This window comes from Microbacterium sp. NPDC056736, from assembly GCF_042790415.1.
GTDB lineage: Bacteria > Actinomycetota > Actinomycetes > Actinomycetales > Microbacteriaceae > Microbacterium.
In genome coordinates this window covers 29,241-85,809 of the sequence record NZ_JBHTZE010000001.1, presented here as the reverse complement: position 1 = coordinate 85,809, position 56,569 = coordinate 29,241, and the positions used below count along the sequence as shown (strand labels likewise).

52 protein-coding genes and 1 riboswitch (1 of these 53 running past the window's edge) are annotated in these 56,569 nt (G+C 72.2%); of the genes, 32 read left to right on the top strand and 20 right to left on the bottom strand.

What is annotated here, in order from left to right:
* Window positions 1-496, top strand: the 3' portion of a protein-coding gene (locus ACFRAL_RS00405; RefSeq protein WP_378878630.1) for a DUF222 domain-containing protein. 950 nt of this gene lie to the left of the window's left edge; only the last 496 of its 1,446 coding nucleotides appear in the window; its start codon lies off the left edge, out of view; the stop codon is at window positions 494-496.
* Window positions 497-642: 146 nt separating this feature from the next.
* Complete coding sequence (locus ACFRAL_RS00400) at window positions 643-1,104, top strand: GNAT family N-acetyltransferase (protein WP_378878628.1); 462 nt, start codon at window positions 643-645, stop codon at window positions 1,102-1,104.
* An 18-nt stretch (window positions 1,105-1,122) separates the two neighbouring features.
* Here ACFRAL_RS00400 and cofC read toward each other — a convergent pair whose 3' ends face one another.
* From cofC to cofG, 4 genes are all read right to left on the bottom strand, one after another.
* On the bottom strand, window positions 1,123-1,725 hold the full coding sequence (gene cofC / locus ACFRAL_RS00395; protein ID WP_378880186.1) for a 2-phospho-L-lactate guanylyltransferase: 603 nt from the start codon (window positions 1,723-1,725) through the stop codon (window positions 1,123-1,125).
* Window positions 1,726-1,805: 80 nt separating this feature from the next.
* The gene (fgd, locus tag ACFRAL_RS00390; protein ID WP_378878626.1) at window positions 1,806-2,819 is read right to left on the bottom strand and encodes a glucose-6-phosphate dehydrogenase (coenzyme-F420); all 1,014 of its coding nucleotides are present in this window, start codon (window positions 2,817-2,819) and stop codon (window positions 1,806-1,808) included.
* A gap of 10 nt (window positions 2,820-2,829) precedes the next feature.
* The gene (locus ACFRAL_RS00385) at window positions 2,830-4,353 is read right to left on the bottom strand and encodes a flavin-containing monooxygenase (protein ID WP_378878624.1); all 1,524 of its coding nucleotides are present in this window, start codon (window positions 4,351-4,353) and stop codon (window positions 2,830-2,832) included.
* Window positions 4,350-6,743 carry a 7,8-didemethyl-8-hydroxy-5-deazariboflavin synthase CofG gene (gene cofG, locus ACFRAL_RS00380; RefSeq protein ID WP_378878623.1) on the bottom strand — a complete coding sequence of 798 codons (2,394 nt, stop codon included), beginning with the start codon at window positions 6,741-6,743 and terminating at the stop codon, window positions 4,350-4,352. Before cofG ends, ACFRAL_RS00385 begins: the two co-directional genes overlap by 4 nt.
* A gap of 104 nt (window positions 6,744-6,847) precedes the next feature.
* Here cofG and ACFRAL_RS00375 point away from each other — a divergent pair, with 104 nt between their 5' ends.
* Complete coding sequence (locus ACFRAL_RS00375; protein ID WP_336394375.1) at window positions 6,848-7,312, top strand: hypothetical protein; 465 nt, start codon at window positions 6,848-6,850, stop codon at window positions 7,310-7,312.
* 36 nt (window positions 7,313-7,348) lie between these two features.
* Here the strand turns inward: ACFRAL_RS00375 and ACFRAL_RS00370 are convergent, their stop codons facing one another.
* Window positions 7,349-8,170, bottom strand: coding sequence for an ABC transporter permease (locus ACFRAL_RS00370; protein WP_378878621.1), 822 nt, complete (start codon window positions 8,168-8,170; stop codon window positions 7,349-7,351).
* Window positions 8,167-9,810 carry an ATP-binding cassette domain-containing protein gene (locus tag ACFRAL_RS00365; protein ID WP_378878619.1) on the bottom strand — a complete coding sequence of 548 codons (1,644 nt, stop codon included), beginning with the start codon at window positions 9,808-9,810 and terminating at the stop codon, window positions 8,167-8,169. Before ACFRAL_RS00365 ends, ACFRAL_RS00370 begins: the two co-directional genes overlap by 4 nt.
* A gap of 148 nt (window positions 9,811-9,958) precedes the next feature.
* Between ACFRAL_RS00365 and ACFRAL_RS00360 the strand changes: the two genes are divergently transcribed.
* Genes ACFRAL_RS00360 through ACFRAL_RS00345 form a run of 4 tightly spaced genes read left to right on the top strand, consistent with a single transcriptional unit; the run spans window position 9,959 to window position 13,410 of the window.
* Window positions 9,959-11,032 (top strand): enoyl-CoA hydratase/isomerase family protein, encoded by a 1,074-nt coding sequence (locus ACFRAL_RS00360; RefSeq protein WP_378878617.1) that lies wholly within the window; start codon window positions 9,959-9,961, stop codon window positions 11,030-11,032.
* Window positions 11,033-11,050: 18 nt separating this feature from the next.
* Window positions 11,051-11,872, top strand: coding sequence for an LssY C-terminal domain-containing protein (locus ACFRAL_RS00355; RefSeq protein ID WP_378878615.1), 822 nt, complete (start codon window positions 11,051-11,053; stop codon window positions 11,870-11,872).
* Complete coding sequence (locus tag ACFRAL_RS00350; protein WP_378878613.1) at window positions 11,869-12,438, top strand: hypothetical protein; 570 nt, start codon at window positions 11,869-11,871, stop codon at window positions 12,436-12,438. The genes ACFRAL_RS00355 and ACFRAL_RS00350 overlap by 4 nt, the downstream gene beginning before the upstream one ends.
* 45 nt (window positions 12,439-12,483) lie before the next feature.
* Entirely contained in the window at window positions 12,484-13,410 is a 927-nt protein-coding gene (locus ACFRAL_RS00345; RefSeq protein ID WP_336394381.1) for a DnaJ domain-containing protein, read from the top strand.
* A 9-nt stretch (window positions 13,411-13,419) separates the two neighbouring features.
* Here the strand turns inward: ACFRAL_RS00345 and ACFRAL_RS00340 are convergent, their stop codons facing one another.
* Window positions 13,420-14,097 (bottom strand): FCD domain-containing protein, encoded by a 678-nt coding sequence (locus ACFRAL_RS00340; protein WP_336394382.1) that lies wholly within the window; start codon window positions 14,095-14,097, stop codon window positions 13,420-13,422.
* A gap of 75 nt (window positions 14,098-14,172) precedes the next feature.
* Between ACFRAL_RS00340 and ACFRAL_RS00335 the strand changes: the two genes are divergently transcribed.
* Window positions 14,173-15,021 carry an amidohydrolase family protein gene (locus tag ACFRAL_RS00335; protein WP_378878610.1) on the top strand — a complete coding sequence of 283 codons (849 nt, stop codon included), beginning with the start codon at window positions 14,173-14,175 and terminating at the stop codon, window positions 15,019-15,021.
* A 135-nt stretch (window positions 15,022-15,156) separates the two neighbouring features.
* On the opposite strand, the gene ACFRAL_RS00330 is transcribed toward ACFRAL_RS00335, so the two are convergent.
* Complete coding sequence (locus ACFRAL_RS00330; protein ID WP_336394384.1) at window positions 15,157-15,918, bottom strand: SDR family oxidoreductase; 762 nt, start codon at window positions 15,916-15,918, stop codon at window positions 15,157-15,159.
* A complete protein-coding gene (locus ACFRAL_RS00325; protein WP_378878607.1) occupies window positions 15,915-16,775 on the bottom strand; it encodes a fumarylacetoacetate hydrolase family protein in 861 nt (286 codons plus the stop codon). The genes ACFRAL_RS00330 and ACFRAL_RS00325 overlap by 4 nt, the downstream gene beginning before the upstream one ends.
* Window positions 16,776-16,909: 134 nt before the next feature.
* Here ACFRAL_RS00325 and ACFRAL_RS00320 point away from each other — a divergent pair, with 134 nt between their 5' ends.
* From ACFRAL_RS00320 to ACFRAL_RS00310, 3 genes are read left to right on the top strand one after another with little or no spacing between them, the layout of a single operon-like run.
* The gene (locus ACFRAL_RS00320) at window positions 16,910-18,205 is read left to right on the top strand and encodes an enolase C-terminal domain-like protein (protein ID WP_336394386.1); all 1,296 of its coding nucleotides are present in this window, start codon (window positions 16,910-16,912) and stop codon (window positions 18,203-18,205) included.
* Window positions 18,206-18,212: 7 nt separating this feature from the next.
* Window positions 18,213-19,160, top strand: a complete 948-nt coding sequence (locus ACFRAL_RS00315; protein ID WP_378878605.1) for an aldo/keto reductase — start codon at window positions 18,213-18,215, stop codon at window positions 19,158-19,160.
* 14 nt (window positions 19,161-19,174) lie between these two features.
* Complete coding sequence (locus ACFRAL_RS00310) at window positions 19,175-19,588, top strand: RbsD/FucU family protein (protein ID WP_378878603.1); 414 nt, start codon at window positions 19,175-19,177, stop codon at window positions 19,586-19,588.
* Between the two features lie 54 nt (window positions 19,589-19,642).
* Here the strand turns inward: ACFRAL_RS00310 and ACFRAL_RS00305 are convergent, their stop codons facing one another.
* The gene (locus tag ACFRAL_RS00305; protein WP_378878601.1) at window positions 19,643-21,427 is read right to left on the bottom strand and encodes a D-alanyl-D-alanine carboxypeptidase; all 1,785 of its coding nucleotides are present in this window, start codon (window positions 21,425-21,427) and stop codon (window positions 19,643-19,645) included.
* A gap of 37 nt (window positions 21,428-21,464) precedes the next feature.
* Window positions 21,465-21,574: riboswitch (TPP riboswitch) on the top strand.
* Here ACFRAL_RS00305 and ACFRAL_RS00300 point away from each other — a divergent pair.
* From ACFRAL_RS00300 to ACFRAL_RS00290, 3 genes are all read left to right on the top strand, one after another.
* A complete protein-coding gene (locus ACFRAL_RS00300; RefSeq protein WP_378878599.1) occupies window positions 21,567-22,211 on the top strand; it encodes an ECF transporter S component in 645 nt (214 codons plus the stop codon). (Overlaps the previous riboswitch by 8 nt.)
* A 2-nt stretch (window positions 22,212-22,213) precedes the next feature.
* Complete coding sequence (locus ACFRAL_RS00295; RefSeq protein ID WP_378878597.1) at window positions 22,214-23,689, top strand: ABC transporter ATP-binding protein; 1,476 nt, start codon at window positions 22,214-22,216, stop codon at window positions 23,687-23,689.
* Window positions 23,686-24,492 carry an energy-coupling factor transporter transmembrane component T gene (locus ACFRAL_RS00290; protein ID WP_336394392.1) on the top strand — a complete coding sequence of 269 codons (807 nt, stop codon included), beginning with the start codon at window positions 23,686-23,688 and terminating at the stop codon, window positions 24,490-24,492. Before ACFRAL_RS00295 ends, ACFRAL_RS00290 begins: the two co-directional genes overlap by 4 nt.
* A 67-nt stretch (window positions 24,493-24,559) precedes the next feature.
* On the opposite strand, the gene ACFRAL_RS00285 is transcribed toward ACFRAL_RS00290, so the two are convergent.
* The 3 genes from ACFRAL_RS00285 to ACFRAL_RS00275 are packed head-to-tail and all read right to left on the bottom strand — an operon-like array spanning window position 24,560 to window position 26,179.
* Window positions 24,560-25,066 carry an SRPBCC family protein gene (locus ACFRAL_RS00285; protein ID WP_378878595.1) on the bottom strand — a complete coding sequence of 169 codons (507 nt, stop codon included), beginning with the start codon at window positions 25,064-25,066 and terminating at the stop codon, window positions 24,560-24,562.
* Complete coding sequence (locus ACFRAL_RS00280) at window positions 25,063-25,788, bottom strand: phosphotransferase (RefSeq protein WP_378878593.1); 726 nt, start codon at window positions 25,786-25,788, stop codon at window positions 25,063-25,065. The genes ACFRAL_RS00285 and ACFRAL_RS00280 overlap by 4 nt, the downstream gene beginning before the upstream one ends.
* Window positions 25,789-25,828: 40 nt before the next feature.
* On the bottom strand, window positions 25,829-26,179 hold the full coding sequence (locus ACFRAL_RS00275) for a DUF488 domain-containing protein (protein WP_378878591.1): 351 nt from the start codon (window positions 26,177-26,179) through the stop codon (window positions 25,829-25,831).
* Window positions 26,180-26,346: 167 nt separating this feature from the next.
* Here ACFRAL_RS00275 and ACFRAL_RS00270 point away from each other — a divergent pair, with 167 nt between their 5' ends.
* The 4 genes from ACFRAL_RS00270 to ACFRAL_RS00255 all read left to right on the top strand — a co-directional run bounded on the left by ACFRAL_RS00270 (window position 26,347) and on the right by ACFRAL_RS00255 (window position 29,351).
* Complete coding sequence (locus ACFRAL_RS00270) at window positions 26,347-27,108, top strand: SDR family NAD(P)-dependent oxidoreductase (RefSeq protein ID WP_336394396.1); 762 nt, start codon at window positions 26,347-26,349, stop codon at window positions 27,106-27,108.
* A gap of 9 nt (window positions 27,109-27,117) precedes the next feature.
* Complete coding sequence (locus ACFRAL_RS00265) at window positions 27,118-27,894, top strand: enoyl-CoA hydratase/isomerase family protein (RefSeq protein WP_378878589.1); 777 nt, start codon at window positions 27,118-27,120, stop codon at window positions 27,892-27,894.
* 152 nt (window positions 27,895-28,046) lie between these two features.
* The gene (locus ACFRAL_RS00260) at window positions 28,047-28,886 is read left to right on the top strand and encodes an SDR family oxidoreductase (RefSeq protein ID WP_378878587.1); all 840 of its coding nucleotides are present in this window, start codon (window positions 28,047-28,049) and stop codon (window positions 28,884-28,886) included.
* 57 nt (window positions 28,887-28,943) lie between these two features.
* Window positions 28,944-29,351, top strand: coding sequence for a VOC family protein (locus tag ACFRAL_RS00255; protein ID WP_378878585.1), 408 nt, complete (start codon window positions 28,944-28,946; stop codon window positions 29,349-29,351).
* Between the two features lie 9 nt (window positions 29,352-29,360).
* Here the strand turns inward: ACFRAL_RS00255 and ACFRAL_RS00250 are convergent, their stop codons facing one another.
* From ACFRAL_RS00250 to ACFRAL_RS00240, 3 genes are read right to left on the bottom strand one after another with little or no spacing between them, the layout of a single operon-like run.
* A complete protein-coding gene (locus ACFRAL_RS00250; protein ID WP_378878583.1) occupies window positions 29,361-30,254 on the bottom strand; it encodes a Cof-type HAD-IIB family hydrolase in 894 nt (297 codons plus the stop codon).
* A complete protein-coding gene (locus ACFRAL_RS00245) occupies window positions 30,254-30,892 on the bottom strand; it encodes a LysE family translocator (protein ID WP_378880183.1) in 639 nt (212 codons plus the stop codon). Before ACFRAL_RS00245 ends, ACFRAL_RS00250 begins: the two co-directional genes overlap by 1 nt.
* Before the next feature lie 32 nt (window positions 30,893-30,924).
* On the bottom strand, window positions 30,925-31,392 hold the full coding sequence (locus ACFRAL_RS00240; RefSeq protein ID WP_336394402.1) for a GNAT family N-acetyltransferase: 468 nt from the start codon (window positions 31,390-31,392) through the stop codon (window positions 30,925-30,927).
* Between the two features lie 119 nt (window positions 31,393-31,511).
* Between ACFRAL_RS00240 and rlmN the strand changes: the two genes are divergently transcribed.
* The 7 genes from rlmN (at window position 31,512) to ACFRAL_RS00205 (ending at window position 40,492) form a co-directional block, all read left to right on the top strand.
* The gene (rlmN, locus tag ACFRAL_RS00235; RefSeq protein ID WP_378878580.1) at window positions 31,512-32,756 is read left to right on the top strand and encodes a 23S rRNA (adenine(2503)-C(2))-methyltransferase RlmN; all 1,245 of its coding nucleotides are present in this window, start codon (window positions 31,512-31,514) and stop codon (window positions 32,754-32,756) included.
* Between the two features lie 88 nt (window positions 32,757-32,844).
* Window positions 32,845-34,467: a DUF4407 domain-containing protein gene (locus ACFRAL_RS00230; protein WP_378878578.1), complete on the top strand. Its 1,623-nt coding sequence runs from the start codon at window positions 32,845-32,847 to the stop codon at window positions 34,465-34,467.
* A gap of 154 nt (window positions 34,468-34,621) precedes the next feature.
* Window positions 34,622-36,355: an ABC transporter ATP-binding protein gene (locus ACFRAL_RS00225; protein ID WP_378878576.1), complete on the top strand. Its 1,734-nt coding sequence runs from the start codon at window positions 34,622-34,624 to the stop codon at window positions 36,353-36,355.
* Window positions 36,352-38,466, top strand: coding sequence for an ABC transporter ATP-binding protein (locus ACFRAL_RS00220; RefSeq protein WP_336394406.1), 2,115 nt, complete (start codon window positions 36,352-36,354; stop codon window positions 38,464-38,466). Before ACFRAL_RS00225 ends, ACFRAL_RS00220 begins: the two co-directional genes overlap by 4 nt.
* 94 nt (window positions 38,467-38,560) lie before the next feature.
* Window positions 38,561-39,574 carry an aldo/keto reductase family protein gene (locus ACFRAL_RS00215; protein WP_378878574.1) on the top strand — a complete coding sequence of 338 codons (1,014 nt, stop codon included), beginning with the start codon at window positions 38,561-38,563 and terminating at the stop codon, window positions 39,572-39,574.
* Between the two features lies 1 nt (window position 39,575).
* Entirely contained in the window at window positions 39,576-40,055 is a 480-nt protein-coding gene (locus tag ACFRAL_RS00210) for an NUDIX domain-containing protein (protein ID WP_378878572.1), read from the top strand.
* A gap of 74 nt (window positions 40,056-40,129) precedes the next feature.
* A complete protein-coding gene (locus ACFRAL_RS00205; protein ID WP_378878570.1) occupies window positions 40,130-40,492 on the top strand; it encodes a VOC family protein in 363 nt (120 codons plus the stop codon).
* 24 nt (window positions 40,493-40,516) lie between these two features.
* Here the strand turns inward: ACFRAL_RS00205 and ACFRAL_RS00200 are convergent, their stop codons facing one another.
* The 4 genes from ACFRAL_RS00200 to ACFRAL_RS00185 are packed head-to-tail and all read right to left on the bottom strand — an operon-like array spanning window position 40,517 to window position 44,139.
* A complete protein-coding gene (locus ACFRAL_RS00200) occupies window positions 40,517-41,047 on the bottom strand; it encodes a ribonuclease H (protein WP_336394410.1) in 531 nt (176 codons plus the stop codon).
* 10 nt (window positions 41,048-41,057) lie between these two features.
* Window positions 41,058-41,576 (bottom strand): GbsR/MarR family transcriptional regulator, encoded by a 519-nt coding sequence (locus ACFRAL_RS00195; protein WP_378878567.1) that lies wholly within the window; start codon window positions 41,574-41,576, stop codon window positions 41,058-41,060.
* Window positions 41,577-41,581: 5 nt separating this feature from the next.
* Window positions 41,582-43,201, bottom strand: coding sequence for an ABC transporter permease (locus ACFRAL_RS00190; RefSeq protein WP_378878565.1), 1,620 nt, complete (start codon window positions 43,199-43,201; stop codon window positions 41,582-41,584).
* On the bottom strand, window positions 43,198-44,139 hold the full coding sequence (locus ACFRAL_RS00185) for an ABC transporter ATP-binding protein (protein ID WP_336394413.1): 942 nt from the start codon (window positions 44,137-44,139) through the stop codon (window positions 43,198-43,200). Before ACFRAL_RS00185 ends, ACFRAL_RS00190 begins: the two co-directional genes overlap by 4 nt.
* 210 nt (window positions 44,140-44,349) lie before the next feature.
* Between ACFRAL_RS00185 and ACFRAL_RS00180 the strand changes: the two genes are divergently transcribed.
* From ACFRAL_RS00180 to pulA, 7 genes are all read left to right on the top strand, one after another.
* On the top strand, window positions 44,350-45,066 hold the full coding sequence (locus ACFRAL_RS00180) for a GntR family transcriptional regulator (RefSeq protein ID WP_336395042.1): 717 nt from the start codon (window positions 44,350-44,352) through the stop codon (window positions 45,064-45,066).
* A gap of 16 nt (window positions 45,067-45,082) precedes the next feature.
* Window positions 45,083-46,609 carry an MmgE/PrpD family protein gene (locus tag ACFRAL_RS00175; RefSeq protein WP_336394414.1) on the top strand — a complete coding sequence of 509 codons (1,527 nt, stop codon included), beginning with the start codon at window positions 45,083-45,085 and terminating at the stop codon, window positions 46,607-46,609.
* On the top strand, window positions 46,609-47,508 hold the full coding sequence (gene prpB / locus ACFRAL_RS00170; RefSeq protein ID WP_378878562.1) for a methylisocitrate lyase: 900 nt from the start codon (window positions 46,609-46,611) through the stop codon (window positions 47,506-47,508). The genes ACFRAL_RS00175 and prpB overlap by 1 nt, the downstream gene beginning before the upstream one ends.
* Before the next feature lie 14 nt (window positions 47,509-47,522).
* Entirely contained in the window at window positions 47,523-48,713 is a 1,191-nt protein-coding gene (locus ACFRAL_RS00165) for a bifunctional 2-methylcitrate synthase/citrate synthase (protein ID WP_378878560.1), read from the top strand.
* Window positions 48,714-48,717: 4 nt separating this feature from the next.
* On the top strand, window positions 48,718-49,170 hold the full coding sequence (locus tag ACFRAL_RS00160) for a hotdog fold thioesterase (RefSeq protein ID WP_378878558.1): 453 nt from the start codon (window positions 48,718-48,720) through the stop codon (window positions 49,168-49,170).
* Between the two features lie 78 nt (window positions 49,171-49,248).
* On the top strand, window positions 49,249-50,427 hold the full coding sequence (locus tag ACFRAL_RS00155; protein ID WP_378878556.1) for a thiolase family protein: 1,179 nt from the start codon (window positions 49,249-49,251) through the stop codon (window positions 50,425-50,427).
* A 322-nt stretch (window positions 50,428-50,749) separates the two neighbouring features.
* A complete protein-coding gene (pulA, locus tag ACFRAL_RS00150; RefSeq protein ID WP_378878554.1) occupies window positions 50,750-56,467 on the top strand; it encodes a pullulanase-type alpha-1,6-glucosidase in 5,718 nt (1,905 codons plus the stop codon).
* The last annotated feature ends 102 nt before the right edge of the window (window positions 56,468-56,569 follow it).

The window sequence follows — 56,569 nt, the reverse complement described above, 5'->3', positions numbered from 1 at the left end:
CATCGATGCACTGCAGGCGATCGTGCAGCTCACGGTGCCCTTCCAGACGCTCGTCGGCGATGACGGCCCCGCGCCCGTGCTCACCGGGCGCGCGCCGATCGACCCCGAGTCCGCGCGGCGGCTGCTGGGTGCGGCGACCCTCTGGGATCGCGTGCTCACCGATCCGGTCTCGGGCGACGTCCTTGCGGTCGATCGCAGGTTCCCGACCGAGGCCCAGCGGCGTCACCTCCGGGCACGCGACGAGCACTGTCGGTTCCCCGGCTGCCGCATGCCCGTGTGGCGCTCCGACATCGACCACACCATCGATCACCAGCACGGCGGTCCGACCGAACACACGAATCTCGCCCACCTGTGCCGCCGACATCACACGCTGAAGCATCACACTCCGTGGCAGGTCGAGCAGCACTCCGGCGGCGTGCTCGCGTGGACGAGTCCACTGGGCCGACGCTACATCGATCGCCCGCCGCCGGGTCTGCGGTTCGTCGCCCGGGAGTGAGTGCTGCCCCGCGAAACCCGCGCCCTCCTGAGAGTGGGCCACCCCCCCGGTGCGGGAGGAGTCGTGGGAGAACGCACTCGTCGTCACTTGCGGCACTCGAGCGATGGCGTCAGGCTCACGGAATGGCGGACGTTCGTGTTCGGCCGATGACAGAGGCCGACGTCCTGGCGGTGGCGGAGCTCAAGGAGCAGTGGGCGGCGCCGGCAGACGCCGCTGCGCCGGATCAGCGACGACGGTTCGCCGAGACGCTCGCGAAATGGATCGAGCGGGAGGGAGCCTCGCTCATCGCGCGCGTCGCAGACCATCAGGGTGAGCTCGTCGGCATGGCGTGGCTCGTGGCGTTCGCGCGAGTTCCGAACATCGATCAGCCCGTGCGCCTGACGGGAGACATCCAGAGTGTCTACGTCGCGCCGGCCTTCCGAGGAGCGGGAGTCGGGCGCGCACTCGTCGCCTCGCTGCTCGACGCGGCCGATACCCGAGGGATCGATCGGGTCACGGTGAGTGCCAATAGGGCGGCCGCATCGCTGTATGCGCAGCTCGGGTTCCGTTCCGACGAATTCCTCCTCGAACGGCGACGCCCCGCGTCGACGGATGTCAGTTCGCCCTAGCCGCGAGTCCACCCTTGCTCAACGCGCAGGGGAGGCTCCGAGCACCGCAGCCGTCCTCCAGCCCACCACCAGCCGCACCGCAGCCTCGAGCTGATCTGCGGTGTCGACGTCACGACGGAGGGTCGAGGCATCCGGAATCTCCAACGGCGTGCACCCCGCGCCCGTGTGCCGCGCGAAGGAGCCGTCGCCGAAGGACGACGACCAGGGCACCCCGGGCCGGGCCGTCACCAAGGTCGAGCCGGTTCCCTCGGCATCGGCGACGACAGCACGGTCGACGGATGCCGCAGCCCGCAGCGCCTCGTGGAGGTCGGCGGGGCGGAGCGAGGGGAGGTCGCCGAGGAGCGCCGCGCGCGGCATCCGTCCACTCGGGTCGATCGCCTCGATACCGGTCGCGACCGCGGCGTCGAGTCCGCGCGGATCACCCTCGGAGACGGTCCGCAGCGCGGGGATCGTCGCCGACTCGCGTGCGAGCACCGGGTCGTCCGAGACGACGACGACCTGCAGCACGCTCTCGCAGCGCGCTGCGGCCTCGATCGTGTCGAGGGCGATCGCCCGCGCGAGCTCCGCGCGGTCCACGCCCGCAACCTCGAGTCGCGACTTGCCCTGCGCCGACCTCTTCACCGGGACGACGACGACCCAGCGCAGCGCAGGGCCCGGCGCCCCAACGGGCTCAGCCCGCGACCGGCGCGTGAACCAGGGCGTCACGCGCCGAACTTGGCCCGGAGGCGCGGCAGGATCTCCTCGCCGTACATCCGCAGGAACGAGCCCTGGTCGTGCCCCGGGTCGTGGAACACCAGGTGGCGGAAGCCGAGCTCGACGTACCACGAGATGCGTTCGACGTGCTCGTCGGGGTCGTCCGACACGATGAACCGTGATGCGGCGCGCTCGATCGGCAGGGCCTCGCCGAGCCGCTGCATCTCGATGGGGTCGTCCACGCCCATCTTCTCCTCGGGGGTCAGCGCGAGCGGCGCCCAGAACCGCGTCTTCTCCTGCGCGGCCTCGAGGCTCTCGTCGAGCGAGACCTTCACCTCGATGAGCGTGTCGATGGCGTCGGGTGCGCGGCCGGCCTTCTCGAGCCCCTCGTGGAGCGCCGGCAGCAGCGTGTCGGTGTACAGCTCCCGCTTCTTGCCGCTCGTCGTGATGAACCCGTCGGCGATCCGGCCGGCGAGGCGGGTGGCGGCCGGGCCTGCGGCCCCGATGTAGATCGGCACCGGCTCGGGGAGCTTGTCGTAGATGGTGATGTTCCGGGCGTGGTAGTAGGTGCCGTCGAAGGTGACGCGGTCCTCCGACCACAGCCGGCGGATGAGGCCGATCGCCTCCTTGAGCCGCTGGAAGCGCTCCGGCGGCTCGGGCCAGGTGATGCCGAGGTTCGCCTCGTTGAGCGCCTCGCCGGTGCCGACCCCGAGGATCACGCGTCCCGGGTACATGACGCCGAGCGTTGCGAAGTCCTGGGCGACGACCGTCGGGTTGTAGCGGAACGTCGGCGTGAGCACCGACGTGCCGATCAGCACGCGCGACGTCTTCGCGCCGAGCGCCCCGAGCCAGGGGACGGATGCCGGAGCGTGGCCGCCCTGGTGCAGCCACGGCTGCAGGTGGTCCGAGATGAAGACCGAGTCGAACCCGGCCTCCTCCGCCTGAATGGCGTAGTCCAGCAGCTCGGCCGGGCCGAACTGCTCGGCGGAGGCCTTGTAGCCGAAGCGCAGGGGAACGGGCATGGGTGTCCTCTCAGCGGGGAACGGGGGCGGGTTCGGGCAGGAACTCCGAGCCGTCGGCTCGGGCGATGCGCGCGCGGAAGGCGTCGACGGTGCCCGGCCACAGCAGCGTGAGCCGCCCCGAGCGCTCGTCGACGTACCAGTTGCGGCATCCGCCGGTCATCCAGCGAGTGGATGCCGCGGCCCGCGCGATCTCGGCGGTGTACGCGCGCTCGGCCTCGGGGTCGACGCGCAGCACGCGTCCGCCGCGGTCGTCCAGCACGCGCGCGACGTACGCCGCCTGCTCCTCGATCATGAGCACGGAGGAGGAGTGGCCGAGCGACGCGTTCGGGCCGTTGAGCACGAAGAGATTCGGGAACCCCGCGACGACGGTCGAGGCGAACGCCGTCATGCCGCCCGACCAGTGCGCGGCGAGCGTCGTGCCGTCCTCGCCGGCGACGAGCTCGGCGTAGGGCTGGCGGGTCGAGGCGAAACCCGTCGCGAGGACGAGGGCGTCGGCCTCGTGCCGCGAGCCGTCGGAGCCGACGAGCGTCGAGCCCTCGACGGACGAAAGCGCGCCGCGGACGAGCGAGACCGCCCCGGAGGCGACGGCGGGGTAGAAGTCGTCCGACAGCAGCACGCGCTTGCAGCCGAACGCGTAGTCCGGCGTGAGCGCGGCGCGCAGCGCCGCGTCGGGGACCTGTCGCTCGAGGTGCGCGCGCGCGACGGCCTCGGCCTCGGCCGCGGCGTCGGAGTCGCCCGATCGCGAGGCGAAGCGCGCCTCGCCCTCGGCGTACAGGTCGGCACGCAGCGCCTCGAGCGCCTGCGGAGTCGCGGCGAACCGGGCGCGGTCGGCGTCGGAGTACGAATCGCCGCCGCGCGGCACGATCCAGGCGGGTGTGCGCTGGAAGAGGGTGACGTGCGCCGCTGTGCGGGCGAGTTCGGGAACGATCTGGATCGCGCTCGCCCCGGTGCCGGCGATCGCCACGCGGGCGCCGGCCAGCTCGGCGGAATGGTCCCACCGGGCCGAGTGGAACAGCGGGCCCGGGAAGGTCTCGAGTCCGGCGATCCGGGGGATCGAGGGCTCGGTGAGCCGCCCGCACGCGAGCACGAGCACGTCGGCGACGATGACCTCGTCCCCGCGGTCCTCGTCGGGCGCGTCGCCGTGATCTGGCGTGCCGGGCCACGTCCCGGACGAGCCGGTGCTGATCCGCCAGAGGCCGAGCGCGGCATCCCACTGCGCCCCCCGCATCGCGGTGCGGAGCCGCAGGCGGTCGCGCAGCCCTTCCGCGTCGACGACATGCTCGAGATACGCCCGGATCTCGTCGCCCTTCGCGTAGGTGCCCGACCAGGAGGGGTTGGGGTGCGCCGCGAAGCCGTAGAGGTGCGAGGGCACGTCGCACGCGATGCCGGGGTACGTGTTGTCGCGCCACGTGCCGCCGACGGATGCCGCGCGCTCGAGCACCACGACGTCCTCGCGGCCCGCGCGACGCAGCGCCGACGCCACGCCGATGCCCGCGAACCCGGCGCCGACGATCGCGACCTCGACGCGGGTCATCGGGCGACCTGACCGTAGGTGGTCGTGCGCAGGCGGAACGGCCGGAACAGTCGCGCGACCAGGGCGGCGGCATCCGTCACCGGCAGCTCGAGACCGTGCTCGATCCCCGCCTCGGGCTTGACGCGCCCGTCGAGCAGGGCGCCGCCGAGGTCGTCGCCGCCGGACTGCAGGAGGACGGCGGATGCCGCGCGCCCGACGCGCGTCCACGGGATCTGGACGTGCGGGATGCTGCCCGACAGCAGCAGGCGCGACACCGCCACCATCGCACGGTGCTCGTCGAGCGCGGCGCGGCCCGGCACGAGCGGGACGCCGCCGGCCGGGCCCGGCAGCGGGATCGGCACGAACTCCGAGAAGCCGCCGGTCTCATCCTGGATCGCGCGGAGCCGCCGCAGGTGGGCGATGCGCTCGGCGGCCGTCTCGACGTGCCCGTAGAAGATCACGCTCGTCGAGCGGAAGCCCGCGCGGTGCGCGGTGGTGATGCCCTCGACCCAGCGGTCGATCTCGAGGTCCGTCGGCGCGACGAGCCCGCGGACACGCTCGCTCAGCACCTTGACCCCTGTACCCGGGACGGTGTCGACGCCCGCCTCGCGCATCGCCGAGAGGGCGCCGTCGAGGCCGAGACCGGTGCGGTCGGCGAGGTCCCAGACGTCCTGGGGGCGGTAGGCGTGGAGGTGGAGACCGGGTGCCGCCGCCCTCGCGGCACGGGCGATGTCGAGGTAGCCGGTCGGCTCGGCGTCGGCGTCGAGGCGGCCCTGCACGCAGAGCTCGGTGGCGCCCAGGTCCCACGCGTCGGCCGCGATGGCGCCGACGTCGTCGAGGGTGAAGGCGGCGGCCTCGCCGGTCGGCGCGGCGCGGAGCCCCGTGGAGGTGAGGTTGCGGTTCACGACGAGCGTGACGGCCTCGCCCACGGTGTAGCGCCGCACGTCGTCGGCGGTCGCGGCGAGCACGTCGAGGTCGTCGCCGGTCGCCCCCAGCAGCCGCACCCACTCGGCGTCGTCGAGGGTGAGCGGGTCGGCGGCCGCCGCCTCGGCGAGCCGCCGCACGCCCGGTCCGGGAGCTGTCGAGGCGCGACGCTCCTCCGCCTCCTGAGCAGGGAGGCGGGAGGGCCGGACGGGCGCGACGGCAGGTGCGGCGGCCAGGCCGGTCCCGGCGTCCGCGAGGGCCGCCACGGCGGGGCGCAGGGCGGGGTCGATCCATGTTTCGGCATCGAGCACGAACTCGGGCTGGGCCGTCAGGCGCTCGCGGAGGGCGAAGCCGAGCTCCGCCGTCATGCGCGCGAGGTCGTCGAGGTGCGGCCACGGCCGCTCCGGGTTCACGTGGTCGGCGGTGAGCGGCGAGACGCCGCCCCAGTCGTCGGCGCCGGCGCGCACGAGCAGGCCGAACTCGGCGGCGTCCGACAGATTCGGCGGCACCTGGATGCGCATGCGCGGGCCCATCACGAGCCGCGCCACGGCCACCGCGGCGACGTACTCGAGCAGGTCGGCGTCGGGCGCCTCCTGCATCGCGGTGCGGGGCTTCGCGCGGAAGTTCTGCACGATCACCTCCTGCACGTGGCCCTGCCCGGCCACCTGATGCCGCTCGTGGGCGTCGCGGATGGCGACGAGCGATGCCGCGCGGTCGTGCTCCGTCTCGCCGATGCCGACGAGGATGCCCGTCGTGAACGGCACCCGCTCGCGGCCGGCCGCGTCGATCACCTCGAGTCGCACGGCGGGGTCTTTGTCGGGCGAGCCGAAGTGCACCTGCCCGGGCTCCTCGAAGAGCCGGCGCGACGTCGTCTCGAGCATCATGCCCATCGACGGTGCGGCCGGCCGCAGCATCCGCAGCTCGTCCACGCTCATGACACCCGGGTTGGCGTGCGCGAGCAGGCCGGTCTCGGCCGTGACGAGGCGGGCGATGTGGGCGACGTACTCGATCGTCGAGCCGAACCCGTGCTCGTCGAGCCACGCCCGAGCCTCGGGCCAGCGGTCCTCCGGACGATCGCCGAGCGTCAGCAGCACCTCCTTGCACCCCATCGCCTGTCCCTGCCGCACGACGGCGAGCACCTGCTCGGGTGACATGAAGGCGGGCTTGTGCTTCTTCAGCAGCTGACCCGGCGTGTCGACGAACACGCAGTAGTGGCACCGGTCGCGGCACAGCGTCGTCAGCGGGACGAACACCTTGCGCGAGTAGGTGATGACGCCGGGTCGGCCGGATGCTGCGAGCCCGGCGTCGCGCACGCTCCCGGCCAGTGCGAGCAGCCGCTCGAAGCGGTCGCCCGCCGCCCCCAGCAGCGCCTCGGCGTCGCCGACGTCCAGCCGGTCTCCCGCGGCCGCGCGCGCGAGCGCGGTGTCGACGGCGGCGGAGGGGGCTGCGGCGGCCGGGACGGTGACGGAGGGGGACACGACGGTCACCGACCCAGTCTCGCATCGTGCGTGCACCGCGAGGGCCGCGGATCGTTGCCCTCCCGTAAGCAAATGAGCCGGGTTCTCACCGGAGCCGCTGGCAGACTAGTGCCATGGTGACGCTGCTGCTCGACTCGACGCAGCTCGAGGTGGTGCTGTCGCTCTCCGAGCGCGCGCTGTCATTCCGCAAGGGGAATGTCGTGATCGAGCGCTCCGCGATCACCCGTGTGCAGCTGACGGACGACGCGTGGACGTGGCTTCGCGGCTACCCGAGCCCGGGCTCGTACGTGCGCGGCGTCATCGCGATGGGAACCTGGCGCTCGGCGGGCGGCGACGACTTCGCGCTGATCCGCCGCCGGCGCCCGAGCGTCGTGATCGATCTCGAGGGCCACCCCGAGTTCCAGCGCATCATCCTCACCACCCGGCACGGTCTCGCCCTCGTGCAGGCGCTGCGGGTCGACCTCGACGAGGAACCCGCTGACGTCGCCGAGATCGCGGCCGAGACCGGCACCACGCCCGTCATCCCCGAGAAGAAGCCGCGCAGCCGCAAGACCCCGGCCACAGCGCCGGCGGTCTGACGAGCGCCGCCGAGGCCACCGCCCGGAGCCGGCGCGTCAGCTGACGTCGCGGCGCCAGCTCACCAGGTGCCCGAGCACGACGAACACGACGGCGTAGCCGAGGAGCACGAGCCCGCCGACCCACCACTCGAGCTCGGAGGCCCCATCGGCCTGCGGCATGCCGGCGTTGTACACGCTCGCGCCCACCAGCGCGTCGCTCGCCGCACCCGGGAGGAACCGCGTCACGTCGGACAGGCCCTCCACGAACGCGGCCGCGGCGCGCCCGATCGGCTCGATGAACTGCGTGAAGACGAGCACGCCCACGATCGCCCCGACCTGGTTGCGCACGAGGGCTCCGACGCCGACGCCGATGAGCGTCCACAGCACGAACGCCAGCAGCATCCGCCCCATCATCGCCCAGGTGTCGGATTCGCCCAGCATGGTGTCGATGCCGAACCCCGCGAGGAAGCCCGCCGACGTGCCGACAGACGCGATCACCCCGATGACACCGAGGAGCAGGCCGATCAGGGCGGCCACCGCGAGCTTCGCGGCGAGCACGCGCCCGCGCCGGGGCGTCGCGAGAAAGGTCGGTGTGAGCGTCTTGTGGCGGAACTCCGCGGTCACCATGAGCGTCCCGACGAGCAGCGGGAAGACGTATCCGACCGCGGTCGCTGTGCTGTACAGCGTCGCTGCGAGCCCTTCCTCGGGCAGGGGCGGGGCGTTCCCGGGAAGCGATCCGGTCGCCGCCGCGGCGTAGATGAAGCCGAGGGCGGCGGCGGTCACGGCGATGTACGCGAACAGCACCAGCGCGAGGATCCACCAGATGCTCGTCGAGAACAGCTTCGTGGTCTCCGCGCGCGTCGCGGCGGTGAGGCTCATCGCTCGTCCCCTTCGTCGTGGCGGGATCCGTCGTCGTCGGCAGCGTCGGGGGAGGTGACGGATGCCGCGTCCTCGCCGTCGTCGCCCGGTCCGGCCGTGTCGTCGGGGAGGGGTTCGGGACCGCCCTCGCCGGCCGGTGCCGGCTCGGCGGTGCCGTCGCTGTCGTCGAAGGCCGCGAAGAACGCGTCCGCCTCCAGGTCGGACTCGGTCTTGACGAAGCGCTCCCATGGGCGGTCGTCGGCATCCGGGGGCTCGGGTGCGGTCAGCTCGTCGTCCACGGCGGCGATGGCCTCGACGTCCGGGTCGGCGTCCACCGGCGCCCACGGGTCGTCTTCGGGCGCTTCGGCCCCGGTGGCGGGCACGATGTCGATCACGCCCGTGCCGGCGACCGCGTACGCCGCCGTGCTCGCCTCCGGCTGCTCCGCCTCGGGCTGCTCCGCCTCGGGCTGGTCGGCCTCGGGCTGCTCCGCCTCGGGCTGCTCCGCCTCGGGCTGCTCCGCCTCGGGCTGCTCCGCCTCGGGCTGCTCCGCCTCGGGCTGCTCCGCCTCGGGCTGCTCCGCTTCCAGCTGCCCCGACACGGGTTCCGCCGCCTCAGGCTGTTCGGCCTCGGGTTCCGTTGCCTCGGGGAGGTCGGGTTCGGGTTCCGCAGCCTCCGGACGTCCGGGTTCGGGCTCCGTAGCCTCCGGCTGCGCAGCGGCGACCGCCGCGACCGCCGCGACCGCTGCGACCGACGCGCCGGTGTGCACGCGCGCGCCGTTCACGAGATCCAGGAACACCTCCTCGAGCGCCGGACCGCGGCGGTGCAGCGCCGACAGCGCGATGCCGGACGCCGCGGCGATGGCGCCGATCGCGACGGTGTCCTGTCCGCGCACCGTGAGGCCCGACCGCAGCACCTCGAAGGGCACGCCGGCGGAGCGAAGGGCCGCGGTGAGTGCCTCCCGATCGGGGGCGTCGACGACGGTCGCGTGCTCGGCCGTGTCGGCGAGCTCGTCGACGGAGCCCTGGAACACCAGTTGGCCGCGCGCGATGATGAGCAGCGCATCGACCGTCTGCTGCACCTCGGCCAGGAGGTGGGAGGAGACCAGCACGGTGCGTCCCTCGGCGGCGAGCTGCCGGAGGAAGCCGCGCATCCAGCGGATTCCCTCGGGATCGAGGCCGTTGGCCGGCTCGTCGAGCACGAGCACGCCGGGGTCGCCGAGCAGGGCATAGGCCAGCCCGAGGCGCTGGCGCATGCCCAGCGAGTAGCCGCCGACCTTGCGGCCCGCGGCATCCGACAATCCGACCAAGCCGAGCACCTCGTCGACGCGGCCCCTGGCGATCCCCGCGGCCTGCGCGTAGATCGTCAGGTGGGCGGCGGCCGTGCGGCCGGGGTGGAAGCTGGAGGCCTCGAGCACCGCGCCGACCGCGTGCAGCGGCCGATCGAGGTCGGCGTAGCGCCTGCCCCCGATGGTCGCGCGCCCGCCGGTCGCGCGGACGAGGCCGAGGAGGATGCGCAGCGTCGTGGTCTTGCCGGCCCCGTTCGGTCCGAGGAAGCCCGTCACCCTCCCCGGTTCGACCTGGGCGGTGAGGCCGGACACCGCCGTGACCGCGCCGAAGCGCTTGGTGACATCGGAGAACTCCAGCAACTGGCCATCGGGCATGCCTCACCCTCTCGTGGTCGTGAGCGAACACCCCGTTGGGGCTGGGACGGGCCGCTCCCTTGCGGACTTGAAGCAGAACTGCGTCCCATCCTGGCGGAAATCCGGTTCCGGCGTGGAACGAGTTCGCCCGCCCGGTAACGTTGCGACCGTGACCGACCCCGTCGACGCCGCACCCGAGCCGCCCGTCCTGGTGAGGGCGAGCGGCGGTCTCGGTCGCCTCACTCTGAATCGCCCGCGGGCGATCAACGCCCTGAACCTCGACATGGTCCGCCGCCTGCACGAGACCCTCGACGCCTGGGAGCACAGCAGCCAGGTGGATGCCGTGCTCCTGGACGGCGCAGGAGAGCGCGGGCTCTGCGCGGGCGGCGACGTGCGTGGACTGGCCGAGCAGGTGACCGGAGGGCGCGTCGAGGATGCGGCGCTGTTCTTCCGCGAGGAGTACGCGCTCAACGCCCGCATCGCCGAGTACCCGAAGCCGTTCGTCGCGGTCGCCGACGGGATCACGATGGGCGGCGGCGTCGGCGTCGCCGGGCACGCGGGCATCCGCATCGTCACCGAGCGCTCGAAGCTCGCGATGCCCGAGACCCGCATCGGCTTCACACCGGACGTCGGCGGCACCTGGCTGCTCGCGCACGCCCCGGGCCGGGTGGGGGAGTACCTCGGGCTCACCGGCGCCGTGATGGACGCCTCGGACGCGATCTACGCCGGCTTCGCCGACCATCTCGTTCCCCACGAGCACCTCCACGCGCTGCGAGACGCGCTCCAGACGCGGGCCGATCCGTCGACGCCGACCGAACTGGTGCTCCTCTTCGACGAGACGCCGGCCCCGTCCGGGCTTCAGGACGCGCGCGCCTGGATCGACGACGCGTTCGCCGCCGACACCGTCGCCGGGATCATCGAGCGGCTGCGGGCCCGGCCCGAGCCCGAGGCATCCGCCACCGCCGACCTCCTCGGCGAGCTGTCGCCGACCGGGCTCGCCGTCACCCTTGCCGCCATCCGCGCCGCCCGGAAGCTGCCCGGCCTCCGAGAGGCCCTGGAGCAGGAGTACGGGCTGGTCATGTGGTTCGCCACGACGCAGCCCGACCTGCCCGAGGGCATCAGGGCGCAGGTCATCGACAAGGACCGCTCGCCGCGCTGGCAGCCGGCGACCGTGGCCGACCTGCCGCCGGATCTCGCGGCATCCGCTCTCGCCCACCGTCCCGACGTGCCGCTCTGGGGCTGAAGGACCGTCGGGGGGATCATGAGCAGCCGGCGACGCGCCTACTCCCTGGGGGTCGCGATCGACTGGTTCTTCTTCGTCTTCGCGGGGATGGCGGCGCTGTGGCTGGCCTACCTCAGCTTCACCGAGACCTTCCAGGTCGGATGGTGGGGCATCCCGTTCTTCATCGCGTTCTGGGTGCTGCTGGCGTATCTCGTGCTTCCGCGGCTGCACCGCATCCTCACCACCATCTACGTGCCCGACTACTTCATCGGTCGGACGCGCACCAGCGACGGCCTGCTCGGCGACCCCGTGAACCTGGCGTTCCTCGGCACCGGCGAGCAGATCGAGGCGGCGATGCGGGCGGCGGGCTGGACGCCCGCCGAGCCCGTGACCCTGCAGTCGTCGTGGCGGATCATCACGTCGACGCTCGCCCGGCGCAGCTACGACGAGGCTCCGGTGAGCCCGCTGTTCCTGTTCGGGCGCCAGCAGGACTTCGCCTACCAGCAGGAGGTCGACGGCAATCCCTCCCAGCGTCACCACGTGCGGTTCTGGCGCTGCCCCGACGGCTGGCTGCTGCCGGGCGGACGTCGTGTCGACTGGCTGGCGGCGGGCACCTTCGACACGAGCGTCGGGCTGTCGCTGTTCACCCTCCAGGTCACCCACCGCATCGACGCCGACACCGATGTCGAGCGCGATCACATCGTCCGGACGGTGACGGATGCCGACCCCCGCGTGGCGGTGGACGTCATCGCCGACTTCGCCACGGGCTATCACGCGCGCAACGGCGGCGGCGACAGCATCCGCACCGACGGCGACCTGCCGATCGTGGACGTCCGGGCGATCCAGGAGGTGACTTCGTGAGCACGTCGACACCGCCGCCGGAGCACCCGCCGGCGCCGAACAAGCGCCCCGCCTTCGAGCTGCCGGGGCGGCTGCTCAAGCCCACGGGCTACGACCCCGACATGCCCCGCCCTGCGACGATCATCGCCGGCACGGCGCTCGTGCTGCTGCGCGTGGTCGCAGGAGTCGTGGTCCTCGGCAGCCTCGCGATCGGCTGGGAGGGCATCATCGCCGATCCCGACATCGTCCTCGACGGCTTCGACCCGTCCCCGGAGGGCACGCACGCGGCGCTGTGGTTCCTGCTCGCCGCCGGCGGCACCGTGCTGCTCATGGACCTGCTGCTGGCGATCCTGGTGTACCGCGGGCACAACTGGGCGCGGGTCGTCGTCATGGTCATCGCCGTGGGCTCGATCAGCACATCCTTCTTCGCGTGGTGGGTGCAGGGGCAGGAGATCACGCTGGACAGCACCTTCGTGTCGCTGAGCCTGGACATCCTCGTCCTCCTCGCGCTGTCCAGCCGCAGCGCCGCCGCCTACGCGCGACGCAACGAGCATCGCTGGGAGCCCGTCCAGGCAGGCGTGTCGTAACCTGAGTCCCGCCGCGGGGCGCGGCGGAACCGGCGGGGAGGATGCGTGTTCGACAGTCCGCTCTCGGCGTCGGCGTACGAGGTGCTCGCGGTCGACCCCGGTGTCGACGAGGAGACCCTGCGCCGGGCGTACCGCCTGCGGCTGCGCCAGACGCATCCCGACACCGGCGGCGACGCGGCCGTGTTCATCCAGGTGCAGCGCGCGTGGGAGCTCGTCGGCACGCCCGAGGCGCGCGCGGCGTACGACCGCGGCCACGGCTTCGGCGAGACGGCGGCGCCGGAATGGTCGGAGTGGCGCCCGCCCGCGGCGCGCACCGACACCCGGCCTCGCGCCCGCTCCTACGGGCACCCCGGCGGTTGGCGGCGCGAGCGGTACCTCACGCTCATCCGCGAGTGGGCCGGTCGCGGCGTGACCGTCGAGGATCCGTACGACCCGGCGCTCGTGCGCTCGGCGCCGGTCGGCCTCCGCCGCCTCCTCGCCGACGCGCTCGCCGAGGAGGCCACCGCGCGCATCGTGGCGGACCTGGGCATGGGCTACACCGTCTGGCACGACGTCGCCGCCGCCGGACGGGACGCCGACCCCGACGCGAAGATCGACCACATCGTGCTCGGGCCGAGCGGGCTGTACGGCGTGCTCTCGGAGGACTTCGGCGGGCCGGTGTCGATCCGGCGCGGCGAGTTCGTGGGCGACGGCGTCCCCGGCACCCCGATCGCCGAGCTGCTCGGCCGCATGCGGGTGGTCTCGCGTGCGGCCGGCGTGCGCTTCAGCGGCGCGATCGTCGTGCTGCCCGACGAGGACGTGCTCGATCCCATCGTCGAGATCGGGAAGGTGCGCGGCGTGCGCGTGGCGGTGACCTCGCGCAGTGCGCTCAGCACCGTGCTCCGCCGCGGGATCACGGGCGCCCGCGACATCGGCGGCAACGAGGTGTTCGACTACCGCACCCGGCTGCAGCAGACGGTGCGCTTCGCGTAGGCGGCGGGCTCAGGCGTCGCGCGCCTGGCGCAGCCAGCGCTCGATGCCCGCGATGTGCACCTGCGCGGTCGAGACGGCGAGCTCCATGTCGTGGTCGGCGATCGCGTCGAGGATCGCGCGGTGCTCGGCGAGGGTGCGCTCGACCGCGCCGGCCTGGGTGAGGCCGCGCCACACGCGGGCGCGCACCGTCTGGCTCGTGAGGCTCTCGAGGAGGCTCTCGAGGTAGGTGTTGCCCGCGAGCCGCGCGATCTCGCTGTGGAATCGCATGTCGTGCTCGACGAGCGACTCGATGTCGGTGTCGGGCGCCATCGCGCCGATCTCGGCGTCGAGGGCCGCGATGTCGTCGTCGTCGGCCCGCTGGGCCGCGAGCCCGGTCGCGTGCGACTCGAGCAGGCGCCGCACGGCGAAGATCTCCAGCAGCGAGTCGTCGTCGTGCAGGTCGACCACGAACGAGATGGCCTCGAGGAGGAGCTTCGGCTCGAGGCTCGTGACATACGTGCCGTCGCCGCGGCGCACGTCCAGGACGCGGATCACCTCGAGCGCCTTCACGGCCTCGCGCATGGAGCTTCGCGACAGGCCGAGCCGTTCGGCGAGGTCCTTCTCGGGAGGCAGTCGCGATCCCGGCGAGAGCTCGCCGCGGACGATCATGTCCTTGATCTTCTCGATCGCTTCGTCGGTGACGGCCACGCGTTCATCATAGACATCGGATGTCATCGCGGGCGGATGCCGCACCCCGTGCCCGTGCACGGCAGAATGGGGCGCATGCGAGTCGTGGACGCACACCTCCATCTGTGGGACCCCGCGGTCCTGTCCTACGACTGGCTGGAGGGGCCGCTCCTCCGATCATTCGGGCCCGCCGAGCTCGACACGGCGATCGCCGAGGCGCCGGATGCGGCCTACGGCTTCGTGTTCGTCCAGGCGGAGTGCGCGCCTGAGCAGTCGCTCGCCGAAGTGGACTGGGTCGCGGCGCTGGCCGGCCGCGTCGGGGTCCGCGGCATCGTCGCCCGCGCCCCGCTCGAGGACCCGGAGGCGACGCGCGAGCACCTCGCCGCCTATGCCGATCGACCTCTCGTCGTCGGCGTTCGGCGACTGCTGCAGTCCGAGCCGGCGGGGTTCTCGGCGACGCCGGGGTTCCGCGAATCGGCGCGGGCCGTGGCATCCGCAGGTCTCGTCTTCGACGCGTGCGTGCGCTGGACGCAGCTGCCCGACATGGTGGAGCTGGCCGACGCGGTGCCCGAGCTGACGATCGTGCTCGACCACCTCGGCAAGCCCGAAGTGGGGTCCGCCGAGGCGCCGGACCCCGCCGACGGGACACCGTGGGCCCAGTCGCTGCGCGACCTCGCCCGCCGTCCCAACGTCGTGTGCAAGCTCTCGGGGCTCCCGGCCGAGGCGCAGGGCTCGTGGGCGGCCGCCCAGCTGACGCCGTTCCTCGACGTGGCGCTGGACGCCTTCGGGCCCGGCCGCCTGCTGTTCGGAAGCGACTGGCCTGTCTCGGGCCCGTACGGGCGCTGGGCCGAGACGGTCACGACGTGGCTCGACGAGCGTGTCGGCGAGCACGGTCGTCACTCCGTGCTCGCCGGCAACGCCGAACGCGTCTACCGTCTGGCGTGATGCGTCCCGCGCGTGCCGTGCGCCCGGGCGTCACCGCCCGTCTCTCGCACCTCTCCGACAGGTCAACCGCGGTTCTGCAGGACGTTTCGCCTGGATTCCCTCCTGTGGAGGCCCGGTTGACCTGTCGGGACGGTTTCAGGACTGCGCGGGGCGCAGCCGGAGTCCCGACATGCCGCCGTCCACCTCGATGAAGGTGCCGGTGGTGGAGCCGGACAGCGGGCTCACCAGGTACAGCACCGCTCCGGCGACCTCGCCGGCCGAGACGAGGCGGCCGTGCGGCTGACGCGCCTCGAGGGCGGCGCGCTCGGCGGCCGGGTCGGGCGCGCTGTCGAGCAGCCTGGCCACCCACGGCGTGTCGGCCGTGCCGGGGTTCACGGCGTTGACGCGGATGCCTTCGCGCACGTGGTCCGCGGCCATGGCGCGCGTCAGCGACAGCACGGCGCCCTTCGACGCGCTGTACAGTGCGCGCTGCGGCAGGCCAGCCGTCGCGGCGATGGACGAGGTGTTGCAGATCGCGGCCGCGGGGGACCGGCGCAGCCACGGCAGGGCGGCGGCGGTGACGCGCGCGATGCCGGTGACGTTGATCGACAGGACGCGCGCCCACTCCTCGTCGTCGTTGGCGGCGATGTCGCCCTGCGCGCCGATGCCGGCGTTGTTGACGAGGATGTCGATGCGGCCGAACCGCTCGCCCACCTCGGCGACCGCGCGGTCGACCGCGGCGCGGTCGGACACATCGGCGGCGAAGGCGGCGAACCGGGGGTCGGCGCCCGAGGTGTCGCGGTCGAGGATCGCGACCTCGGCACCCTGATCGGCGAGCGTCGCGGCGATGGCGGCGCCGATGCCCGACGCGCCGCCGGTCACGACGGCGACCAGGCCGTCCAGCTGCGAGGCGCTCATCGGGCCGCCTCCCACGCTGTGAACTCCTGGCGCTGCGCGCCGAGGCCCTCGATCTCGATGTCGACGACGTCGCCCGGGGCGAGGTAGGGGAAGCGCCCCGACAGTGCGACGCCCTCGGGCGTGCCGGTGAGGACCAGGTCGCCGGGCTCGAGGGTCAGGAACTGCGACAGGTGCCACACGATGTGGTCGACGGGGAAGATCATGTCGGCGGTCGACGAGTCCTGGCGCGGCTCGCCGTTGACGCGGCTGCGCAGGCGGAGCGCCTGCGGGTCGACCTCGTCGGGGGTGACCAGCCACGGCCCGGTCGGGTTGAAGCCGGGCGCGCACTTGCCCTTGGACCACTGCCCGCCCGACACCTCGAGCTGGAAGGTCCGCTCCGACACGTCGTTCGCGGCGACGAAGCCCGCGATGTGCGCCGCGGCGTCGGCGGCCGAGTCGAGGTAGGCGGCGCGGCGCCCGATCACGATGCCGAGCTCGACCTCCCAGTCGGTCTTCTCGCTGCCGCGCGGGATCGTGACGGGGTCGTACGGGCCGACCACCGTGTTGGGGGTCTTGAGGAACATCACCGGCATGCTCGGCGGGGCGGAGCCGGACTCGGCCGCGTGCGCGGCGTAGTTCATGCCGATGCACACGACGGCGCTCGGCCGGGCGATCGGGGCGCCGACACGCAGGGCGTCTGCGCCCTCCAGCACCGGGAGCCGCCCCTCGGCGATCGCCGCGGACGTGCGGCCGACGGGGTCGTCGGCGAGGAATCGGCCGTCGACATCGGATGTGAGCGGGCGCAGATCGAGGTGACGGTCGCCGTCGAGGACGACGGGGATCTCGCTTCCGGGCTCGCCGAGGCGCGCGAACTTCATTGCTCTCCTGAACTCTCGTGCGGGGCGGCGTCCGTGCCGTCGTGGTCCGCGGGGCGTGATTGACAGTATAGACATCCGATGTTTACACTGCGAGCGGTCCGTAACAGCGGATCCAGACATTCAGGAGCCGCCCCGTGAGCCGCATCGTCGCCTTCGAGACGACCGATATCCGCTTCCCGACGTCGCTGAGCCTCGACGGCTCCGACGCCATGAACCCCGACCCCGACTACTCCGCCGCCTACCTGCGGGTGGTGACGGATGCCGCCGACGACGTCTCCGGTCACGCCTTCGTCTTCACGATCGGCCGGGGCAACGACGTGCAGGTCGCGGCGCTCGACGCGCTCGCCGCGCATCTGGTCGGACGCGAGCTGGAGCCTCTCCTCGACGATATGGGCGCGACCAACCGCGAGCTCATCGGCGACTCGCAGCTGCGCTGGCTCGGCCCGGAGAAGGGCGTCATGCACATGGCGATCGGCGCGGTGGTCAACGCGCTGTGGGACATCAAGGCCAAGCGCGCGGGGCTGCCGCTGTGGCAGCTGCTGTCGAGGATGTCGCCGGAGGAGATCGTCGGACTGGTCGACTTCCGCTACCTCACCAACGCCCTCACGCCCGAGGACGCGCTCGCCATCCTCCGTGCCGCCGAGCCCGGCCGGGCGCAGCGCGAGCAGGAGCTCCTGGCGACCGGCTACCCGGCCTACACGACGAGCCCCGGCTGGCTCGGCTACTCCGACGAGAAGCTGGCCCGGCTGTGCCGCGAGGCGATCGCGGACGGCTTCGGGCAGATCAAGCTCAAGGTGGGCGCGGACCTGCAGGACGACATCCGCCGCTTCCGGGTCGCCCGCGAGGTCTGCGGGCCGGACTTCCCGATCGCCATCGACGCCAACCAGCGGTGGGAGGTGTCCGAGGCCATCGCGTGGGTGAACGCGCTCGCCGAGTTCCGGCCGGCCTGGATCGAGGAGCCCACGAGCCCCGACGACGTGATCGGCCACGCGGAGATCGCCCGCGGCGTCGCCCCGATCCGCGTCGCCACCGGCGAGCACGCCCAGAACCGGGTCATCTTCAAGCAGCTGCTGCAGGCCGAGGCGCTGTCGGTCATGCAGATCGACGCCGTCCGCGTGGCAGGTGTCAACGAGAACATCGCCAACCTGCTGCTGGCGGCGAAGTTCGGTGTGCCGGTGTGCCCGCACGCCGGCGGCGTGGGACTGTGCGAGGCGGTGCAGCACCTGTCGATGTTCGACTTCGTCGCCGTCAGCGGCACCCGCGACGGCCGCATGATCGAGTACGTCGACCACCTGCACGAGCACTTCGTCGTGCCGACCGACATCCGCGGGGGCGCGTACATGGCCCCGCTCGCACCCGGCGCCGGCATGGAGATGAAGGCCGAGAGCCGCGCGGCCTACGAGTGGGAGGTCGCCCGTGCGGCCGTCTGAGTCCCGGGTGCCGGCGCTGCCCCGCCTCGGCTACGGTGCGGCGAACATCGGCAACCTGTTCCGCGAGGTCACCGACGATCAGGCGTGGGCGATCCTCGACGCGGCGTGGGAGAGCGGCATCCGCTACTACGACACCGCGCCCCACTACGGGCTGGGGCTCTCGGAGCGCCGCCTCGGCGCCTTCCTGCGGACGAAGCCCCGGGACGAGTTCGTCCTCTCGACCAAGGCGGGACGGCTGCTGCGTCCCAACCCGGACGACGACGGCGGGCTCGACCTCGCCAACGACTTCCACGTGCCGACGACCGTCCGCCGCGAGTGGGACTTCTCGGCGGACGGCATCCGCGCGAGCCTCGACGAGTCGCTCGAGCGGCTCGGACTGGACCGCGTCGACATCCTCTACCTGCACGATCCCGAGCGGCATGACCTCCAGCTGGCGCTGCGCGAGGGGTTCCCCGCCCTCGAGCAACTGCGCGGCGACGGCGCCGTCGCCGCGATCGGCATCGGCTCGATGGTCGCCGACGCGCTGGCGGCTGCGGTCGAGCAGGCCGATCTCGACGTCATCATGATCGCCGGCAGGTACACCCTGCTGGAGCAGCCCGCGGCCGACGCGGTGCTGCCGGCCTGTCACGACCGCGGGACCGGCGTGGTGGCGGCATCCGTCTTCAACTCCGGCCTGCTCGCGAAGGAAGAGCCGAGCCGGGACGACCGGTACGAGTACGGACGGATGCCGGACGCGCTGTGGGACCGGCTCCAGCGCCTCCTCGCCGTGTGCCGAGCGCACGGCGTCGCCCTCCCCGCCGCGGCGGTGCAGTTCCCGCTCCGCGACCCGGCGGTGCGCTCGGTCGTCGTCGGCGGGAGCCGCCCGGAGCAGCTGCGGCGCAACGCCGAGCTGATGGAGGTCGGCATACCCGCGGGCCCGTGGGAGGATCTGGCCGCGGAAGGACTCATCCGCTGACGAAAGGACCCCTCATGCTCGAGGGCATCGACCCCCTGCTCACCGGCGAGCTTCTGCTGCACCTGGACCGCATGGGTCACTCCGATGCGATCGTGGTCGCCGACGCGCACTTCCCGGCGTGGGCGGTGGGCACCCGCGTCGTCGACCTCCCCGGCACGACGACGCCGCAGGTCGTCGCGGCGGTGCGCACGGTGCTCCCGCTCGACGACGCGCCGGCGCTCGACCTCATGGCGTCGGCCGACGGCGAGGTGCTCGACGTGCAGCGCGAGCTCGCCGCGGCCGCCGGCACCGACGCCCCGCGCTACGTCGACCGGTTCGACTACTACGAGCTGGCGAAGAAGGCCTATGTCGTCGTGCGCACGGGTGAGACGCGCAAATACGGCAACGCCCTGCTGCGCAAGGGTGTCGTGGGACATCCCTCCGCCTGAGCGGCGACGGCCGGCGGCACCCGGCCGATGCCAGCCGGCGGCTCGGCGCTGTCGTCAGTCGTTCAGCCCGAACAGATCCAGCGGGTGAGTGAGGCGCCACCACGGCGACGGGTCTGGCACTTCCTCCGCCAGGCGCAGATCCACCGTCGCGTCGTCGAGCGGGCCGGTCACGGTGAGCGAGCCCACCACGTCACCCTCGTCGCGGGCGTCGCCGAGGTCGTAGGTGGTCGCGACCGCGCCCGTGCCGCCGTTCCACAGCACCACCGACGCGTCGCCGGCCGTGAGGACGTCGACGTCGTCGCCCCAGCGCGTCTCGACGATGCCGGCGACGGTCCCCGCCGTCACCGAGGGCTTCAGCTGCAGCTCCTGCTCGAGCTGGGAGTAGATCGCACGCGAGGCGGCGAGCCGGGACTCGTCGTCCGGCTGGCCCAGCACCGAGGCGTAGAGGCGCACCGTCGTGTCGCCGATCGCGACGTCCTTGGCCGACAGCAGGTTCCACTCGTCGAGCGTGCCGGTCTTGATCCCCACGACCCCCGGGTCCGCCAGCAGCTCGTTGGTGTTCTCGACGAGGCCCGCGCCCGGCAGCTCGGTCGACTGCTTGGCGACGATCTCCGCGATGACCGGGTGGGCGAGGGCCTTCTGCGCGAGGGTGATGAGAGCCTCGGGTGAGGCGCTGTTGCGCGGATCCATCCCGGTGGGCTCGACGACCTGGACGCCCGTCACGCCGTGCGCGGCCAGCCACTCGGTCGCCGCCGCCGCGTAGACGGCGTCGGACGGCCACAGGTTCTGCGCCAGGCGATCGGCGTAGTTGTTCGCCGAGCCGATGAGCATGCCCTCGAGCATCTGGTACTCGGTGAGGCTGCCGCCCACGGGCACGTCGAGCGCCGACTCGCCGCGGGCGCGGTACTGCCAGTACCGGTAGTTGTCGGAGGCGCTGAAGCGGAACTCGGGGCCGGTCTCGCCGAGCGCGAGCGGCATCTCGTCGAGGACGACCAGGGCGGTCACGACCTTCGTGATGCTCGCGATGGCGGACGGGTCGGGCGACGACGTGAGGAGGCCCGGGATGCCGCCGACCGCGGCCGCCGCGCTGCCCTGGGCGGGCCAGACCGGCACCGCCGCGGGTGCCGCCTCAGGCTGCACCTCGATCGCGGTGACCGTCGGCGCGACCGCGTGCAGGGGCCACAGCAGCGTCGTCGCGGAGTACGCGCCGACCAGGCCGGCGATCACCAGCGTCGGCACCAGCACCCCGGGACGCAGCGGCGACTGGCGCGGCGGGTCGGCGAGCAGGCTCGGCTCGACGGCGACGTACGGCGTCGACGCGGCCACGAGGTCGCCCGGGGTCGAGCCCGCGGCGAGCGTCGTGTCATCGACCCACGCGAGCGCGGTCCGCCCTCCCGTCGCGGTCGCGGTCGCGGCCTCGGCGGAGACCGGGTCGCCCGTCGGCGGGCCCGGCTCGGTGGCCGCGGGGGGTTCGCTCGGCTGAGCGGCCGCGGCGGGTTCGCTCGGCTGAGCGGCCGCGGCGGCTTCGCTCGACTCGAGAGCGGCGACGGCGCCCACGAGGGGAGGGGTCAGCGTGGTCCCGGGCGGCTCGAAGACGGGCACCGTCGGCGCCGCGACGGCCGTGGCGCCGCCGAGGGGCACGGTCGCGATCGTCGCGGGCACGAGCGGGACCTCGTCGGGCGCCGTGTGAGTTCCGGGGTGCGACGAATCGGCCGCGCCGCCGGTGGGCATGGTCAGCGTCCCGCTGTCGGCCGGATCCTCGGGGGACCCGCCCGGCACGGCCCTCGACCGCGTCCGATGCGCACGGCGCGTCGGTGCGGGAACGTCATCGGGGGTCACGCACCCCAAAATACCCGTCATGGCGGCGGTATACTCGCCATACGACCACGGGAGTCCGGTGAGCCGGGCTGAGAGGAAGCGAACCACGCTTCGACCGTCGAACCTGATCCGGATCATGCCGGCGCAGGGAGGAGTTCACATGCACGCATCCACGTCCGCATCCACCCCCGTTGCGGCCACCTCGGCGACCACCCGCAGTCTGCGGTGGCGCGTCGTCGACATCGTCGTCGCCGCGGTCCTCGGCGTCGCCATCGGCCTCGTCTTCTGGGCCTGGAACACCGTCGGCTACGCCTGGTTCACCGCGATGGACGGGCTCACACCCGGCCTCGGCGGCCTGGCGGTCGGCATCTGGCTGATCGGCGGTGTCATCGGCGGCCTCGTCATCCGCAAGCCAGGTGCGGCGCTGATCGTCGAAGTGATCGCGGCGATCGTCTCGATGCTCATCGGCAACGTGTGGGGGGTCTCCACGCTCCTGTCGGGGCTCGTCCAGGGACTCGGGGCGGAGCTCGTCTTCGCACTCTTCCTCTACCGGCGCTTCACGCTGCCGGTCGCGATGCTGGCCGGTGTCGGCGCCGCGGTCGGGGCGTGGGTGTTCGAGCTGTTCTACGGCAGCTCGCCGAACATCCTCAAGACGCTCGAGTTCAACACGATCTACCTGATCTCGCTCATCGTCTCGGGCGCGCTGCTGGCCGGGCTGGTCGGCTGGCTCGCGGTGCGCGCGCTCGCCGCGACGGGCGCGCTCAGCCGCTTCGCCGCCGGACGCGAAGCGCGCCGCGAGGTCTGACGATGCCGGGCACCCGTCCTGGCCGCATCACCGCGGCGGGCTGGGGGTGGCGCTACGCCGGGCGGCGCGCGCCGGCGGTGCGCGACATTACCTTCACGATCGAGCCGGGTGAGCGCGTGCTGCTGCTCGGCGCCTCGGGCGCGGGCAAGTCGACGCTGCTGGCCGGGATGGCGGGGCTCCTCGGCGGCGCCGACGAGGGTGACGAGACCGGCTCGCTGCTCATCGACGGCGAGCGCGCCGAAGCGCACCGCGGACGCGTCGGCCTGGTGCTCCAGGACCCCGACGCCGGTGTCGTGCTGGCCAAGGTGGGCGACGATGTGGCGTTCGGGGCCGAGAACCTCGGGGTGCCGGCGGCCGAGATCCCGGCGCGCGTGACCGAGGCGCTCGACGCGGTGGGGCTGCGCGTCCCGCTCGGCCGGCCCACCAAGGCGCTCTCCGGTGGCCAGAAGCAGCGCCTCGCGCTGGCCGGGGTGCTCGCGATGCGCCCGGGCGTGCTCCTGCTGGACGAGCCGACCGCGAACCTCGACCCCGACGGGGTGCGCGAGGTGCGCGCGAGCGTCGAGCGGGTGCTGGCCGAGACGGGGGCCACGCTCGTGGTGATCGAGCACCGCACCGCGGTGTGGGCCGATCTCATGGACCGGGTCATCGTCGTCGGCGCGGACGGCGGACTCCTCGCCGACGGCACCCCGGCCGACGTGTTCGCCCGTCACGGCGCGGACCTCGCGGCCGCGGGGGTCTGGGTGCCGGGGATGCCCGTCGACCTGCCCGTGCTGCCCGCCGCTCAGCCCGACGCGGCGGCGGCGCTGGCGGCATCCGCTCTCTCCCTCTCGCGGGACGGGCGGTCGATCGTGCGCGCCGGGCTCGACCTGACCGTGCCCCGTGGCGCGGCGACCGCCATCACCGGGCCCAACGGCGCCGGCAAGTCCACGCTCGCCCTCACCCTCGCAGGGCTGCTGCCCGAGGCGGCGGGGGAGGTCGTCGCGGCCCCCGAGCTGGCGGGGCGGTCGGGGCGCCGCCCGTCGCGCTGGACGTCGCGAGAGCTGCTCACCCGCATCGGCACGGTGTTCCAGGAGCCCGAGCACCAGTTCCTCGCCTCGTCGGTGCGCGACGAGCTCGCCATCGGCCCGCGCTCGCGCGGCGTCGACGCGGCGGCCGTCGCCGTGATCGTCGACGAGCTGCTCGAGCGGCTGCACCTCGCCCCGCTCGCCGCGGCGAACCCGTTCACGCTGTCGGGCGGGCAGAAGCGCCGGCTGTCGGTCGCCACCGTGCTCGCCGACGCGCCGCCGGTCATCGTGCTCGACGAGCCCACCTTCGGGCAGGACCGCCGCGGCTGGATCGAGCTCGTGCAGCTGCTGCAGTCCGAGATCGCCGCCGGTACGACGGTCGTCGCCGTCACCCATGACGAGGACGTGCTGCGCCACCTCGGCGGCCATCGCATCGAGCTCGGCGCCCCCGTCCCGGCAGGAGCTCGGCCGTGACCGCGGTCGAGGCGCGCGAGGGCGTCCCGGAGGCGACCGCCGAGGCGCGCGCGTGGCTGGACGGCGTCAACCCGGTCACCCGGATCGTGCTCGCGCTGCTGCTGTCGGTGCCGCTCCTCGCCTCGATCGACGTCACCAGCTCGCTCGTCGCGATCGCGCTGCAGCTCGTCTGCATCCCGCTCACCGGCCTCGCCGTCGTGACCGTGCTGATGCGGATGCTGCCGGTCCTGGTCTTCGCGCCGGTCGCGGGGGTGAGCATGCTGCTGTACGCCGAGCCCGGGGGGACCGTCCACTGGTCGTTCTGGTACGCGACGATCAGCGACGACTCGATCGCCCTCGCCGTCGCGGTGTGCCTGCGGGTGCTCGCGCTGGCGTTGCCCACCATCCTCCTCTTCGGGCGCACCGACCCCACCGAGCTCGCCGACGCGCTCGCCCAGGTGGCGAAGCTGCCGAGCCGGTTCGTGCTCGGCGTGCTGGCCGGCACCCGCACGCTGGGCCTCTTCCTCGACGACTGGCGCAGCATGCAGCTGGCGCGCCGCGCGCGCGGGGTCGGCGACACCGGTGCCGTCCGCCGCTTCCTCTCCATGGCGTTCGTGCTGCTGGTGTTCGCCGTCCGCCGCGGCACGAAGCTCGCGATGGCGATGGAGGCACGCGGCTTCGGGTCCGGCATCCCGCGCACGTGGTCGCGCCCGTCGCGCCTGCACGCACGGGACGCCGTGGCGCTGGCGGGCGGTGTGGCGATCATGGCCGCGGCGATCGGCGCCGCGGTGGCCGTCGGCACCTTCCGCTTCGTGTGGTCCTGACACCGGTCGGCGGCGAGCATCCGACCGGGCGGCCCGCCGCGTCAGTCCGCGGCGTCAGTCCGCGGCGTCAGTCCGCGGCGACGAGCCTCTCGTACGCCGGCTGCAGCGCCGGGAAGTAGTCGTCCCACCTGACCTCGTCGGGATCCAGGCCCGCCTGCGCCGCCACCAGCCGGTCCAGGTAGTACTCCCAGCCCGGGCCGATCGACCCCACGTCCTCACTGGGATTCAGGCGCTGCCCGAAGGTGAGCACGGTGTCTCCTGGCACGTCCTCCGCGAGCTCGAACCACAGGTGCCACGAGCCGCTGCCCTGCGACGTGTCGCCGGAGAACCGCCGCGGGCGATCGCACTCGAGGATCGTGTACTCCTCCGGCTCCGGCTCCTGTCCCTCCGCGGTCATGTAGAAGGTCACGCGGCCGGACGCCGGATCGCCCTCCCAGCGCCCGATCCAGCGCTCGAGGCGCTCGGACTCGGTCAGCTCCCGCCACACCGCATCGGCGGTCGCCCGAAACCGCCGGAGGATGACGAGGTTCGGGTGTCCGTCGATCTTGCAGACGGTGCCGGTGATTTCGGTCATGTCGCGTTCCAGAGGTCTCGGTAGTACGACAGGCGCTCGCGGTCGGGGGCGACCCCGTACGCCTCGATGAGGGCGTCCTCCCATCCCTCGCCATAGTTCCACGCCGTCGACATCGACGCCACGGCGATGTCCGCCCAGCGGTCGGCGACCCCCAGCGTCCCCAGGTCGACGTGGGCGACCCACCGGCCGTCGTCGCCGATGAGCGTGTTGGGGCAGCACGCGTCGCCGTGGCACACGACGAGACGGTCGACCGGCGGCGGCTCGCGCAGCGCATCGGGCACGCGGATGCCGCGCCCCGCCGCATTCGCGATGCGCCCGGCGACACCCCAGTCGAACGGGCAGTCCGCGACCGGCAGCGCGTCGTGCAGGGCCCGGAGGCCCTCGCCGACCGCCCGGACGGCGGTCGCGGGATCGGCGACCCAGCGGGGGTCGACGGCCGAGAGACCGGGGAGTGCGGTCGTCACCAACCACTCGTGCGTGTCGTCGCCGCCGACCTCGAGCACGCGCGGCACGGCGATGCGGGCGACGGCCCAGTCGAGCCGCTCGGCCTCGCCGGCGAAGGACGATTCGGCGTTGCGCGGGCCGTGCTTGATGTACCGGCCGTCGTCGGTGCGGAAGGTCACCCCGCCGTAATCGTTGCGCCACACCGGCACGAGGCGCGTCCCGCCCGCGAGCAGGCGCACGCGCGGCGGCACGACGACGTCTTCAGCCGGGATCGACACCCTCCCATCCTGCCGGGTCAGGCCCCGAGGACCTCCCGGGTCAGGCCTCGAGGACCTCCCGCAGGATGAGCGCGTGGTTGTGGGACTCGTCGGCGACGGCGTGCAGCAGCGTCACGACCGGGTGGGCGGCCAGCTCCGCGCGCAGCGACGCGACGGCCGTGCGCGTGGGGCCGTCGAGCTCGGCGCGGTAGGCGGTCTCGAAGTCCGCCCACGACAGGTCGCCGTGGTGGAACTCCCTGCGCAGGTCCGTCGAGGGCGCCACCTCCTTCGCCCACAGGTCGAGGGCGGCGCGCTCCTTCGTCAGCCCGCGCGGCCAGAGCCTGTCCACCAGCACGCGGAACCCGTCGTCCGGGTCGGGGTCCTCGTACACGCGCTTGAGCCGGATCTCCACCCGTCCAGTCAACCCCGCCCGCCGCTGCCGCGCCACCGCGCGGCGTGACCGATCGGCGGTCGCACGACTAGCCTGGGGGCGGCGGCCTCCCAGCGTCGCGGCTGATACTCAGTCCCGCGTATGCTGGTACGCGGTTTCGCGACATTCCGGACTTCGAAGGAGAATCCATGGATCTGACGGATGCCTCGGCCCTCGTCACCGGCGGCGCGAGCGGGCTCGGCCTCGCCACCGCACGGCGCCTCGCCGCGGCGGGCGCCCTCGTCACGATCGTGGACCTCCCCACTTCCGCCGGGGCCGGCGTCGCCGCCGAGCTCGGCGGGTCGTTCGCCCCCGCCGATGTCACCGACCCGGAGCAGGTCGCGGCCGCGGTGACGACGGCGGCGGCATCCGCTCCGCTGCGGGTCGTGGTCAACTGCGCCGGCATCGCGCCGCCGGCCAAGGTGCTCGACCGCGAGGGCCGCCCGACGCCGCTGGACGCGTTCGAGCGGATCGTGCGCGTCAACCTCGTCGGCACCTACAACGTCATCGCCCAGGCATCCGCCGTCATGGCCAGGACCGATCCCACCGCGGACGGCGATCGCGGCGTCATCGTCAGCACGGCGAGCGTCGCGGCGTTCGACGGACAGATCGGTCAGCCCGCGTACTCGGCGTCGAAGGGCGGCGTGCACGCGATGACCCTGCCGATCGCGCGCGAGCTCGCGCGGTACGGCATCCGCGTCGTCACGATCGCCCCCGGCATCATGGAGACCCCCATGCTCGCCTCGCTGCCCCAGGCCGCGCAGGACTCCCTCGGCGAGCAGGTGCCGTATCCGAACCGCCTCGGCAGGCCGGACGAGTACGCGCGTCTGGTGATGTCGATCGTCGACAACGGCTACCTCAACGGCGAGACCATCCGCCTCGACGGCGCCATCCGCATGGCGCCGAAGTAAGGAAACCGCATGAGCGACTCGATCCTCGTCACCCGCGACGGCGCCCTGGCGCGCGTGACGTTCAACAGGCCCGCCTTCCTCAACGCCATGGGCTTCGAGATGGGCGGCCGCTGGCGCGACGTGGCGCACGAGCTCACGTCCGACGACTCGGTCGGAGCCATCATCCTGGATGCCGCCGGCCCGGCCTTCTGCGCCGGCGGCGACGTGCTCGAGATGGCGACGTCGGGGGCCTCCGGTGCCGACGTCACGGCTGCCGCGCACACGATCCACGACGGCATCCGCACCTTCGCCGAATCCTCCACGCCGATCGTCGCCGCCGTGCAGGGCGCGGTCGCCGGCGGGGGCCTCGGGCTCATGCTGACGGCGGACTACATCGTCGCGTCCGACCAGGCGAAGTTCGTCAGCAAGTACGCCAACATCGGCCTGACGCCCGACCTGGGGGTCTCGACGCTGCTGCCGGCCGCCGTCGGGCAGCGTCGTGCCCTGCAGCTGCTGCTCCAGGACCTCACGATCGACGCGGCCACCGCGCTGGACTGGGGCCTGGTCACCGAGGTCGCGCCCGCGGGCGAGGTCGCGGCGCGGGCCGAGGCGGTCGCCCGGTTCTGGCTCGACGGCGCGACCGGTGCGTTCGGGCAGGCCAAGCGTCTCGTGCGCACCGGAGCCGGACGATCCTTCGCCGACAACCTGGACGACGAGGCGGCCTCGATCGGCGCCCGCTTCGACACCGACGAGTCGAAGGCCCGCGTCGCCGCCTTCGCCGCGGCATCCGCCAAATCCCGCCCCTGACCCCACCCCGCCCCAGACCCGCCCCCGCCCCCACCCAAACACCGTCGAGATACCGCGACCTCGCCGAACGACCACGTCATCGACGCCGACAACGTGCTAGCTCGCCGAGAACACACGATCTCGACGGAAGTGCGACCCGAAAGGACCCCGAGATGAGCGACAAGCCCCTCGCCGGCAAGACCATCCTGATGTCCGGCGGCAGCCGCGGCATCGGGCTCGCCATCGCCCTGCGCGCCGCCCACGACGGCGCGAACGTGGCACTCCTGGCCAAGACCGACACCCCGCACCCCAAGCTGGAGGGCACCGTGCACTCGGCCGCGGAGCAGATCCGCGAGGCGGGCGGTCAGGCGCTGCCGATCGTCGGCGACGTCCGCAACGACGACGACGTCACCGAGGCGGTGCTCAAGACACAGGGGGAGTTCGGCGGCATCGACATCGTCGTGAACAACGCCTCGGTCATCGACCTGTCCCGCTCGCTCGATCTCGACGCGAAGAAGTACGACCTCATGCAGGACGTGAACGTCCGCGGCACCTTCATGCTGTCGAGGGCCGCGGTGCCGATCCTGAAGGATGCCGCCAACCCGCACATCCTGTCGCTCTCGCCGCCCCTCAACCTGTCGCCGAAGTGGCTGGGAGGGCACACCGGCTACACGCTGGCGAAGTACGGGATGACCATGGCGACGCTGGGGCTCGCGGCCGAGTTCGCCGACGCGGGCATCGCCGCGAACACGCTGTGGCCGCGCACCACGATCGCCACGGCCGCCGTCAAGTTCGCCCTGGGCGGCGACCGCATGATGAAGGTGAGCCGGACCCCCGAGATCTACGCCGACGCCGCGTACGAGATCTTCACCAAGCCGTCGCGGTCGTTCACCGGCCGGACGCTCATCGTCGAGGACGTGCTCGAGGCGGCCGGCGTGACCGACTTCTCCGGCTACGCCGCCGTCCCGGGAACCCCCGACTCGGAGCTCTTCCCCGACATCTTCCTGGATTGACCCCGGGTCGGCCCGCACCGCCTTTCCGGGCCGACCGGGCCGACGTAGGGTGGCTCCATGGCGGTACGGAGCCTGTTCCCGATCCTGCTCGCGCGAGACCTTCCGGGCCTCGTGAGGTTCTACGAGACCGCGCTCGGCGCCTCGGTGCCCTACCGCTTCGCCGGCGGGGACGAGGACGACTACGTCTCGCTCCAGATCGGCGAGGTGTCGCTGGGCATCGGCCGCGACCTCGACGCGCTGCCGCCCTCGGTCGGCGACCGGGTCGCGCTGTGGTTCTACGTGGACGACGTCGACGCGACCTATGCGGCCTGGCTCGCGGCCGGCGGTCGTGCGGAGCAGCCGCCCGCCGACATGGCGTGGGGCGAGCGCGTCGCGCAGGTGCGGGACCCCGCCGGCAACCTCGTCAACCTCGGCGCCGAGCCGCCCGACGAGCCGCCCGAGCCGCCCGCAGCGCCGCCGGCGTGACGCGAGCGGTCAGATGAGGCCCAGGCGCCGGAAGGCGTTGGCGATCCCGTCGTCGAGCACGTCTGTGGTGACGAAGTCGGCGAGGGCCTTGAGCTCGGGGTGGGCGTTGCCCATCGCGACCGCGACGCCGCACACCTGGAACATCTCGACGTCGTTCCAGCTGTCTCCGACGGCGACGGCGTCGGCGGCGTCGATGCCGAGGCGGTCCAGCAGCAGCTCGATCGCGGAGCCCTTGGTCGTGTCGCGCTCGTTGATCTCGCCGTTCGAGCCGCCCGGCAGCGGCATGCTGCCCGGCACCACGAGGAACCGGTCCCCGAGGTCGGCGCGCAGCTGCTCGAGGCCGTCCTCGTGGTCGCTGACGAACACCGCCTTGTCGATGCGGCCGAGGTCGGCCTCTTCGATCGGCGGGAAGGTGCGCTGGGCCAGCCCCACCAGCGAGTCCTCCGGGCGCACCTCGCCGCCCGCGGCCTCGCGGGCCTCCAGTGCCGCGGCATAGTCGCGCATGAGCTCGGCCATGTCATCGCTGGCGTAGACGCCGTCGCGGGTCTGGAGGAAGAAGCGGATGCCGCGGCTGCGCATCGCCGCCAGCAGGCGCTCCGTCGCCTCGCGCGGGAGCGGGCGGTCGATGACGACCTCGTCGCCGGAGACGACCAGGGCGCCGGAGTTCGTCACCGCGCCGTCGAAGCCGATCTCGGCGACATTCGGGTGGATGTCGGCGGCGGAGCGCCCGGTGCTGAGGTAGACGAGGTGCCCGGCCGCGCGGGCGGCGCGCACGGCGTCGCCGGTCGAGGGGGCGACATACGATCCGTGCTCGAGGATCGTGCCGTCGACATCGAGGAAGATGATCCGCCGCCGGTGGGGACGCGTCGCGTCGGCGGCCGTTGAGCCTGTCAGAGTGGTCATCAGTGCTCGTTCCCGGTGAGGAGGAGGATGCCGCCGAGGCCGATCATGAGGCCGCCGCCGGTCGCGGACAGCCGCGCGATCCGCTTCGGCGATCGCCCGAACCAGCCGCGGGCGCCCGCGGCGATCAGCGCCCAGATCGCGTCGGAGACGAGCGCGATCGCGAAGAACACCAGGCCGAGCACGATCATCTGCAGCGGCACGGAGCCCGTCGAGAGGTCGACGAACTGGGGGAGCACCGCGACGAAGAACGCGATGGTCTTGGGGTTCGTCACGCCCACCACGAAGCCCTCGCCCAGCTGACGCCACGCCGAGCGGGGCAGGACGCCGCCGTCGGCCTCCGCCGCCGCCCGGTCGCGGTGCCGGATCGCCTGGATGCCGAGGTACACCAGGTACAGCGCGCCGGCGATCTTGAGGATCGTGAACAGCACGACCGACTGCGCCACGATGCCGCCCACGCCCAGCGCGACGAGTGCGATGACCGGCAGTAGCCCGAGGGCGTTGCCGAGCACGCTCAGCAGGCCGCCCACGCGCCCGAGCGCGAGTGCGCGCCCGATCGTGAAGAGCACGCTCGGGCCCGGAATCACGATCAGCACCAGCGCGGCGAGCGTGAAGGCGAGCAGGTTCTCGAGGGGGACCACGGTGCACACCCTAGCCTTCTCCGCCGGGCGGTTCAGAGCCGCTTGCGCAGGAACACCTGCTCGGTGCCGTCGTCGCCCTGGACGCGCTCGGTCTCGACGTAGCCCTCGCGCTCGTACAGGCGCAGGTTCGCCTCGCTGAGCGACCCGGTGAACAGCTCGGCCTCGGTCGCGCCCGCTTCCGCCCCGCGACGCTCGACGGCGGCCAGCAGCGTCGTGCCGATGCCTTCGCCGGCCCGGTCCGGCGCGATCGCGATGCGCCCGACGAGCAGCAGTGACCCGTCCAGGCGTGCCCGCACCGCGCCCACCATGCGGGGCCCGTCCAGCGCGACGCACCCGATGTTCTCGTGCAGCTCGGACTCGACCTCCTCGAGGGTCTGCGTCAGCGGCGGCATCTCGGGCGTCCCGTAGATCAGCGCCTCCTGCACGAACGCGGCGCGCTGGAGCGTCATCACCTCGCCGGCGTCGTCGGGGCGGATGGGGCGCACGGTCAGATCGTCCATGCGGCCACGCTAGCCAGGCGCTGCGCCGGCATGCGGGGGATTGACGGCGTCATCGGGCATCGGGCATCGGGCATCGGGCATCGGCATCCGTCCAGGCGTCGTCGCCTACCCTGGAACCCATGACCGAGTCCTCCCCCGTCCGCGCCACGAAGCCGAAGCAGGTGCGCCCGGCGACCGAGGGGTGGACCCAGAAGAAGGATGCCGAGGGGCGGCCGCTCCTGCAGTTCGCCAGTCCCAAGCGCGGCAAGCCCCCGGTGCACATGGCCGATCTCACTCCCGAGGAGCGGGTCGCGAAGGTGAAGGAGCTCGGGATGCCGGGCTTCCGCGCGAAGCAGCTCGAGAAGCACTACTTCCAGCACTGGACCCACGACCCGGCCGACATGACCGACCTGCCGGCCGAGGGCCGCGACGAGTTCGTGCACGGCGTGGTGCCCTCCCTCCTCACCGAGGTGCGGCGCCTCGAGACCGATCGCGGCGACACGATCAAGTTCCTGTGGAAGCTGCACGACGGCGCGCTCGTCGAGTCGGTGCTCATGCGCTACCCGGGCCGCATCACGCTGTGCGTCTCGAGCCAGGCCGGGTGCGGCATGAACTGTCCGTTCTGCGCGACCGGGCAGGCGGGCCTCACCCGCAACATGTCGGCGGCCGAGATCGTCGAGCAGATCGTGCGCGCCAACCGCCTCATCGCCGAGGGTGGACTCGGCGGCAAGAAGAAGACCGATCACTCCGCCGAACGAGTGTCGAACATCGTGTTCATGGGCATGGGCGAGCCGCTGGCGAACTACGCGCGGGTGATGCAGGCGGTGCGTGTCATGACCGACAAGCAGCACGGCCTCGGCATGAGCGCTCGCGGCATCACCGTGTCGACGGTCGGACTCGTGCCCGCGATCACGAAGCTCGCGAACGAGGACATCCCGGTGACCTTCGCGCTCTCGCTGCACGCGCCCGACGACAAGCTCCGCGACGAGCTGATCCCCGTCAACTCCCGCTGGAAGGTCGACGAGGCCCTCGACGCCGCCCGTGCGTACTTCGACAAGACCGGACGACGCGTCTCGATCGAGTACGCGCTCATCAAGGACATGAACGACCACGCGTGGCGCGCCGACCTCCTCGCCGAGAAGCTCAACGCCCGCGGGCGCGGCTGGGTGCACGTGAACCCGATCCCGCTCAACCCGACCCCCGGCTCCATCTGGACGGCGTCCGAGGTGCCGGTGCAGAACGAGTTCGTGCGGCGGCTCAACGACGCGGGCATCCCGACCACTCTCCGCGACACCCGCGGCAAGGAGATCGACGGCGCCTGCGGCCAGCTGGTCGCCACCGAGGAGGACGCCGCGGTCGCCGCGGCGACCCCGCTCGAGGTGTGACGGATTCCGGATGCCGCGGGCCGCGGCATCCGCTCGACGACGAGGGTCTTCCACCTGGCGTCCAGGTTGCGTTGTCTAGGGTGTCCGGATGTCTTTCTCCGCTCACCGGCCGGGCCGATTCGGCTCCGACGGCCGCATCGAGTTCGACGCGCCGGCCGATCAGGCCGATGAGCTGTACCTCGACGACGTCCGCGCCGCGCAGGCCGCCGGCGCGCGTGAGGACGGCGGGCGCGAGGACGGCGGAGGCCCGGACGACCCGTTCCCCGAGACGCGCCTGCTCGAGGACTCCTTCGCGATGAGCCCGACCGAGCCCGTCGCGGTCGAGGCCCCGCGGACCGCGCCGGAGCGTCAGCCGGCCGTCGGCGAGTGGGGCGCCGTGGACGAGCCCGCGCCCGCACCGCCGGAGCCTGAGGCGCACGAGCCGGCGGCGGCCGATGTCGCCGAACCGGCGGCGGAGGCATCCGTCCCCGTCACCCGCTCCCCGCGCGCGCAGCGCCGCCGCGAGCGGACCTCCGCCGCGCGACGCCTCGCCGTGCTCGGCGGAGCGGAGGGCTCGGTGCTCGACGAGGTGCCCACCGAGACGCCCCGCTTCGTGCAGATGTTCTTCGTGCTCGCCGGGACGGCGCTGGTCTCGGCCATCTCGATGTACTTCGCGCTCGTGACCGGGGTGCGGATCGCCGCCTTCGTCGCCGTGCCGCTCGCACTGGTGTGGGCGCTCATCATCTTCAACCTCGACCGCTTCCTCACCTCGACGATGCGCTCGACGCACAACGTGTGGCGGCTGATCGGGCTCGCGATCCCTCGTGTGATCATGGCGGCGGTGATCGGCATCGTCGTGGCCGAGCCCCTCGTGCTGCAGATCTTCCAGAACGACATCGCACGCGAGGTGAACGCGACCAACATCACGCAGGCGCAGTCGGATCAGGATGCCGTCACCTCGGGCCCGGAGAGGCAGGCGCTCGACGCCGCGAGCGAGCGGGTCGCCGCGTTGGAGAGCCAGGCGGCGACCGGCGTCGTCGACGGCGCCGAGACGACGACCGCGTCCGCCGCGGCGGCGCAGGCGTCCGTCGACGACCTCACCGCCAAGCTCGCCGAGCAGCAGCAGGTGATCGACCAGGCGCGGGCGATCTACCAGTGCGAGATCAACGGCCAGGGCGCCGGCGAGGTCGAGGGCTGCAGCGGCGTCGCCGGCGAGGGGGCGAGCTCCGAGGCCGCCGAGGCGCAGCTGGCCGCCGCGCAGGCCTCCTACGACGACCTCGCCGCGAAGCTGCGGTCGGCCCAGGCCGACCTCGCCGACGCCCAGGCGTCGGGCACGGCCGCCGCGAGCGCGTCGGAGGAGCAGAACAAGCAGCAGGCGCGCGACGAGCTGCCGGCTGCCCGCGAGCAGTACCAGGCGGCGCTCGCCGCGTACGACGCCCGGGCGGCGGAGATCGCGAGCGGCAACGCCGGCGCGGTCGGCCTGCTGAGCCAGATCGGCGCCCTGGAGCGGCTGGGGGAGCGCGAGCCGACGCTGAAGTGGGCGCACCTGCTCATCGCCGTGCTGTTCTTCATGATCGAGCTGCTGCCCGTGATCGTGAAGGTGCTCACGAGCTACGGCGACCCGTCGCTGTACGAGAAGGCCGACGCGCTGCGCCGGCAGGTGGCCCTCGACCGGGTCACGGCGCGCAGCTGGCGCGAGCGAGCCGGCATCGCGCAGGGCGCGGACGCCTGAGCGCCGCCGCGCGCGATCCGGCGGGCCCGTTCCGCTCTCGGTGAACGCGAATGCGCGATGTCGGCGGCCCGTGCCAGGGTGGGAGCCGCATCCATCCATCGCATGAGCCGGGCTTCGCCATGCCCTGCCGTGCCGCCGCATCCGGGAGACCTCCGTGCTGGCCAAGCTCCTCGTCCGCTACCTGAAGTCATCCGGGTGGCTGCTGCTGGGCGTGCTGGTGTTCCAGTTCGCCTCCGCTCTGGCATCGCTCTACCTGCCGAGCCTCAACGCCGACATCATCGACAACGGCGTCTCCCGGGGCGACACCGACTACATCTGGCGCACCGGCATGGTCATGCTGACGATCTCGCTCGGCCAGATCGTCGCCGCCATCATCGCGACGTACTTCGCGGCCCGGGCGGCGATGAAGCTCGGCCGCGACATGCGCGACGACATCTTCGAGCGCGTGTCGGCGTTCTCCGAGCGGGAGGTCACCGGCTTCGGCGCGGGCTCCCTCATCACCCGCAACACCAACGACGTGCAGCAGGTGCAGATGCTCACGATGATGGGCGCGACCTTCCTCGTCTCCGCGCCGCTCCTCGCCGTCGGCGGGATCATCCTGGCGATCGACCAGGCGGCGAGCCTCGCCTGGATCCTCGCCATCGCGGTCCCCGTGCTGCTGCTGGTCGCCGGCGTCGTGATCGCCCGCATGGTTCCGCTGTTCCGCAGCTTCCAGGGCAAGCTCGACGGCGTCAACCGCATCATGCGCGAGCAGCTGACCGGCATCCGCGTCATCCGGGCGTTCGTGCGAGAGCCCATCGAGGAGGAGCGCTTCCGCGTCGCGAACACCGACATCATGGTGGTCGGCCGCAAGGTGGGCTCGCTGTTCGTGCTGCTGTTCCCGGCCGTGATGCTCATCCTCAACGTCACGGTCATCGGCGTGATCTGGTTCGGCGGCATGCAGGTCGACAGCGGCGAGATCCAGATCGGCACGCTCTTCGCCTTCATGCAGTACGCCATGATCATCCTCTCGGGCGTCCTCATGGCGAGCTTCATGACGCTGATGATCCCGCGCGCGGCCGTCTCGGCCGAGCGCATCGGCGAAGTCCTCGACACGCGCTCCACGCTGGTGCGCCCGGCGGACGCCGTCGCCGCGTTCCCCGAGCCGGGGGCGGTCGAGTTCCGCGGCGTCACCTTCACCTATCCCGGCGCCGAGCACCCCATCCTCGCGGACGTCACGTTCCGAGCGGATCCGGGTGAGACGGTCGCCGTCGTCGGCTCGACGGGTGCGGGCAAGACGACCCTGGTCTCGCTCATCCCGCGGCTGTTCGACGTCACCGACGGCGCGGTGCTCGTGGGCGGCGTCGACGTCCGGCGGGCAGACCTCGACGCCCTGTGGCGGACGATCGGCCTCGTGCCGCAGCGCCCGTTCCTGTTCACCGGCACCGTCGGCTCCAACCTGCGGTTCGGGCGGGAGGATGCCACCGACGCCGAGCTCTGGCGGGCGCTCGAGATCGCCCAGGCCAGCGACTTCGTCAGCCAGATGGACGGCGGGCTCGACGCGCGCATCGCGCAGGGCGGCACGAACGTGTCGGGCGGCCAGCGCCAGCGCCTCGCGATCGCGCGGGCGATCGTCCACGACCCGCGCGTGCTCGTGTTCGACGACTCGTTCTCGGCGCTCGACCTCACGACGGACGCGAGGCTGAGGCAGGCACTGTGGCGGGAGCTGCCGCACGTCACGAAGATCGTCGTCGCGCAGCGCGTCTCGACGATCATCGACGCCGACCGCATCGTCGTGCTCGACGACGGCGGCGTGGTCGGGCTCGGCACGCACGAGGAGCTGCTCGAGAGCAGCCAGACGTACCGCGAGATCGTCGAATCCCAGCTCGGAGCGGAGGTCGCCCGATGAGCGAGCAGCAGCCCAGGTCCCGCCGCCGCGTTCAGGACGCCGTCGCGGAGCTCAGCGCCGAGGAGAAGGCCGAGATCGAGCTCGGCGAGCAGGCGCGCATCGCCGCGGACGACTGGAGCGGCGCGGTCGCCCCCGGCAAGGCCGCTCACTTCGGTCCGTCGTTCCGTCGCCTGCTCGGGCTGCTCAAGCCGCACGCGGTCGCGTTCACGCTGGCGACGGTCCTCGGCGCGGCGGGCGTCGTGCTCGCCGTGCTGTCGCCGAAGGTGCTCGGCGAGGCGACGAACATCCTCTTCGAGGGCGTCGTGTCGTCGATGGCACCGGCGGGCACCACGAAGGAGCAGGTGGTCGCCGGCCTCGAGGCGCAGGGACAGCAGGATCTCGCGAACATCGTCCAGGCGATGCAGCACTTCGTGCCGGGCGCCGGCGTCGACTTCCTGGCGCTGAGCCGCGTGCTGCTGATCGTGCTCGCACTCTACTTCGCGTCGGCGCTGCTGATGTGGCTGCAGGGCTACGTCATGAACGTCATCATGGTGCGCCTCATCTGGCGCCTCCGCGAAGACGTCGAGGCGAAGGTCAACCGCCTTCCGCTGCGGTACTTCGACCGGGTGCAGCGCGGCGAGCTCATCTCCCGGGTCACCAACGACATCGACAACATCACCCAGATGATGCAGCAGTCGCTGTCGCAGGCGCTCACCGCGGTGCTGACGGTCGTCGGCGTGCTCATCATGATGCTGTCGATCTCGTGGCAGCTGACGCTCGTGGTGCTGGTGAGCTTCCCGCTCATGGGCGTGCTGTTCGGCGTCATCGGGCCGCGCTCGCAGAAGGCGTTCGGCACGCAGTGGCGCAAGGTCGGGCGCCTCAACGCGCGCGTGGAGGAGTCGTTCTCGGGGCACGCGCTGGTCAAGGTGTACGGCCGCGAGCAGAGCTCGCGCGAGGCGTTCCGGGCCGAGAACGAAGAGCTGTACCAGGCGTCGTTCATGGCGCAGTTCCTCTCGAACACGATGATGCCCGCCATGATGTTCATCGGGAACCTCACCTACGTGGGCATCGCGGTCTTCGGAGCGCTCATGGTCGCCGGCGGCCAGCTCCGGCTGGGCGACGTGCAGGCGTTCATCCAGTACTCGCAGCAGTTCACCCAGCCGCTGTCGCAGCTCGGCGGCATGGCTGCCGTGGTGCAATCCGGCACCGCATCCGCGGAGCGGGTCTTCCAGATCCTCGACGAGCCCGAGCAGGAGCCGGATGCCTCCGACGCGCCGGCGCCGGTCGACGGCGACGGGACGATCGAGTTCCAGGACGTGGCGTTCTCCTACTCGGCCGACCACCCGCTCATCCACGACCTGTCGTTCCGCGTCGAGCCCGGGCAGACGGTGGCGATCGTCGGCCCCACGGGTGCCGGCAAGACGACGCTGGTCAACCTGCTCATGCGGTTCTACGAGCTGGACAGCGGGCGCATCCTGCTCAACGGGCAGGACATCTCGCTGCTCACCCGGCGCGACATGCGGGCGAAGACGGGCATGGTGCTCCAGGATCCGTGGCTGTTCGCCGGGACGATCCGCGAGAACATCCGCTATGGCCGTGCCGACGCCACCGACGACGAGATCCTCGCCGCCGCCCGCGCGACGTACGTCGAGCGGTTCGTGCACTCGCTGCCCGACGGCTACGACACGCTCCTCGACGAGGAGGCGTCCAACATCTCGGCGGGCGAGAAGCAGCTGATCACGATCGCGCGCGCGTTCGTGGCGCAGCCGTCCGTGCTGATCCTCGACGAGGCGACGAGCTCGGTCGACACCCGCACCGAGCTGCTGCTGCAGCACGCGATGGCGGCGCTGCGAGAGGGCCGCACGTCGTTCGTGATCGCACACCGCCTGTCGACCATCCGCGACGCCGACCTCATCCTCGTGATGGAGAACGGCGGGATCGTCGAGCAGGGCACGCACGACGAGCTCATCGCCGTCAAGGGCGCGTACTTCCGGCTGTACAACTCGCAGTTCCAGCAGGCCGCGACCGACGTCGACGACGAGGCGCCCGCCCTCGCCGACGCCGGCCAGCCCGATGCGGCGCGCGTGGTGCCGGACGACGCGACCGAAGGGGAGACGGCCTCGGTGAGCTGAGACCGCGGGCTCGACAGCAGTCGAGCCCTCGGCATCCGTTCGCAAATGGACGCGCGCGCGCCGACCCCATGGCGCGGGCGGGTAGCGTTTTCTCATGGTCAATTACCGGTACCTCGGAAACAGCGGTCTCAAGGTCAGCGAGATCACCTACGGCAACTGGGTCACCCACGGCTCGCAGGTCGACGACTCCGCCGCCATCGACACCGTCCACGCGGCGCTCGACGCCGGCATCACGACGTTCGACACGGCGGACACGTACGCCAACACGCTCGCCGAGGAGGTGCTCGGCAAGGCGCTGACCGGCCAGCGGCGCGAGTCCCTCGAGATCTTCACGAAGGTGTACTGGCCGACGGGTCCCAAGGGCCCGAACGACACCGGGCTCAGCCGCAAGCACATCCTCGAGTCGATCAACGGTTCGCTCAAGCGCCTCGGCACCGACTACGTCGACCTCTACCAGGCGCACCGCTACGACTACGAGACCCCGATCGAAGAGACGTTCCAGGCGTTCGCCGACATCGTGCGCCAGGGCAAGGCGCTCTACATCGGCGTATCGGAGTGGACGGCGGAGCAGCTTCGCGAGGGCCACGCCCTGGCCAAGAGCTACGGCATCCAGCTCATCTCCAACCAGCCGCAGTACTCGGCCCTGTGGCGCGTCATCGAGGGCAAGGTCGTTCCGGCGTCCGAGGAGCTCGGCATCTCCCAGATCGTGTGGTCGCCGATGGCGCAGGGCGTCCTGTCGGGCAAGTACCTTCCCGGCCAGCCGCTCCCCGAGGGGTCGCGCGCGACCGACGAGAAGAGCGGCGCGCAGTTCATCCAGCGCTTCATGCGCGACGAGGTGCTCGAGGCCGTGCAGCGCCTGAAGCCCGTCGCCGAGCAGGCGGGGCTGAGCCTGCCGCAGCTGGCGATCGCGTGGGTGCTGCAGAACAAGAACGTCGCGTCGGCGCTCGTCGGGGCATCCCGTCCCGAGCAGCTCGCCGACACCGTCAAGGCCTCGGGCGTCGTGCTCGACGCCGACACGATGTCCGCGATCGACGCCGCGCTCTCCGGCGTGGTCTACGACGACCCGGAGGACACCTACACGGTCTCGCCCAAGACCCGCGTGGTCTGACATGGTCACCAGTGCCGGCATCCTGCTGTACCGGATCCAGCCCGAGCCCCAGGTGCTCATCGCGCACATGGGCGGGCCGTTCTGGGCGGGCAAGGATGCCGGCGCGTGGTCCATCCCCAAGGGGGAGTTCACCGAAGGCGAAGGCGCGCTGGATGCCGCGCGCCGCGAGTTCCGCGAGGAGCTCGGCATCGACCCGCCCGAGCCGCCCTACGCCGAGCTCGGCACGTTCGCCTACTCGTCGGGCAAGCGCGTCACGGTGTTCGTCGCCGACGGCAGCGGATTCTCGCTGGACGGCCTCGAGTTCGGCGAGTTCGAGCTGGAATGGCCGCCGCGCTCGGGGCGGACGGCGTCGTTCCCCGAGGTCGACCGTGTCGAATGGGCCGCGACGGATGCCGCACGCGAGCGCCTCGTGAAGGGTCAGCGTCCGGCGATCGATGCGCTGGAACAGCATCTCGCGGAGGCCTTCTCCTCCGGTCGCTGAGCCCGTCCGGGGCCTTGCGGGGGCCGTGAGGGCGGCGGAGACTGTCCGGGTCGGATCCGCACGAGAGGAACACCATGGCCCACGGCGACATCACGCACATCGACATTCCCGTCACCGACCTCGGCAAGGCGGCCCAGTTCTACTCCGGCCTGTTCGGCTGGCAGATCGCCGAGGTGCCCGGCTTCGAGGGCTACCCCATGTGGCAGGCGCCGAACAAGATCTCGGGGGGCGGCCTCGCTCCGCGCGGGGAGGGCTTCACGCAGCCCCGCTCGTACGTCGAGGTCGATTCCATCGACGAGACGGTCGCGGCGGCGAAGGATGCCGGCGCCACGGTGCTGATGGAGAAGGACCAGATCTCTCCCACGAGCTGGTGGGCCGTGATCGCCGACCCCGACGGGAACGCGATCGGCCTCTACGAGGGCACGACCGTCGCCTGAGCCCTCCGGGCGCAGCTCTGCGGCTCAGCGGCCGTTCTTCGGACGCGTCGAGACGTCGATCCGGTCCTGGGCGCCGAGCGACGACCACGCGCTCGCGACGCCCTTCGCGGCGTGCTCGGACGCGCGCACGGCCCGCTCGTCGGCCCACGCGTTGAGCACGTGGCCAGAGTGGCCGCGCACGTGCTCGAGCACGACGTCGGGAAGCCCGGCGGCTCGCCGCGCGTCGCGGGCGACGATGAGCTGCTCGAGGATGTCGACGTTCTTCGTCGGTGCGCCGGTCGAGGTCTTCCACCCGCGGCGGCGGTGGCCGTCCATCCACTTCGTGTAGGTGTCGATGGCGTACTTCGAGTCGGCCTGCACGACGAGGTTCGGAACGTCGGCGTGGTCCTCGATGGCCTTCAGCAGTCCGGTGAGCTCGCCGACGTTGTTGGTCCCGACCGGGATCGACCCGGCGGCCCAGTGGCCGTCCTCACCGACCCACGCCCACCCCGTCGGTCCGGGGTTGCCCTTGCAGGCTCCGTCGGTGGCAACGATGTAGCGGGGCGCGTCGGTCACTCGGGCAAGGCTACCCGCCCCCGGACCCGCCCCCGTCCGCGCGGAGCCCGGCCCGGGTGCCGCCTTCGCCGCCGTCGCGCTCGGCCCGCCACTCGGCCGCGAGCTGCGGCATCCGCTCCGACAGGTATCGCAGGAAGTCGGCGATCTCGTGCGCGCGGGCGGCGGACAGGGGTGCGTCCGCGTTGTCCTCGGCGATGCGGTCGAGGTAGGCCGCGAGGCTGCCGTACAGCGGCGCGTTCGCCGCGATCATGCCCGACCAGGAGTCGTCCGCGAGGTCGTAGCGATCGCGGCGGTCGCCCGGTCGCGACAGCCGGTGGATGAGCCGCATCGACACCAGGTAGCGCACCGCCCCCGACACGGCGGCCGGCGAGACGCCGAGTCGCTCGGCGAGCTCCGCAGCGGTGTAGCCGTCGTCGGGCGAGCCGGCGAGCGCCATCATGACCCGCGCGGGCATGCGCGGCATCCCCACCGCGTTCAGCATCGCCGCGGCCTGCTCGGCCGGTTCGGTTCCCGGGTGATCTGTCGGCATGGGTCCTATCCTGCCGACGCCAGCTCGCGACGGCGCATCAGCGACAGGGATGCCACGGCCCCGGCGCCCGTGGCGAGCACCAGCCACCACAGCCCCCGCAGGTCGACCGCATCGCCGTCGACGAAGGGCGTGACCGCGATCGGCGAGGCCTGCACGAGCCACTCCGGGAAGCCGAAGAGCGGGCCGAACAGTCCCAGCGCCATGCCGAGGAGCACCAGCGACCACCCGAGGGGGATCGTCGCGCGCGGCACCAGCACGAAGGCGAGAGCCGTCACGACGAGGAAGACGGATGCCGCCGCCACCTGCCCCGCGCCGGTCACCAGCACCGTGCGCATGAGGTCCGTGTCGTCGTCCTGCCCCGCGATGCCGAGCGCCGCCCCGGCGATCGCCGCGGCGATCACCAGCACCACGCCGATGACCGCGACGACGAGGTAGTCGGCGAGCCACCGCACGCGTCCGACGGGTGCTGCCAGCAGCGGCTCGGCGGTGCCGTGCGCCTCCTCCTGCCGTGCGCGGCAGACGACCTGCACCGCGCAGCAGGCGGCGAGGACCCCCAGCATGGTGAAGAACGTCGTGATGGTGCCCTGCTGGACGCTGCCCGCTCCGGAGATCTGGCGGAGGATCTGCTCGACGGCGGGGTTGGATGCGCCGATCTCCTCGACCAGGGAGGCGAGCGAGGTCGACAGGACGCCGATCAGGAAGCCTCCGACGGCCCAGCCGAGCACGGCGCCGCGGGTGAGCCGCCACACCAGTGCCATCGGTCCCGACAGGGCCGGTGAGGCATCCGCACGGCCCAGCCGCTCGGCGATGAAGCTGCCGCCGAGGTCGCGCGCCGCGACGAGGACGGCCGACACGGCGGCCAGTACCGCACCCACGCCGAGGGAGAGCAGCGCCGGCCACCACAGGTTCTCATCGAACGCCCGCGTGTTCTCGCCCCACCCGAAGGGGGAGAGCCACGTGAGCCACGAGCTCTCCATGCGCGTGAGGTCGTCGCTCGGCGTGCCGATCGCGTTGCCGAAGCCCGCGATCACGAAGGTCGCCATGAGCGTCCAGACCGCGAGCGAGTTCGCTCCGCGGGAGGTGCGCATGAGCTGGGCGGCGAGGAGCCCGACGCCGAGGAACGTCACGCCGACGGCGCCCGTCGCGGTCCCGGCCAGCAGCGCGCCTTCGGTCTCGGCCCCGACCGCGAGGAACGCGCCCGCCACCAGCGCCGCCAGCAGCGCGTTCGCGAGCAGACCGTGAAGGGCGGTGGCCGCGAACGGCATCGTCCGTGCCGCCGGCGTCGCGGCGACGAGCTCGGCCCGCCCGGTCTCCTCGTCGCCGCGGGTGTGCCGCACGGCGAGGAACGTGCTCATGAATGCGGCGAGGATCGCCAGCCACGGGAAGATGAGGAAGATCATGAAGGCGCCCTCGTCGGCGCCCGACGGCAGCCCGCGGAACATCAGGATCACGGGGTTCGCCAGCGCCGCCGCCAGGAGGGAGGTGCGGTCCTGAGCGGTGCCGTACGCGTCTCTCACCCCGATGAACGACGCGTAGGCGAGGAGCGCCGTGCCGACGCCCCACAGCAGCACCTGCAGCCAGTCGCGCCGCGCGCGCTGGCCGAGCAGCGCGAGCAGGCGGTTCATCGCAGCTCCGGTTCACGGGTGCGCTCGGGAGTGAGTGCCGCCAGGTCGTCGCCGTAGTGCCGCAGGAACAGCTCCTCCAGCGACGGCGGGGCGATGCGAAGGCCCGCGACGCCGCGGGCGGCGAGCTCGGGCAGCGTGCCCGCGACGGAGTCGCTGTCGACGGTGAAGCGCACCCGCCCGTCGTCGGCCACGACGTCATGGGCGGTGGCGATGCCGGCCGCGCTCGCGGCATCCGTCCCCTCGAACGAGATCTCGGTGCGCGTCAGGTGCCGCAGGTCTGCAAGCGTGCCGGACTCCACGACGCGGCCGGCGCGGATGATCGAGACCCGGTCGCACAGCTGCTCGACCTCCGAGAGGATGTGGCTCGACAGCAGCACCGTCGCGCCGCCGGCCCGCACGCGGGCGATCTCCCGGCGGAACATGACGTCCATCAGCGGGTCGAGGCCGCTCGTGGGCTCGTCGAGGATGTAGAGGTCGGCGGGCACCGCGAAGGCGGCGATGAGCGCCACCTTCTGCCGGTTGCCCTTGGAGTACGCCCGGCCCTTCTTGCGCGGATCGAACTGGAACGCCTCGATCAGGCGCTCCTTCTCGGTGCGGTAGGCGGCGTCGCTTCGTGACGCGCCGCGCAGCCGCGACATCAGGTCGATCGCCTCGCCGCCGGACAGATTGGGCCACACGCTCACGTCGCCGGGCACGTACGCGATCCGGCGGTGCAGCGCGACGGCGTCCCGCCACGGCTCCTGGCCGAAGACGGATGCCTCGCCCGACGTCTTGCGCGCGAGCCCGAGCAGCACGCGGATCGTGGTCGACTTGCCGGCACCGTTCGGGCCGAGGAAGCCGTGGACCTGACCTTCGTCGACGGTGAGGTCCAAGCCGTCGAGGGCGTGGACGCGGCCGTAGTGCTTGGTGAGGTCGCGCGTGTTGATGACAGTGGTCATGGCGCTGAAGGTACGCCGATTTCACAAATTCCTGAAGATTCCTCACGCTTTCCTCACGGTCGGCGCGAAGCCCGGGGGCTGCGGCGATGGGCCCCGCAGCGTCGAGCGTCGGGAAAATGTATACCTACGCCGCGCAGGGACCCGCTCCACTCGCACTGACGACGCCGAATGTATACACTGGCTGAGATGCAGGACGAGGAGGTGGTGCGAATGCGCGCGAGCGACCGCGCCTATGCGACCCTCCTCGACGAGATCCAGTCGGGCATGCTGCGTCCGGGCGCCGTCCTCGGTGAGGTCGAGCAGGCCGCGCGGCTCGGCGTGAGCCGCACCCCGCTGCGCGAAGCGCTCGGCCGCCTCGCGGCGGACGGCCTCGTCGCCCAGCAGTCTCCGCGGGTCACCGTGGTCACCGCGATCGACGCCGAAGACATCCGCGAGATCTTCGAGGTGCGCCGCGCCCTCGAGGAGTCGGCGGCCCGCCTCGCCGCCGAGCGCGGCGACGCCGCGGCCTTCGCCGACCTCGCCCGCGACTTCGCCCGCGTCGACCTTCCCGGCGACGGCGGCCGGTCCGGCGGCGCCGACGTGCGCGACGCCTACTACGCGCTGATCGCGCGCTTCGACCTCGCCCTGGACACCGCCGTCGCCAACGACTACCTCACCGCGGCGCTGCGCACCGTGCGCACCCACCTGGTGCGGGTGCGGCGCCTGGCGCGCGACAATCCCGGCCGGCTCGCGGCATCCGTCTCGGAGCACCGGCTCATCGCCTCGGCGATCGCGGCGCGCGACGCCGACCTCGCCGCGCACGCCACCCACGTGCACCTGCACAACGCGCTCACCAACATCCTCGATTCCCTCGACGCCTCGACGGGCTCCGCGGCCGAACCGGTCCCCGCGACCGCCTCGGCCGCCGGGCCCGGCGAAGGGCAGTGACACCGAAAGGCCGGCCATGACCGTGATCCACCACCTCCGCGTCCACCGCAGCGACGAGCACCTCGTGCGGGAAGGGCAGCTGGCCTGGCATATCGCCGAGGTCGCGGCCGACCCTGTCGAGGTCGACGCCGACGTCGTCGACATGATCATCAACCGCGTGATCGACAACGCGGCGGTGGCTGCGGCATCCCTCACCCGCGCCCCGGTGAGCGCTGCCCGCCAGCAGGCGCTCGACCACGCCGTGTCGGTCGGCGGCTCGGGGGCGACGGTGTTCGGCTGCGCCCTGGACCGCAAGACGAGCCCGGAGTGGGCGGCGTGGGCCAACGGGGTCGCGGTGCGCGAGCTGGACTACCACGACACGTTCCTCGCGGCCGACTACTCGCACCCCGGCGACAACATCCCGCCGATCGTCGCCGTCGCCCAGCACGTGGGCGCCGACGGCCGCGCGCTGGTGCGCGGGCTCGCGACCGGTTACGAGATCCAGATCGACCTCGTCCGTGCGATCTGCCTCCACAAGCACAAGATCGATCACGTCGCCCACCTCGGCCCGTCGGCCGCTGCCGGCATCGGCACGCTCCTCGGCCTCCCGGTCGAGACGATCTACCAGGCCGTCGGTCAGGCCCTGCACACCACGACCGCGACGCGCCAGTCGCGCAAGGGCGAGATCTCCACCTGGAAGGCGCACGCCCCGGCCTTCGCCGGCAAGATGGCGGTCGAGGCCGTCGACCGGGCGATGCGGGGCGAGACCTCTCCGAGCCCGATCTACGAGGGCGAGGACGGCGTGATCGCGTGGCTCCTGGACGGGCCGGATGCCACGTACGAGGTGCCGCTGCCGGGCGCGGGCGAGCCCAAGCGCGGCATCCTCGACTCGTACACGAAGGAGCACTCGGCCGAGTACCAGGCGCAGGCCTGGATCGATCTCGCGCGCAAGCTGCACGGCGAGCGTCCCGACCTCGCCGACCCGGCGAACGTCGAGTCGATCGTGCTGCACACCTCGCACCACACCCACTACGTCATCGGCTCCGGGGCGAACGACCCGCAGAAGTACGACCCGACCGCGTCCCGCGAGACGCTGGACCACTCGATCCCGTACATCTTCGCGGTCGCACTGCAGGACGGCGGCTGGCACCACGTCGACTCGTACACCCCCGGCCGCGCGGGCCGCGCCGACACCGTCGAGCTGTGGCAGAAGATCACGACCGCCGAGGACCCCGAGTGGACCCGCCGCTACCACTCCGACGACCCGAACGAGAAGGCCTTCGGCGGGCGCGTCGAGATCCGTCTCACCAGCGGCGAGACCGTCGTCGACGAGATCGCCGTGGCCGACGCCCACCCGCTCGGCGCGCGGCCGTTCGCGCGCGAGGACTACGTGCGCAAGTTCCGCACCCTCGCCGAGGGCGTGCTCGCCGCGGATGAGATCGAGCGATTCCTCGACCTGGCGCAGCGCCTGCCCGAGCTCACCCCCGAAGAGGTGCAGCAGCTCACGATCGTCGCCGACTTCGGGGTGCTCGCCGCCGCCCCGGCGCCGAAGGGGCTGTTCTGATGCTGTACTCCACCGTGCCGGCGCACGAGAAGCGGCGGCGGTTCCGGGAGCGGCTGGCAAGCGGGGAGCTGCTGCGGTTCCCCGGCGCCTTCAATCCGCTCAGCGCCCGGCTCATCGAGCGCAAGGGCTTCGAGGGCGTCTACATCTCGGGTGCCGTCCTCAGCGCCGACCTCGGGCTGCCCGACATCGGCCTGACGACGCTCACGGAGGTCGCCGGCCGTGGGCAGCAGATCGCCCGCATGACCGACCTGCCCTCGATCATCGACGCCGACACCGGGTTCGGCGAGCCGATGAACGTCGCCCGCACCATCCAGACGCTCGAGGATGCGGGCCTGGCCGGCACCCACATCGAGGACCAGATCAACCCGAAGCGCTGCGGCCACCTCGACGGCAAGGCCGTCGTCGACGAGGACACCGCGATCAAGCGCATTCGCGCCGCCGCCGACGCGCGCCGCGATCCGGACTTCCTCATCATGGCGCGCACCGACATCCGTGCGGTGGAGGGGCTGGATGCCGCGACCCGGCGTGCGAAGGCCCTCGTCGACGCCGGGGCCGACGCGATCTTCCCCGAGGCCATGCGCACCCTCGACGAGTTCGCCGCGATCCGCGCGGCGGTGGACGTGCCGATCCTGGCGAACATGACCGAGTTCGGGAAGTCGGAGCTGTTCTCGGTGGATCAGCTCCGCGACGTCGGGGTCAACATCGTGATCTGGCCCGTCTCGCTGCTGCGGATCGCGATGGGCGCGGCATCCCGCGCGCTCGATACGCTCTCAGACGAAGGGCACCTCACGTCCAGGCTCGACGAGATGCAGCACCGCGCCGACCTCTACGACCTCATCGACTACGAGCAGTACAACCAGTTCGACACCAGCGTCTTCAACTTCCAGATCGCCCGCTGAGGAGAGCACCAGTCATGACCGAACCCGACATCAAGAAGGGCCTCGCCGGCGTCGTCGTCGACTACACGGCGGTCTCGAAGGTGAACCCCGAGACGAACTCGCTGCTGTACCGGGGGTACCCCGTGCAGGAGCTGGCGGCCACCCAGCCGTTCGAAGCCGTCGCCTACCTGCTGTGGCACGGTGAGCTGCCCACCGACGTGCAGCTCGCGCAGCTGCGCGCGACCGAACGGGCCTACCGGCACCTGCCCGCCGACGTGCGCGCGGCGATCGACCTCGTGCCGATCGACGCGCACCCGATGGACGAGGTGCGCACCGCGGTCAGCCTCATCGGCGCGCGCGACCTCGCCGGCACCGGCTCGGTGCTCGAGGTGAGCGGCAGCGCCGAGGAGAACCTGGCGCGCAGCATCCGCCTGTTCGCCGTGCTTCCCGCGATCGTCGCCTATGGCCAGCGCCGCCGCCGGGGCCAGCAGCCGATCGCGCCGCGGGACGACCTGGACTACGCCGCGAACTTCCTCTGGATGACCTTCGGCGAGGAGGCCGACGAGGTCGTCGTCGACGCGTTCAACCGCTCGATGATCCTCTACGCCGAGCACTCCTTCAACGCCTCGACGTTCACGGCGCGCGTCATCACCTCGACGCTCAGCGACCTGTACTCCGCGGTCGTGGGCGCCATCGGCGCCCTCAAGGGGCCGCTGCACGGCGGCGCCAACGAGGCCGTGCTCCACATCTTCGACGAGATCGGCGACGCCTCGAACGTCGGGCCGTGGCTCGACCAGGCGCTCGCCGAGAAGCGCAAGATCATGGGCTTCGGCCACCGCGTGTACAAGCGCGGCGACTCGCGCGTGCCCACGATGAAGGCCGCCCTCGACACGCTCGTCGAGCACTACGACCGGCCCGACGTGGCCGCCCTGTACGACGCGCTCGAGTCGCAGTTCGTCGAGCGCAAGGGCATCTACCCCAACCTCGACTACCCGTCGGGTCCGGCCTACAACCTGATGGGCTTCGACACGCTCACCTTCACGCCGCTGTTCGTCGCGGCGCGCGTCACCGGCTGGACCGCGCACATCACGGAGCAGCTGGCGTCGAACGCGCTCATCCGCCCGCTGTCGGAGTACAACGGTCCCGACGAGCGCCACATCGAGGGGTACGTTCCGGATGCCGCGACCCTCGAGGCCGCGAAGCGCGCAGAGGAGCCGGCGGGATGACCCCATGAGCCTGTGGCACGACCTCGAGGGCGTCGACCTCGCCGCCATGGCGCCGGGGACGCTGATCGAGAACCTCGGGATCGAGATCGTCGAGATCCGCGACGACGCGCTGGTGGGACGGATGCCGGTGGACCACCGCACCGTGCAGCCGGCGGGCGTGCTCCACGGCGGCGCCTCGGTCGCGCTCGCCGAGACGCTCGCGTCGTGGGCCGGCCACCTCGCGGTGGACCGCGAGCGGTTCCACGTGGTGGGGATGGAGATCAACGCCAACCACCTGCGGCCGGTCTCAGGCGGTTCGGTGACGGCGACGGTGACGCCGATCAACGTCGGCCGCCGTGCGCACGTCTGGGAGATCCGGATCGTGGACGACGCCGGCAAGCTCGCGTGCATCTCGCGGTGCACGCTCGCGGTGATCGAGCAGCGTTCGACCTACGCGACCCCCGACGCCAGGGCCTGACCCGTCTGCCGCAGGGCGGAGCGGCCGCCGGTGCGCGGCATCCGTCGCCGTCTTAGGCTCGTTCTCAGGAGGACTCCCATGCCCGAAGCCGTCATCGTCGACGTCGTCCGCACCCCCTCGGGGCGCGGCAAGCCCGGGGGAGCGCTCAGCGCGGTGCATCCGGTCGACCTCGCGGCGGGCGTGCTGCGGTCGCTGCTCGAGCGCAACGGGCTCCAGTCGCGTCAGGTCGACGACGTGCTCATGGGCTGCGTGAGCCAGATCGGCGACCAGTCGATGAACATCGCGCGGCAGGCGGTCCTCGCCGCGGGCTTCGACGAGACGGTCCCGGCCGCCACGATCGACCGCCAGTGCGGATCGAGCCAGCAGGCCGCCCACTTCGCCGCGCAGGGCGTGATCGCCGGCGCCTACGACATCGTGATCGCCGCCGGCGTCGAGTCCATGAGCCGCGTGCCGCTCGGGTCGTCGCGCGCCGGCGGGAGCCTCGCCGAGGGCCTCGCCCGCCGCTATCCCGAGGGACTGGTGAACCAGGGCGTCTCGGCCGAGCTGATCGCGCAGAAGTGGGATCTGGACCGCGGGCGGCTGGACGCCTACGCCGCCGAGTCGCATCGACGGGCGGCGGATGCCTGGTCCCGCGGCGCCTTCGATTCCCAGGTGCTGCCCGTGCTCGCCGGCGGCGCGGACGCGGTGGCGTTCGACGAGACGGTGCGCCCGGGGACGACGGCGGAGGGGCTGGCAGGACTCGCTCCCGCCTTCCGCACCGACGCGCTCGCCGAGCGCTTCCCCGACCTCGACTGGCGGATCACGGCGGGCACGTCGTCGCCCCTCACGGACGCGGCATCCGCCGTCCTCATCATGAGCGAGGAGAGGGCGGTCGCACTCGGCCTGACGCCCCGCGCGCGCTTCCACGCGTTCGCCGTCGTCGGGGACGACCCGATGTTCATGCTCACGGGCCCGATCCCGGCGACCCGCCGCATCCTCGACCGCACCGGACTGTCGATCGACGACCTCGACGCCTACGAGGTCAACGAGGCCTTCGCCTCGGTGCCGCTCGCGTGGCAGCGGGAGCTCGGCGCGGACCCTGCCCGCCTCAACCCGTGGGGCGGGGCCATCGCGCTCGGCCACGCCGTCGGCGCGTCGGGCACGCGACTGCTCGGCACGCTGGTCTCGTACCTCGAGGCGACCGGCGGCCGTTACGGCCTGCAGACGATGTGCGAGGGCGGCGGCATGGCCAACGCCACGGTCATCGAGCGGCTCTGACGCCGGCGGGTCGAGCCGCCCCGACGTCCCAGGCGAAACACCACGATTCGGACGAGACACCGCAACGCACCGTGGTGTCTCGTCGCGGACGTGGTGTCTGCCCGCTGCCGGCCGACCGCGGGACGGAAGCGCGCCGGACGGGGGGTGCTGCAAGCGGTTGCGCGATGCGCACGGGGACGGATGCCAGGGAACGCGGCTAACGCCAGATGAAAGTCTTCTCATTCTGTAAGCGCTTGCAACATCGGTGAGTCCGCTGCTAGCGTCGGCCGCACACACTCCCCATCCGGCACGTCGCCGTGCCATCGCCCCACCTGGAGCCTCCGTGTCGAAGACGACCTCCACCCGTGTCCGCCGCGCTGCCGCGACTCTTGCCGCCGCCGCCTTGATCGTCACCGGGGGAGTGGTCGCCGCCGCACCCGCCGCCGCCGCCGAACGCACGTTCGCCCTCGTCGGCAGCCTGCAGTCCGAGCTCGGCTGCAGCGGGGACTGGCAGCCCGACTGTGCCGCGACCGAACTCGTCGCGACCGCGGACGCCGGCGTGTACGCGGCGGAGTTCGAGGTGCCCGCCGGCTCGTACGAGTACAAGGTCGCCGTGAACGACACGTGGGACGAGGCGTACGGCCGCGACGGCGAGAACATCCCGCTGACGATCGCGGGGCCGGCGACGCTCCGCTTCCTCTTCGACGACACCACCCACCGCGTCGGCCTCGAGGCGGTGACCCTCCGCGCCGGCTACACCGCCGACGACGACGCGCTCGTCGCCGCTCCGGTGCGGCAGCCGGGCAGCCAGGAGCAGTTCTACTTCGTCATGACGGACCGCTTCGCCAACGGCGACGCGTCGAACGACCAGGGCGGGCTCGAGGGCGACCGCCTCGCGACGGGCTTCGACCCGGCCGACAAGGGCTTCTTCCACGGCGGCGACATCGCGGGGCTGCGCGAGAACCTGGACTACATCGACGGCCTCGGCACGACGGCGATCTGGCTGACCCCCAGCTTCAAGAACCGTCCGGTGCAGGGTGAGGGCGCGAACGCCAGCGCGGGCTACCACGGCTACTGGATCACCGACTTCACGCAGATCGATCCGCACCTCGGCACCAATGCCGAGCTCGAGGCGCTCATCGCCGAAGCCCATGCCAAGGGCATCAAGGTCTACTTCGACATCATCACGAACCACACCGCCGACGTCATCTCGTACGCCGAAGGCCAGTACTCGTACGTCGACCAGGCCACCAGCCCGTACCGCGACGCGAGCGACGCCGCCTTCGACCCTGCGACCTACGCCGGCACCGGGTCATTCCCCGACCTCGACGCCGAGACGTCGTTCCCGTACACGCCGGCGATCGCTGCCGGCGACGAGTCCGCGAAGACGCCGGCGTGGCTCAACGACCCGACGCTGTACCACAACCGCGGCAACTCGACCTGGTCGGGCGAGTCCGTCACCTACGGCGATTTCGACGGCCTCGACGACCTCATGACCGAGCATCCGACCGTCGTGAGCGGGTTCGTCGAGGTGTATCAGGACTGGATCGACCTCGGCATCGACGGCTTCCGCATCGACACCGCCAAGCACGTGAACTTCGAGTTCTGGGAGCAGTGGACCGCCGAGGTGCTCGACTACGCCCGCGACGTCAAGGGCAAGAAGGACTTCTTCATGTTCGGCGAGGTGTACGACGCCGACCCGGTGAAGCTCGCGCCGTACGTCCGCGAGACCGACATGTCGAGCGTGCTCGACTTCACCTTCCAGTCCTCCGCTGTGAGCTTCGCCGCCGGCAACAGCGCCAAGGGCCTGCAGAGCCTCTACGCCGGGGACGACTGGTACATCACCCCGGACTCGTCGGCCACGGCCCTGCCGACCTTCCTCGGCAACCACGACATGGGCCGCGTCGGCTTCATGCTGCGCAACAGCGACAACGCGCTCGAACGCGACCTGCTGGCGCACGACCTGATGTTCCTCGGACGCGGCCAGCCCGTCGTCTACTACGGCGACGAGCAGGGCTTCGTCGGCGCGGAGCCCGGCAACGACAAGAGCGCGCGGCAGTCGCTGTTCGCCTCGCAGGTCACCGAGTACCAGGACCAGAACCTGATCACGGGTGAGATCGCCGGAGGGGTCGACCGCTACGCCACCGATGCGCCGGTCTACGCGCACGTGGCCGAGCTCGCCGCACTGCGCGCGGCCCACCCCGCGCTCGTCACCGGCGCGCAGATCGAGCGCCACGCCGACAGCGGCGCGGGCGTCTACGCCTTCTCGCGCGTCGACCGCGACGAGAAGGTCGAGTACCTGGTCGCGCTCAACAACACGACGGCCGAGAAGACGGTCGCGCTGACCACGCTCACCCGGAGCACGGCCTTCGCGCCGGTCTACGGCACGACGACCGGGATCTCGACGGATGCCTCGGCCGCGGCATCCGTCACCGTCCCGGCGCTCTCGGCCGTGGTGTATCGCGCCGACGCGCCCGTCACGGCCCCCGAGGCGCCGCTCGCGGTCGCGGTCTCGGCACCGGCCGCCGGTGCGGGCGTCAGCGGCTCCACGCCGATCTCCGCCGACGTGGACGACGCGACCTGGACCGAGACGAGCTTCGCCTGGCGCGTGGTCGGCTCCGCCGAATGGCACGCGCTCGGCACCGCAGAGGATTCCGACCCGCGCGTCTTCCACACGGTGGAGGGGCTCGCGGACGGCACGCTCGTCGAGTACCGCGCCGTGACGACGGATGCCGCGGGCGGCCACGCCGCCGCGTCCACCTACGCCTCCGTGGGCGACCCGGTGACGCTGGAGGTCTCCGAGGAGCCGGAGTCGCCGATCTCGATGGTGACCGTCCCGGGCAGCCTCAATGACGAGATGGGGTGCGCCGGTGACTGGGCGCCCGCCTGCGAGGCCGCGAAGCTGACGCTGCGCGCCGACGGCATCTGGGCGGGCACGTTCGACCTTCCCGCCGGCGAATACGAGTACAAGGTCGCCATCGACGGCTCGTGGGCGATCAACTACGGCGCGAACGGCGTGCGCGACGGCTCGAACATCGCCATCGACCACCCCGGCGGTGAGATCACGTTCTACTTCGACCCGCGGTCGAACGTCGTCCAGTCGACGGCGGAGGGTCCGATCGTGACGGTGCCCGGCTCGTACCAGAGCGAAGCGGGGTGCGCCGGTGACTGGGCGCCCGACTGCCTCGCGAGCCTCATGGCCGACGGCGACAAGGACGGCGTCTACGAGCTCTCGGTCACGCTTCCGGCGGGCGCCTACGAGGCGAAGGTCGCCCACGGCATGAGCTGGAGCGAGAACTACGGCGTGGGCGGGGCGCCCGGCGGGTCGAACTACTCGTTCACCGCCGAGGAGGGATCACCCGTCGTCTTCCGGTACACCCTCGCGACGCACGTGCTCGACATCGGCGGCGAGGGCCTCGCCGGTCTCGGTGAGGAGCGCGCGCACTGGATCGACGAGCGCACCATCGCCTGGCCGGCCGACCTCGGGGCCGACGGCGCGGCGACCTGGCAGCTGCACGCATCCCTGGACGCGACTCTCGCGCTGGAGGAGGGCGCGGTGGTCGGGGGCGACGCGATCGATCTGACCCGCATCGACGGCGGCCTCACCGACGAGCAGGAGGAGCGGTTCCCGGCGCTGGCGGGCTTCATCGCGCTGGAGGTGGCCGACGGGACGGATGCCGCAGCCCTGCTCCGCGGGCAGCTGATGGTGTCGCAGCGCGACGCCGACGGCGCGATCCGCGCCTTCACCGGCGTGCAGATCCCCGGCGTCCTCGACGACCTCTACGCGGACGCCGTCGCCGACGTGGAGCTCGGTGTGTCGTTCGACGGCAAGAAGCCGACGTTCCGCCTGTGGGCGCCGACCGCGCAGGCCGCGACGCTGCTGACGTGGGACGCCGGCGCCGACGGCGACGCCGCACGTCATGAGGCGACGTGGGACGAGGCATCCGGAATCTGGACCGTCGAGGGCGGGAAGAAGCTCAAGGGCGACGAGTACCTGTGGGAGGTCGTCGTCTACGCGCCGACCACCGGGGCGATCGAGACCAACCAGGTCACCGACCCGTACTCCCTCGCGCTCACCCTGAACTCCGAGCGCTCCGTCGCCGTCGACCTCGATGACAAGTCGTGGCGGCCCAAGGCGTGGGAGAAGACCGAGGCTCCCGTCGTGGATCGCCCCGTCGACCGCGCGATCTACGAGCTGCACGTGCGCGACTTCTCGATCACCGATGAGTCGGTGCCCGAGGCCGAGCGCGGGACGTACACGGCGTTCACGCGCGACAGCGCGGGGACCGCGCAGCTGCGCGAGCTCGCGGACGCCGGCATCAACACCGTGCACCTGCTGCCCACGTTCGACATAGCGACCATCGAGGAGGACCGGTCGAAGCAGGCGGTGCCCGCCTGCGACCTGGCCTCGTTCGCGCCGGACGGCACGGAGCAGCAGGCGTGCATCGAGGCGGTCGTCGACGCCGACGGCTTCAACTGGGGCTACGACCCGTACCACTACACGGTGCCCGAGGGCTCCTACGCCACCGATCCAGAGGGCGGTGCGCGCGTCGCCGAGTTCCGTTCTATGGTCGGCGCCCTCCACGGGATGGGTCTGCAGGTCGTGCTCGACCAGGTCTTCAACCACACCGCGCAGTCGGGCCAGGAGGCCAAGTCCGTCCTCGACCAGGTCGTGCCCGGCTACTACCACCGTCTCAACCCGGCCGGCGGCGTCGAGACCTCGACGTGCTGCCAGAACGTGGCGACCGAGCACGAGGTCGCGCAGAAGCTCATGGTCGACTCGGTCGTGACGTGGGCGCGTGACTACAAGGTCGACGGCTTCCGCTTCGACCTCATGGGCCACCACTCGAAGGTGAACATGCTCGCCATCCGCGATGCGCTCGACGAGCTGACGCTCGAGCGTGACGGCGTCGACGGCGAGGCGATCTACCTGTACGGCGAGGGCTGGAACTTCGGCGAGGTCGCGGACAACGCCCTGTTCGAGCAGGCCACCCAGGGTCAGCTCGGCGGCACCGGCATCGGCACGTTCTCCGACCGGCTGCGCGACGCCGTCCACGGCGGCAGCCCGGTCGACGGCGGCTCGAAGTTCTACCAGGGCTTCGGCACGGGTCTGGCCACCGACCCGAACGGCAGCGACCGGTCGGCGCCGGGCGACCCCTTCGCCGACCTCGCGCACAAGACCGACCTGGTGAAGCTGGGACTCGCGGGCAACCTGCGCGACTTCTCGTTCACCGCCTCCGACGGCACCGTGAAGGCCGGAGACGAGCTGGACTACAACGGCTCGCCCGCCGGGTACGCCGACCAGCCCGACGAGGTCATCACCTACGTCGACGCGCACGACAACGAGACGCTGTACGACCTCGGAGTGCTGAAGCTGCCGGCCGACACCCCGATGGCGGACCGCGTGCGCATGAACACCCTGTCGCTCGCGACCACCGCCTACGCCCAGACCCCGTCGTTCTGGCACGCCGGCACGGAGCTCCTCCGCTCGAAGTCGCTCGACCGCAACAGCTACAACTCGGGCGACTGGTTCAATCGCATCGACTGGACCGGCCAGGAGTCCACGTTCGGCTCGGGCCTGCCCCGCGAGGGCGACAACGGGAGCCACTGGGACGACCTCGCGCCGCTCCTGGCGGACCCCGCGAACAAGCCGGGTGCGTCCGACATCGCCGCGGCCGAGGCATCCGCCCTCGATCTGCTCCGCGTGCGCGAGCAGGTGGGTCTGCTGCGTCTCGGGTCCGCCGGCCTGATCGAGCAGAAGGTCTCGTTCCCGAACAGCGGGACGGATGCCGCTCCCGGCGTCATCGTCATGCTCATCGACGATCTGGTGGGCGACGACGTCGATCCCGCGCTGAAGGGTGCGCTCGTGGTGTTCAACGCGGGCACCGAGACCACGACGCAGACCATCTCGGAGCTGGAGGGTCGGTCGTTCTCGCTGGCGCCGGCGCTCGCCCAGGGCGCCGACCCCGTCGTGAAGACGACCACGTGGGATGCCGCCAGCGGCACGGTCACCGTCCCGGCCCGCACGGCGGTGGTGCTCGTCGAGACCCAGCGGCGCTGACTCACCGGCGCTCGCCCGGGACGGTGGGGGCGGGGGCCGGGCGCGAGGGCGGTGGGGGGGGGCAGGGGCTCCACCCACCGGCGGCGGAGCGCGTGGTACAGA

Bases quoted from the DNA above. Each gene is read 5' to 3' on its own strand.
- ACFRAL_RS00400 (WP_378878628.1), top strand. From the start codon at position 643: ATGACAGAGGCCGACGTCCTGGCGGTGGCGGAGCTCAAGGAGCAGTGG.
- fgd (WP_378878626.1), bottom strand. From the start codon at position 2,819: ATGCCCGTTCCCCTGCGCTTCGGCTACAAGGCCTCCGCCGAGCAGTTC.
- ACFRAL_RS00385 (WP_378878624.1), bottom strand. From the start codon at position 4,353: ATGACCCGCGTCGAGGTCGCGATCGTCGGCGCCGGGTTCGCGGGCATC.
- ACFRAL_RS00375 (WP_336394375.1), top strand. From the start codon at position 6,848: ATGGTGACGCTGCTGCTCGACTCGACGCAGCTCGAGGTGGTGCTGTCG.
- ACFRAL_RS00370 (WP_378878621.1), bottom strand. From the start codon at position 8,170: ATGAGCCTCACCGCCGCGACGCGCGCGGAGACCACGAAGCTGTTCTCG.
- ACFRAL_RS00365 (WP_378878619.1), bottom strand. From the start codon at position 9,810: ATGCCCGATGGCCAGTTGCTGGAGTTCTCCGATGTCACCAAGCGCTTC.
- ACFRAL_RS00355 (WP_378878615.1), top strand. From the start codon at position 11,051: ATGAGCAGCCGGCGACGCGCCTACTCCCTGGGGGTCGCGATCGACTGG.
- ACFRAL_RS00335 (WP_378878610.1), top strand. From the start codon at position 14,173: ATGCGAGTCGTGGACGCACACCTCCATCTGTGGGACCCCGCGGTCCTG.
- ACFRAL_RS00330 (WP_336394384.1), bottom strand. From the start codon at position 15,918: ATGAGCGCCTCGCAGCTGGACGGCCTGGTCGCCGTCGTGACCGGCGGC.
- ACFRAL_RS00325 (WP_378878607.1), bottom strand. From the start codon at position 16,775: ATGAAGTTCGCGCGCCTCGGCGAGCCCGGAAGCGAGATCCCCGTCGTC.
- ACFRAL_RS00310 (WP_378878603.1), top strand. From the start codon at position 19,175: ATGCTCGAGGGCATCGACCCCCTGCTCACCGGCGAGCTTCTGCTGCAC.
- ACFRAL_RS00300 (WP_378878599.1), top strand. From the start codon at position 21,567: ATGCACGCATCCACGTCCGCATCCACCCCCGTTGCGGCCACCTCGGCG.
- ACFRAL_RS00295 (WP_378878597.1), top strand. From the start codon at position 22,214: ATGCCGGGCACCCGTCCTGGCCGCATCACCGCGGCGGGCTGGGGGTGG.
- ACFRAL_RS00285 (WP_378878595.1), bottom strand. From the start codon at position 25,066: ATGACCGAAATCACCGGCACCGTCTGCAAGATCGACGGACACCCGAAC.
- ACFRAL_RS00270 (WP_336394396.1), top strand. From the start codon at position 26,347: ATGGATCTGACGGATGCCTCGGCCCTCGTCACCGGCGGCGCGAGCGGG.
- ACFRAL_RS00265 (WP_378878589.1), top strand. From the start codon at position 27,118: ATGAGCGACTCGATCCTCGTCACCCGCGACGGCGCCCTGGCGCGCGTG.
- ACFRAL_RS00260 (WP_378878587.1), top strand. From the start codon at position 28,047: ATGAGCGACAAGCCCCTCGCCGGCAAGACCATCCTGATGTCCGGCGGC.
- ACFRAL_RS00255 (WP_378878585.1), top strand. From the start codon at position 28,944: ATGGCGGTACGGAGCCTGTTCCCGATCCTGCTCGCGCGAGACCTTCCG.
- ACFRAL_RS00250 (WP_378878583.1), bottom strand. From the start codon at position 30,254: ATGACCACTCTGACAGGCTCAACGGCCGCCGACGCGACGCGTCCCCAC.
- ACFRAL_RS00240 (WP_336394402.1), bottom strand. From the start codon at position 31,392: ATGGACGATCTGACCGTGCGCCCCATCCGCCCCGACGACGCCGGCGAG.
- rlmN (WP_378878580.1), top strand. From the start codon at position 31,512: ATGACCGAGTCCTCCCCCGTCCGCGCCACGAAGCCGAAGCAGGTGCGC.
- ACFRAL_RS00230 (WP_378878578.1), top strand. From the start codon at position 32,845: ATGTCTTTCTCCGCTCACCGGCCGGGCCGATTCGGCTCCGACGGCCGC.
- ACFRAL_RS00220 (WP_336394406.1), top strand. From the start codon at position 36,352: ATGAGCGAGCAGCAGCCCAGGTCCCGCCGCCGCGTTCAGGACGCCGTC.
- ACFRAL_RS00215 (WP_378878574.1), top strand. From the start codon at position 38,561: ATGGTCAATTACCGGTACCTCGGAAACAGCGGTCTCAAGGTCAGCGAG.
- ACFRAL_RS00210 (WP_378878572.1), top strand. From the start codon at position 39,576: ATGGTCACCAGTGCCGGCATCCTGCTGTACCGGATCCAGCCCGAGCCC.
- ACFRAL_RS00205 (WP_378878570.1), top strand. From the start codon at position 40,130: ATGGCCCACGGCGACATCACGCACATCGACATTCCCGTCACCGACCTC.
- ACFRAL_RS00195 (WP_378878567.1), bottom strand. From the start codon at position 41,576: ATGCCGACAGATCACCCGGGAACCGAACCGGCCGAGCAGGCCGCGGCG.
- ACFRAL_RS00190 (WP_378878565.1), bottom strand. From the start codon at position 43,201: ATGAACCGCCTGCTCGCGCTGCTCGGCCAGCGCGCGCGGCGCGACTGG.
- ACFRAL_RS00185 (WP_336394413.1), bottom strand. From the start codon at position 44,139: ATGACCACTGTCATCAACACGCGCGACCTCACCAAGCACTACGGCCGC.
- ACFRAL_RS00180 (WP_336395042.1), top strand. From the start codon at position 44,350: ATGCGCGCGAGCGACCGCGCCTATGCGACCCTCCTCGACGAGATCCAG.
- ACFRAL_RS00175 (WP_336394414.1), top strand. From the start codon at position 45,083: ATGACCGTGATCCACCACCTCCGCGTCCACCGCAGCGACGAGCACCTC.
- prpB (WP_378878562.1), top strand. From the start codon at position 46,609: ATGCTGTACTCCACCGTGCCGGCGCACGAGAAGCGGCGGCGGTTCCGG.
- ACFRAL_RS00165 (WP_378878560.1), top strand. From the start codon at position 47,523: ATGACCGAACCCGACATCAAGAAGGGCCTCGCCGGCGTCGTCGTCGAC.
- ACFRAL_RS00160 (WP_378878558.1), top strand. From the start codon at position 48,718: ATGAGCCTGTGGCACGACCTCGAGGGCGTCGACCTCGCCGCCATGGCG.
- ACFRAL_RS00155 (WP_378878556.1), top strand. From the start codon at position 49,249: ATGCCCGAAGCCGTCATCGTCGACGTCGTCCGCACCCCCTCGGGGCGC.